Origin of the sequence: Rhizobium sp. R635 (assembly GCF_002211285.1) — a bacterium.
Lineage (GTDB): Bacteria > Pseudomonadota > Alphaproteobacteria > Rhizobiales > Rhizobiaceae > Rhizobium.
This window is the reverse complement of the sequence record NZ_LOKX01000037.1, coordinates 171,323-217,291: the sequence shown is the minus strand read 5'-3', so window position 1 is coordinate 217,291 and position 45,969 is coordinate 171,323. Positions and strand designations below refer to the sequence as shown.

Here is a 45,969-nt window from a genome sequence, read left to right as displayed (position 1 = left end):
TGACACCGGCCTGGGCATAATCGAGCACGGTATAGCCCAGCATCTGCGAGGCCGTCGGATAGGTCCCCGCCGCCACCATCGCCTTCAGCGCCGTCATCGCCGCATCACCGCCGCCGCCGGCAACCGGCACGTCCTTCCAGGCAAAGCCTTCCTTCGAAAGATCCTCCTTCAGGACGTTCAAAGCAGCCGCCTCGCCGCCTGACGTCCACCAGTGAAGCATCTGAACTTCCTTTACGTCGGCAGCACGTGCGGACACGCCGGCGCCGGCTACAGCCAGTGCGATCACGGCAGTCGTTGTCAGAAACTTACGCATCAAAGAACCTCCCAGTTCAGTTTGGAAGATGCGGAACCATTCCCGCATCCGATCACCCGCCCTCCTCAGGCGTAGTTTCATTGCCGGCCAAGCCGGCCTTAAGTTCTCGGCATCCACCAGTTGGTGCGCTTGCCGATATGCATGTTCAGCGTCTTGGTCTCCGTGTAGTCCTCGACCGCATGGCGGCCGAGCTCGCGGCCGAGGCCGCTCTGCTTGTAGCCGCCGAAGGGCAGCTCCGAGGCGCCGTCCATGAAGGTGTTCATCCAGACTGTGCCCGCCCGCACCGACCGGCCGATGGTCAGGCAGGTATCGAAATCGCGGCTCCAGACACCGGCCGAAAGGCCGTAATCGATGGAATTCGCGATCCTGATGGCTTCGGCAGTCGTTTCGAATGTCAGGACAGACAGGACCGGGCCAAAGACTTCCTCGCGCGCCACCGCCATGTCAGGCGTGACCGCTTCGAGGATCGTCGGCGACATGAACTGCCCCATGCCGAGGTCGAGTCTCTCGCCGCCATGCGCGATCTTCGCACCGCTGCTTCTCGCGCCGGTGACATATCCCGATATCTTCTCCAGATGCTGCGGCGTGATGATTGCGCCGACCTGCGTCTGGGGATCGAGGGGGTCGCCGACCTTCACATTCTTCGACAGTTCGGCAATCCGTTTGACGACATCGGAAGCGATCGATTTGTGCAGGATCAGCCGCGAGCCGGCATTGCAACACTCGCCGGCGTTGAAATATGCGCCGAAGACGGCGGCATCGATGAAGGCGTCGAGATCGGCATCGGGGAATACGATCTGCGGGTTCTTGCCGCCCAGTTCCAGCGAGACCTTCTTCAGCGTCTGCGCGGCATTCGACATGGTCAACTTGCCGACGCCGGTCGAGCCGGTGAAGGACACCATATCGACGTCCGGATGGGACGTCATGACCGCACCGACCTCAGGTCCCGTACCGGTGACAATGTTGACCACGCCATCCGGAATGCCTGCTTCCTGCAGGATTTCCCCGAGCACGAGCGTCGATCCCGATGTCAGTTCCGAGGGCTTGACGACTGTCGTGCAGCCTGCGGCCAAGGCGAATGGCAGCTTCTGGCCGACGATCAGGAACGGGAAATTCCAGGGCGTGATAATCGATACTACGCCAATCGCTTCGCGCAGGACGACGCCGAGCGTGCCGTCGCCGAGCGTGTTGTAGCTTTCACCGTGGAGATCGCGGGCAAGGGCGGCCGCATAGCGCCATATGTCGACGGAGCCGGCAATTTCACCCCGCACCTGCGTGATCGGCTTTCCGGCCTCGATGGCATCGAGGAATGCGAGCTCTTCGGCGCGGGCCGCGATCAGATCGGCAGCCTTCAGAAGTATGGCGGAACGTTCGGAGGCGGTCATTCGGGGCCACGGCCCGAGATCGAAGGCCTTGCGCGCGGCGGCGATGGCACGCTCGGCATCCTTCTTGCTGCCGGTCGGGAAGCGGCTGACCACAACGCCATGGCTTGGCGCGATCCGCTCGATCGGATCGGCGGCGGCGGCCTCCCATTTGCCGTCGATGAGCATCTTGAAATCGCGCGCTTTATCATTGCTCAGCGCCGTCGGATTGACGAGGATCGTCATTACCATTCTCCCTTGAACTTTGCCGGGCGCTTCTCGCTGAACGACGCGACGCCCTCTTTCAGATCGCCGGTCTTGGCGGCGAGGATCGAGCCCAGGGCTTCGACCGCGGTTCCGTTGTCTTCGCCGTTTGCCGATGCGATCATCAGCTTGACGATCTCGATGGCGGCCGGACCTCTCGCGGCAATCCGCTCGGCATATTCCCTGGCGGCGGCAAGCGCATTTCCGGTTGGAACGACCGCATCGACGATACCGAGCAAACGCGCCTCTTCGGCAGTGAATATCTCGCCACCGAGCGCCATGCGCCGGACGACCTGCGCACCGAAGCGGCGTACGAGACGCTGGGTGCCGGACCAGCCAGGCACCATTCCGAGGCCGGTTTCCGGCAGGCCGATCTTGATCTGCTCTTCGGCAAGACGAATGTCGGCAACGCCCGCCAGCTCAAGCCCGCCTCCGAGGGCGTGGCCGTTCAAGGCCGCAATCAGCGGCACCCGGAGCGTCGCCAGTCTTTCGAAGATGCGATGGCCGTGCCGCACCCAGGCATGGCCGAACTCCTGCGGCAGCATTCCCCCCCAGGCCTTGATATCGCCTCCGGCGGAAAAGCCCTTCCCTTCGCCCGTGAGAATGGCAGCGCGAACATTCGGGTTCGCCTCCACGGCATCGGCCGCCTCCGCCAAGGCTTTCAACATATCGAGGTCGAGCGCGTTCAGCTTCTCCGGGCGAGAAATCGTCAGCGTCGCAACGTGGCCTTCGATATCGACCTTAACCGTTCCGCTAGCCATTGAAGATGCCCTCCAAGGTCCGCGCCCTCCTTGCAGGAAGCGACAGGCCAATCTTGGCCTCGTGGAAGAGTGCAGTGTCCATGACCTTCAGGTCAGGGGCGACGATCAGCGGGAACTCGGACTGATCGAGGATGTGGGTCTGAAGATCGACGCCGGGCACAATCTCGGTGAGGACGATGCCGTCGGGCGTCAGCCTCATCACGCACCGCTCGGTGACATAGGTGATGTCCTGCCGCTGCTCGATCGCGCGCCTGCCGCTGAAGGTGACCTGCTCGACCTCGTTCACCAGCTTTTTCAGCTTGCCTTCCTTCTCGATGAGGAGAGTTCCATCGGCGATCGAAAGCTTTGCGCCAGCGTTGAACATGCCGGAGAAGACGATCTTCTTGGCCCGCGCTGTGATGTCGACGAAGCCTCCGGCGCCGGCCGTCACATGCGGCCGGAAAGAGAGCTTGGAAACGTTGACGGAACCGTCCCTGCCGATCTCGAGGAAGGACAAGAGCGACGCATCGAAGCCCGCGCCCTGGAAATAGGTGAACTGATAGGGAGACGGCATATAGGCGTCGGCGTTGGAGGCGCAGCCGAAGGCGAAGTCGAGCAGCGGCACGCCGCCGACCGCCCCCTGCTCGATCACCCAGGTGACGGCGCCGTGAAGCCCTTCCTCCAGCAGAATGCGCGGCACGTTGGCCGAGATTCCAAAGCCCAGATTGACGCAGCTTCCGGCCTCGAGTTCCTGTGCGACGCGGCGCGCAATGACCTTCTGGACATTGAATTCCGGAACGCTGAAGCTGTCGAGCGGGCGGAATATCTCTCCTGAGATCGCGGGATCGTAGCTCGTCTGGGTCGTCTGCTTCTGATCCGGATCGACGATGACATAGTCGACCAGCATTCCCGGCACCCGGACGTCATGCGGCTTCAGCGAACCTTCCTTGGTGATCCGCTTGACCTGCGCGATGACGATGCCGCCATTGTTGCGGGCGGCGAGCGCCTGGTCGAGACCACCGAGATAGGCGCCTTCATGCTCATAGGTGAGATTGCCGCGCTCGTCGGCTGTCGTGGCGCGGATGATGGCGACCTGCGGGACGATCGAAGGGAAGAACAGCCAGTCGTCGCCCTCGAAGCTGACGCGCTTGACCACCGGATCCTCCGAAGCGAGAGCGTTCATCGCGCAGCCCTGCCGGCGGGGATCGACGAAGGTGTCGATGCCGACCTTGGTCAGCACGCCCGGCCGTTTGGCGGCGGCTTCGCGATGGATGTCGAACAGAATGCCGGAGGGAATGTTGTAGGCCGGAATCTCGTTGTTGGTGATCATCTGCCAGATCAGCGGCGGCTCGGAGGATGACGGACCCGAGGGATAGGAACCGCCGACGATACGCTTGAGCAGTCCCTTTTTGGCGATGTAGTCGACGCCCTTGATGCCGCTCATGTCGCCGGCCGCAATCGGATGAAGAGTGGTGATGCCTCGCGGATGACCGGTCGCATCGAACCGTTCGCCGATCGCCTTCAGCATGAGATCAGGGCAGCCGAGACCGCTCGAGGATGATACCGTTACGACAGCGCCATCCGGGATCAGTGCCGCCGCTTCGGCTGGCGTGAGATGCTTCTTCATGTGCGTCACTCAGAACCCTGTTTCAATTCACGCTCTGCCGGCCCTCGCCGGCGCGGCTTTGCCGGCTCCGCAACTCTCGCGGACCACCAGTCGAACGGCTGTCGTTACCGTCTCGGCTTCCGCCTTGCCGGCATTGATCTGCTTGAGGAGCATCTGTGCGCCACGGCGCCCAATGCCCTGCGGATCGACCGAGACCGTCGTCAGCGCGGGAACCGCCGCCTGAGCCTCGATGACGTCGTCGAAGCCGACGACGGCGAAGTCAGCGCCCGGCTCCAGACGGCGCGCACGCAACCCGTCGCAAACACCGAAGGCGACGGCATCGTTGAAGCAGACGGCCGCAGTGGGCCGACGCCCAAGAGCGATTGCTTTTCCGATCGCCTCCACCCCGCCGGCCCGCGAGGGGGCGGACGAGATGACGAGGTCCTCGTCATAGCCGAGCCCCGCCGCCTCGATTCCGTTGCGGTAACCGGCAAGGCGGTCGTCGAACACAGCCGTGTCGGGAAAGCCGCCGAGAAAAGCAATACGCTTGTGGCCGAGCCCTACAAGGTGCTCGACGGCGGCCATCATGCCGGCCCTATTGTCGGAGACGATGGACGAGACCTTGGCGCCGGGCAGGTTTCGCACGACCACCACGACAGGAATGCCTGCCGCCACCAGCGGCTTGAAATCCGCGGCGTCGGTGGCACGCGCCGGCGAGACGATCAGGCCGGAAATGCCATGCTCGCGCATCGATGCGACAACCTCGCGCTGCCTGTCGATGCTCTCACCGGTGTTCGACAGGAACTGCACGAAACCGGCCGACTGAACGACCATATCGACGCCCACTGCCAGCTCCGCAAAGAAGCTGTTCGTCAGGTCGTTGACGACGACGCCGATGATCCTCGACTTGGCGCCGGCCTGCCGGAGATTGGCTGCGCCGCGATTGTAGACATAGCCGAGTTCCCGCATGACGGCATTGACCTTGGAACGCGTTCCCTCGTTGACGAGGGACGAGCCCTGAAGCACCAGCGACACCGTCGATTTGGAAACGCCGGCGGCCTTCGCAATGTCGATTACGGTCACCCGCGCCTTTATCACTTTATCCTCCCGACTGCCGCCAACTTGCTCCTCATTTATTTGGAACGTTCCAATATTGTCAAGAAAAATTTGCAGATCCGGCTTACACAGCATGTTTCACGGTCAATTTTCAGAATTTCCGTCGCCGCGGCTATTGGAACGTTCTAAAAAAGATGCAGCTTTCCGGCTCGGATGAGTTGCGGCTAGAAGCATCCATCATCAATGAATCGCGATGCGCTCCGACACCAATCGTCAGAAAGTCGTCGCTGCCTTGAAAATCTCCGCCAGGCGCTCGATGCCCTCCTGATCATCCCTATCGAAACGGGATGGGACCGGACTGTCGAGATCGATGACGCCGATGATGTCGCTGCCGCTTCTGATCGGAACGACAAGCTCGGAGCGGGAGGCCGCGTCGCAGGCGATGTGGCCAGGGAAAGCGTGAACGTCCTCGACCAGGATCGACGCGCCTTGCGCGATCGCCGTCCCGCAAACCCCGCGGCCTACGGCAATACGCACGCAGGCGGGCTTGCCCTGGAAGGGGCCAAGCACGAGTTCGTCGCCTTTCAGGAAATAGAAGCCGGCCCAATTGATATCCGGCATCGTCTGGAACATCAGCGCCGAGGTGTTGGCGGCGTTCGCGATCATGTCGGGCTCGCCTGAAAGCAAGCCCTCCAAATGCTGGGCAAGCTGACGATAGAGTTCAGCCTTACTGCCAGCCTCGATCACCGCCGTCTGGAACATCACCTTGTTTCCGTGAAAAGCTGAACCGCTCTAGACGCCTGATATAGGCAGGCGCGCCGCCTTTGCCAATCAGCCTAAAACAATTGAACAACGACAACGAAAGACTGCGGTTGCGGATTAAATGCACCCTACTCCTTCGGCTTGTCCGCAAAGTGCCGGATCGCAAATTCGGCGATGTTCTGGTTCGCCCGATCGGCATCGTCGAGCAGCGAGGGAAACAGCTGCCACTGATGGGGCATGCCCGGCCAAACCTCGGTGGTGACATCCACGCCCGCCTGGCGCGCCTTGTCGGCAAGCCGCAGCGTGTCATCCAGCAGGACTTCGCCGGAACCGACCTGCAGCAACAGCGGCGGAAAACCTTTCATGTCGGCATAGAGCGGCGAGATCTGCGGATCCATCGGCGACCGGCTGCCGAGATAGGCTTTGCGCAAGCTCTCGAACCATGCCTTGTCGACCAGCGGATCGCTTTCCGCATTCGATACCGCCGATCCCCCTGTTGCGGCAAGATCGGTGATCGGGCTGAGCGCCACGACGGCCGCCGGCAGCGGCTTTGCCGCCTGCATCTGCCGCAGCACCGTCTCGATCGCGATATTGCCGCCGGCGCCGTCTCCTGCCACGATGACGTTTCCGCTGTCATAGCCGTTGTCGAGCAGCCAGCGATAGGCCGTCAGCGCGTCGTTGATCTGCGCGGGATAGGTATATTCCGGCATCAGCCGATAATCGATGAGAAGAACGTCGCTCGATGCGGCCTTGGCAAGCGAGCCGGCAAGCAGGCTGTGCGTGCGGATGGAGCCGCTGGAGAAGCCGCCGCCATGGATATAGAGAATGACCCTTTCGCCGATCGGGTGATGAAGACGGGCGGGCCACATCAGTTCGGCATCGACGCCGTCGGCATCGACCTGCCGAAGCTGGATTCGCGTCGGCCCCGGCGTCGTCTCCATCAGGGTCCTGAAGGCCGTCCGTCTCTCCTGCAGGCTGTCGGCGCCGGCAAAGCGATCCTTCCAGAGGCCCACGAGTTTTTCGACCTGCTCGCGCGAGGCCTGGCTTTGCGGTCCCATGTCCTGTGCGACCGCCGCCGATGCCAGCATCATCACCGCGGCGAGGGCCGGAAACAGACGTCCCCATCGCTGTGGGTTTTTTCGATCAGCAACTGGCAAAATCCGACCGTTCATCAACCTCTCCCGACGGTGCTGGCCATGGCGGCATCTTTGGCCGGTTCGTCGACCGGAGTCAAAAGGAAGACGGGCGCGAACCGCAAGCTTTTTCGTTCCGCACGCATCGCCGCGATGGCCGCCCGGAAATGCGGCTGCCTCAGGCGGCGCGTCAAAAAAAATGAACAATGCCTGCCGGCACGGCTTGCCATTTGCCGCGCTTCCGTCGGAAATGGTTTCCGTGCCCGGCCGCCCTCCCCGCCGGCGCGTCGTCTCGCCCGTGAGTGAAGGATACCGATGACCACCATCTATCTTGCCGGCCCGGAAGTCTTTCTTCCGGACGCCATGCCCATCATGGCCGAAAAACGCCGCCTGGCGCGCCAGTTCGGCTTCGAGCCGACCGGTCCCGGCAGCGACGAAAACCAGACGCCGGTGAAGCGGACGGCCGCGGAGATCTACGCGCGCAACGACGACGCCATGCGCCGCGCCGAAATCTGCCTTGCCAACATCACTCCCTTTCGAGGCGTCAGCGCCGATCCGGGTACGGTCTACGAGATCGGCTTCATGATAGCGCTGGGAAAAGCGGTTTTTGCCTATAGCAATCATCCCGACGACTATGGCCTGCGTGTCCGCTCGATCTGGTATGCGGGACGCGAGATCGATGAGACGAGCGGGCGGCCGCGCGGACCGGATGGCATCGCGATCGAAAATCACGGCATGGCGGACAATTTGATGATCGACGGAGGGATCGAGGCGACGGGAGGCAAGGTGTTTCGAGCGGCCACGCTCCCCACGGACCCTGCCCGCGACCTGACGGTTTATTTCAAGGCGCTTCAGACGATTGCCGAGATGTGTGCCGACGGCCGCCCGCCACCAGCTACTCCGCCCGTATAGCGTCGATGACCGCCCTGCCGACATGTGGCGGCGGCTTGGCAAGGCCGACGCCATCATGTGAGTGTCGAGAAGGAACTGGCCGTTTGGCGGGAGCTTGCCCTCTCAACGAATTTTGCAAGCGATGCAACGGCTGCAGGCTGAAGAGCGAGTGCCGCCGCCACATCCCTAGTTTCGCGGATATGGCGGCGGTGCGATCATGAGCGGCAAAAACTGGCGGTAGAAGTCCGGCCGCCCTGCCTATTTTCCGACCTGCTCGGCCCAGTTCGGCGCCTTGCCGCCGCCATCGAGGAAGGTCATCGCCATATTCGCCATGAGGGGCGAGGCGAAGGTCTCGTAATGGGTGAGATCGGGCAGGATCGCCAGGCGGTTCTTCGACATGTTTTCCCGCATCCAACCGGCATCGCGCAGACCGCCGCCGAGCTTGTGGTAGAAGTCGATCATATGCTCGGGCCGGATCATGTCGGCATCGCCGTACATCAGCATGACGGGCATGGTGAGCTTCGCGACGGCATCGCTGTAGTCGATGGGCTCGCGCATCAGCGCCCCCATGGCATCGAGCAGTTTCGGAAACTCGGACACATCAGGCGCCACCGCCTTGTAGGAGAGGAACATCGGCGTGTCCTTCATCATCTCGGCCATGCCGGCGCCGACCGCCGCCTGCTGCGGCAGCATCTCCGGGAAGAAGCCGTTCTGCGCATAGGGCGCCGAAAGTATCACCAGCCGGCGCACCTGGTCCGGCGCATTCGCAGCCATATGGAGGGCCACGCCGCCGCCGAAGGAATAGCCGAAGACATCCAGCTTCTCGTAGCCGAGCTGCTTCACAAGGACCGCCATATCGGCGCCGATCGCCGGAAGAGAGATCGGGCGATTGCCGAGAGGCGTGCGGCCATGGCCCTGCAGATCGACGGCGATTACCTGACGATGATCCGTGAAGACCGGCATGACGGGCGTAAACATCTCGATCTGCCCGAGGCCGCCATGAAGCAGCAGCAGCGGTTCGCCCTCGCCGCGGATCTCGTAATAATAATCGATACCGTTGACCGGCACTCTTCCCTTTCTGACGATCGGCGCGACGGTCTTGTCATCCTCGATAACAGGCGTAGCGCCGCCAGCGGCTGACATATCCGGTGCAGCCAGGAATGCGGCAGCCGTTGCGATCATCGAAATCAGTGTCATCTTCGACATGTCCTTGCTCCATGTTTGCATCGATACCGCAAGGACGGCGGCGATCATCCCTTTCCGACACCGCGCGCCGAAATTTCTGCCGCCCGCCTTTATGCCATTCCTATATTTTCGCCCCTCGCCCCGAATGGATTTCCTATCGCAGCCGGCAGTAGACTCTCGTCATAACTGCAAAGGTCAAACGCCATGCGAAATATCATGTCCTCCGCCTTCCAGCCTCTTCGCCCACACAGGATCACGCGCGGCAACAGGCAGATGCGCGAGAAGCTCACCGCCTGGGCACTAATCGCCTTCAGCGTCATGCTCGCCTGCGTCGAACTTTACATCGTTTACTCGGCGCTCTGAGCCCTCTATGCGCGATTCCCACACGGCGGGAGAAGGCAGGCATAGGCTGAAAAGCCTATTTCCAACTTTTCGTTAACCGGCATGCTGGTAAAATCTCGCCGTAAAGATTTCAGACGCCGCGAGACCGATGCCGAAACCGAATTTCCGCTTCACCCACTACGATCTCAAGGAACAGCGCGCCGGAACGATCGTCGAGGTGTCGTTGAATGCGGTAAACAATGTTCGTCTGATGACGGCGCCGAATTTCCAGCGCTTCACCGAGGTTCTCGACTTCAAATATATCGGCGGCGTGGCGCGGAAATCACCGGTCAAGCTTGCCATACCCGAAAGTGGCCACTGGCATATCGTCGTCGACATGGAAGGCCATCACGGACTTGCGGAATCCGCCGTCAAGGTGATCGCCGCGCCGGTCAATCAGAAGACGCCGCGCCCCTCCTGAGCTTTGCAGCACCGCGCATCTTTTCAACGCGCGAGGGCGAGTGCAGAACGCACTCGGAAAAACCGTGTCACAAGGCACCCAATCGTGCTGATCTTGATCACGATCAATGAATCGGGCCGAGACCTCGGTCACAATTCTCCGATCGCGAGGCTTGCCCCGTGCCGTCAGCTGCCCATACATGCTCTGATGGCGGAGCAAGGAGCAGCAGACGATAATCTCCATTACCTGGGGCGGTCCATGGCTTCGAACCCGATCGATCGTGTCACCGATATCATCGATCCCGGCGATGCACTCGGCGAAGTTCTTTTCGGATTGATCATGGCGCTGACTTTGACCGTGGGTTCGAGGCTTGTTCTCGAAGAAGAAGGGTTGGATGCCCACGAATTGATCGTCGCAACAATCGGATGCAACGTCGCCTGGGGGATCATTGACGCCGTATTATTCGTTCTGGGGACGACGTTTTACAAAAGCAGGCGGCTGCGCCTTTTTCGGCAAATCAAAGCCGCCGGAAGCGAGACTGCGGCGCTCAAGATGCTCGCGAAAGAATTCCCGATCGACGAGGCACCGTTTTCTGCAAAGGCTGCCGATGCAGACGCGCTCTATCGATCACTGCTGACGCTCGCACGCAGGGCCGATCCTGTGAAGGCGTCCCTCTCGAAAGCTGATCTCTTTGCCGCAATCGCGGTCTTCTTTCTCGTCTCGGTTACGTCCATTCCGGCCGTGACCCCTTTCCTTCTCATCGACAGCGCGCACATAGCTCTGAGGGTCAGCAACCTGGTTCTCATCATGCTGCTGTTCGTGTCGGGTTATGCGTGGGCGAAATTTTCGGGAGGCAGGCCTTTTTATGCAGGGATGACGATGACCTGTCTCGGATTGCTTCTGGTCGCCATAGCGGTCGCTCTCGGCGGTTGAGCCCCGCCCACGCGTCAGCGGGGATTTCGCTCTTTTCGTAGTTTTGCCCACCATTCCAGCCGCTTGCGGATATCCCGCTCGAAGCCGCGCTCCGGCGGATCGTAAAAGGTCTGTCGGCCCATCTTCTCCGGAAAATAATCCTGGCCTGAAAAAGCATCCGGCTCGTCGTGATCGTAGCGATAGCCCTCGCCGTAACCCTCGCCCTTCATCAATTTCGTCGGCGCATTGAGAATATGCTTCGGCGGCAGCAGCGAGCCGTTCTGCTTTGCGGCCTGGCTTGCAGCCTTGAAGGCCGTGTAGACGGCATTCGATTTCGGTGCGGTGGCGAGATAGACGCAGGCCTGGGCGAGCGCCAGTTCGCCTTCCGGCGAGCCGAGGTACTCGTAGGCATCCTTGGCGGCGTTGCAGATCACCAGCGCCTGCGGGTCGGCAAGGCCGATATCCTCCACCGCCATGCGCACCAGCCGCCGGCCGAGATAGAGCGGATCTTCGCCGGCATCGAACATGCGGGCGAGATAATAGAGAGCGGCATCCGGGTCCGAACCGCGGACGGATTTATGCAGCGCCGAAATCAGATTGTAGTGACCGTCCTGCGCCTTGTCATAGACCGGTGCGCGCCTCTGGACGATGCGTGTCAACCCTTCGGTGTCGAAGGTCTCGCCCTCGCGCGCCGCGCGCCAGACCTCTTCGGCGAGCGTCAGCACGGCGCGGCCGTCACCATCGGCCATGCGGATCAGGCTGGCGCGGGCCTCTTCCGTCAGCGGCAGCGGCTTCTGCTCGATCGCTTCGGCGCGCTTCAGCAGCTCCTTGAGGCTCTCCTCGTCATGCGACTTGAAGGTCAGCACCCGGGCGCGCGACAGCAGAGCGGCGTTGAGCTCGAAGGACGGATTTTCGGTGGTGGCGCCGACGAGGATGACGGTGCCATCCTCCATGACAGGCAGGAAACTGTCCTGCTGGGCGCGGTTGAAACGATGGATCTCGTCGACGAACAACAGCGTCTGACGGCCGTCCATGCGGCGCAGGCGGGCGGCCTCGAACACCTTCTTGAGGTCGGCAACACCGGAAAAGATCGCCGATATCTGCTCAAAGGACAGCCCAGCCTCGCCTGACAACAGCCGGGCCACCGTCGTCTTGCCGGTGCCGGGCGGCCCCCAAAAGATCATCGAGCCGAGCGAACCGCTTTCGATCATGCGCTTCAGCACGCCGTCCTCACCGGTCAGATGTTCCTGGCCGGTGACATCGGCGAGCGTCTTCGGCCGCAGCCTGTCGGCAAGCGGCCGCCTGGCGGCGACCTCCTCCGGAATACGCGGCGCGAAGAGATCATTGCTCATCGGAAGAACTGCCGGATCCGCTGGCCGTCGCGCTCGATCTCCACCCGCCAGAGGCCGGGGTCGCTATCGGCGATCTCGGACAGCTCGCTGGTCGATTTCACTTCCGTGCCGTTGATCGAGACGATGATATCCTTGGGCTCGAAGCCGAGACGGGCCGCCGGCGAATCCTCTTTGACATCAGAAACGACGACGCCGGCCGATTCCGACGGCATGCGCAACTCGTCGGCGACACGCGGCGACAGGTTCTCGACGACGGCGCCGGTAAACGGCGTGTGGCCGCCAATCGTGCGCTGGTCGCGCGGCGAGGTTTCCGGCGCACGGGCAAGCGCCAGCGACAGCTGCTGCTCGCGACCGTTCTCGATGACGGTAAGATTGACCGACTGGCCGAGGCCGGCCGTCGTCAGGCGATACAGCAATGCATCGGGATGTTCGACCGAGATGCCGTTGACGGCGGTGACGATTTCGCCCGCCTTGAGCCCGGCTTTCGCCGCCGGCCCGCCATCGGAGACCTTGATCACCAGCGCACCGCGGGCCTTGTTTAGCCCGAGAGCTTCAGCAACTTCCGACGTCACGGCATCGAAACTCGCGCCGACATAGGGCCGCTCGAAGGATTTGACGCCGGCATCGGCGGAAGCGAGAAACACTTTGACCAGATTGGCGGGGATGGCGAAGCCGATGCCGTTCGAGCCGCCGCCGCGCGAGAAGATCGCGGTGTTGATGCCGATCAGTTCGCCCTTCATGTTCATCAGCGCGCCGCCGGAATTGCCGGGATTGATCGACGCGTCGGTCTGGATGAAGAAGCCGAACTCGTTCTTGACCACCTGGTTACGGGCAAGCGCCGAAACGATACCACTCGTCACCGTCTGGCCGACACCGAAGGGATTGCCGATGGCCAGGACGAGATCGCCGACTTCGACGGTGTCGGAATTGGCGATCGGCAGTGTCGGAAAGCTCTCCTTGCTATCGATCTTCAGCACGGCGAGATCGACACGATCATCGCGCAACACCACCTTGCAGGGGAATTCGCGCCCATCCGACAGCGCCACCTTGATGTCGTCGGCGCCTTCTATGACGTGATTGTTGGTCACCACGGTGCCGTTCGCCTCGACGATCACGCCGGAACCGAGCGAAGACTGCTTCTCGGAGCGGTTCGGCATCTGCTGGCCGAAAAACTGCTCGAAGAAGGGATCGCCGGCAAAGGGCGACTGTCGTTGGACGATCTTTTCCGCATAGACATTGACGACGGCGCCCGACGTCTGTTTGACGAGCGGCGCGAAGGAGAGCTGCATCTGCATCTGGCTCTCCGGCACGGTCTTCGCCGTCTGCGCATGAACGGCAGCCGGCAGAACGAGCATGAGTGCGAACAGCGAGACGGAAGCGCGCTTGAACAGGCCTTGCATGGGTATCCCTTTTGAATCCTCTTGAGCAACGTTGTAGCGTCCGACGCTAGAAAGGAAAGAGGGCGGAAGCATGGAAGAATAAGGCAAGGGAATGTCTTGAAGCCATTGTGAATTCGATTCAGGAAAATCGGCCATGCAACTGATATCAAAAGCCAAAATCTGGACGAAGTCACTGAAGCGTGACATCGTTGCGCTGTGGCTTGCAGCCCGAGACCGCCGTGTGCCCTGGTATGCGAAAGCGGTGGCCGGCGCCGTTGCGGCCTATGCGCTATCACCCGTCGATCTGATCCCCGATTTCATTCCCGTGCTCGGCTATCTCGACGATCTCCTGATCGTTCCGCTCGGCATCCTGCTGGCGACACGCCTCGTTCCCGCCGACGTCATGCGCGAACTACGGGAGGAAGCCGCAAGACGCATCGAGCGCCCCTCCGGCCGAGCCGGACTGATCTTCATCCTTGCCGTCTGGCTCACCTGCATCATCTTCCTGGCTCTGGCACTGCGCAAGCTGGCCTGAACGACGGCAACAGGGACATATGAATGATGACGACAAGAGCGATGACGGCGGCCTTTGGTTTGGCAATCCTGATTTCTGCATCTGACATGGCCGCGGCGGCCAGCTTCGATTGCGATCAGAAGGAATTGAAGCCGGACGAAAAGGCAATCTGCGACAACCGCGCGCTCAATGATGCCGACGTCAGGATGGCAACCACCTTCGAGCTGCTCTCCGGCCTGCTGGCCATGGGCTCACGCGGAACATTGCAGGACGAGCAAACGGCTTGGCTAAAGAAGCGGCAGGAATGCGGAGCGGATGCCGCCTGCCTGAAGGCCACCTATGACGAGCGTATGAAACAGCTCGGCGAAACCTATAAAAACATCAACCGGCCGCTTTGAAAGCGACCGGTTGGCAAAGCAGCTGACTCTTAATCAGCGGGTCGTAGTTCGAGACTACTCAGCGGGCGTTCAGATCGCGCACGGCACCGCGGTCGGCGCTGGTTGCGAAGGCGGCATAGGCCTTCAGCGCGGTCGTGACATTGCGCTTGCGGACTTCCGTGGGCTGCCAGCCCTTGCCGTCCTGCTCGGCGCGGCGAGCAGCGAGTTCGGCTTCGTCGACTCGCAGGCTGATCGTGCGGTTCGGGATATCGATATCGATCATGTCGCCTTCGCGCACCAGGCCGATCGTGCCGCCGTTGGCCGCTTCCGGCGAGACGTGGCCGATCGAGAGGCCGGAGGTGCCGCCGGAGAAACGGCCATCGGTGATGAGAGCGCAAGCCTTGCCGAGGCCCTTCGACTTCAGATAGCTCGTCGGATACAGCATTTCCTGCATGCCCGGGCCGCCCTTCGGGCCTTCGTAGCGGATGACGACGACGTCGCCTGATTTGATCTCATTGGCGAGGATCGCCTTGACCGACGCGTCCTGGCTTTCGAAGACGCGGGCGGGGCCGGAGAATTTCAGGATCGATTCATCGACGCCGGCCGTCTTGACGATGCATCCGTCGATCGCAAGGTTGCCCTTGAGCACGGCAAGGCCGCCGTCCTTGGAGAAGGGATGCTCGACCGAACGGATGACGCCGTTCTGGCGATCCGTGTCGAGCTCATCCCAGCGGGCCTCCTGGCTGAAGGCGACCTGGGTTGGGATGCCACCGGGGGCGGCGCGATAAAAGTTGCGGACAGTGTCGCTGCTGGTGCGGGTGATGTCCCAGCGATCGATCGCATCGCCAAGCGTCTCGGCGTGGACGGTCGGGCAATCGCGGTTCAGCAGGCCGCCTTTGTCGAGTTCGCCCAGGATCGACATGATGCCGCCGGCGCGATGGACGTCTTCCATATGCACATCGCTCTTGGCGGGCGCGACCTTCGACAGGCATGGCACACGGCGCGACAGCGCGTCGATATCGGTCATGGTGAAATCGACCTCGCCTTCATGGGCGGCGGCAAGGATGTGCAGGACGGTATTGGTGGAACCGCCCATGGCGATATCGAGCGCCATGGCATTCTCGAAGGCCTGCTTTGAGGCGATGGTGCGCGGCAGCGCCTTGACGTCGTCCTGCTCGTAATAACGGCGGGCGAGATCGACGATCAGGTGGCCCGCCTCGACGAACAGGCGCTTGCGGTCCGCATGGGTGGCGAGCGTCGAGCCGTTGCCGGGCAGCGACAGGCCGAGCGCTTCGGTCAGGCAGTTCATGGAGTTCGCGGTAAACATGCCGGAGCACGAACCGCAGGTCGGACAGGCCGAGCGCTCGATGACCTTGACGTCTTCATCGGAGATCTTGTCGTCGGCTGCGGCGACCATGGCGTCGACGAGATCGAGGGCATGTGTCTTGCCGTGCAGCACGACCTTGCCGGCCTCCATCGGGCCGCCCGAGACGAAAACCGTGGGGATGTTGAGACGCAGCGACGCCATCAGCATGCCGGGGGTGATCTTGTCGCAGTTGGAGATGCAGACCATGGCATCGGCGCAATGGGCATTGACCATGTATTCGACGCTGTCGGCGATGAGCTCGCGCGAGGGCAGCGAATAGAGCATGCCGTCATGGCCCATGGCGATGCCGTCGTCGACGGCTATCGTGTTAAATTCCTTGGCGACGCCGCCGGCAGCCTCGATTTCGCGGGCGACGAGCTGGCCGAGATCCTTCAGGTGCACGTGGCCGGGCACGAACTGGGTGAAGGAATTCACCACGGCGATGATCGGCTTGCCGAAATCCGAATCCTTCATGCCCGTGGCGCGCCAAAGGCCGCGCGCGCCCGCCATGTTGCGGCCGTGGGTCGTGGTTCTGGAACGGTAAGCTGGCATCGGTATCGTCCTCGACGTGTCGGAAATATCAGGCGAAGCGGGCAGCTTTGGAGCTTGCGGCCAGGCGATCGCTGCTGTTTGGAATTGTCCTAATCCAATCGACGGGGGCTGTCACTACCGGGAAGGCCAAATCCGGTACGCCACCGGAGGAAGAGATACGACGCGCATCGATCATATACGGTTCGACGAGACGTTTTGTTACAGCCTATTCCATCACAGGCGTACACAAAAAATTGGCTTCCCGTCGATGGTATTCAAGGCATAGAGATTGATCCGAACATGCGGGCGCTTCGTTTAAGGACTATAGTCGGAAAGCCGCCCAGGAGGTTTTGACATGCCGACTTATCGCCCACCGAAGATCGCTTCATCGGAAATCACGCCGCGCCAGGTCTATATGCGCCGCCGCGAATTCCTGGGTGCTGCAACGCTTGGCGCCATGGCGCTCTACGGCGCAGGCAAGGCGAGCGCGGCAGCACTTTCCGCCGTCGAGAGCAAGTACAAGGTCGATGAGAAAGCGACGCCGCTCAAGGACGTGACGACCTACAACAATTTCTATGAATTCGGCCTCGACAAGGGCGATCCCGCCGCTCTTTCCGGCGATTTCAAACCGTTGCCCTGGACGGTCAAGATCGACGGCATGGTCAACAAGCCTGGCACCTTCGACGTCGAGGCGCTGATGAAGGAATTCCCGATCGAGGAACGCACCTATCGGATGCGCTGCGTCGAGGCCTGGTCGATGGTCATTCCGTGGGACGGCTTTCCGCTGGCATCGCTGCTCGACAAGGTGGAGCCGCTCGGCAGCGCCAAATATGTCGCCTTCGAAACCGTCGTGCGGCCGGAGGAAATGCCAGGGCAGAAGGGTTTCTTCCAGTCGCTCGACTGGCCCTATGTCGAGGGCCTTCGCCTGGACGAGGCGCGCCATCCGCTGACGCTGCTTGCCGTCGGGCTCTATGGCGAAACCCTGCCGAACCAGAACGGCGCGCCGATCCGCCTCGTCGTGCCATGGAAGTACGGCTTCAAGGGCATCAAATCGATCGTCAGGATCACGCTCACCGACCAGCAGCCGAAGAACACCTGGCAGGTGACCAACCCGCAGGAATACGGCTTTTACGCCAACGTCAACCCGGCCGTCGACCATCCGCGCTGGAGCCAGGCCACCGAACGGCGCATCGGCGAAAGCGGCTTCTTCGGCGCCAGCCGCCACCCCACCCTGCCCTTCAACGGCTATGCCGATGAGGTGGCGAGCCTCTATGCCGGCATGGATCTGAAGGCGAATTTCTGATGGCGGAACTCTCGCTCGCCATCCCCAAGCGCTGGCAGCCCGCCTCCGTCTGGCTGCTGTATGTCGTGGGGCTCGTGCCGGCTGCCTGGACCTTTTACCTCGGCGCGACCGATCAGCTCGGCGCCGATCCGGTCAAGACCTTCGAGCTATTCCTCGGCATCTGGACGATCCGTTTCCTGATACTGACGCTGGCCGTCTCCCCTGCCCGCGAGCTTTTCGGCTGGAACTATCTGCGCTATCGCCGCGCGCTCGGCCTGTTGACCTTCTACTACGCGCTGATGCATTTCACCGTCTACATGGTGCTCGACCAGGCAATGGATATCCAGGCCGTCATCAACGACGTGCTGAAGCGCCCCTTCATCATGTTCGGCATGGCGGGGCTCGCAATGCTCGCGCCGCTGGCTGCGACATCCAACAATTTCTCCATCCGCCGCCTCGGCAAGAACTGGACCTGGCTGCATCGCCTGGTCTACATCATCGCCGCCTGCGGGGCGCTGCACTTCGCGCTGTCGACCAAGATCCTCGATCTCGAACAATATATCTATGTCGGACTGATCGTTGCGCTCATCCTCTACCGTTCCTACCGGCCGATTGCCCGCAGCCGGAAGAAGAGCCAGGGGCGGCTACGTGGCCGCGCCGTGGAATCATCAGCTTCGTGATGATCCACGCCGCGAAGGCGATGATTGGCGATGCGCAGGGTCAAAGGCAAAGGCCACCGCTATGCCGATGGCGTATGCCAAGATATTCCAGAGCGAGAATACTCGCCCAAGCAGCAAGGCTCCGGCAGTCGTTAATCGAAATGCATCGAGCCAGGGTGTGTGGTAGAGCCGGAAAAATTCAACGCAGATGGCGACAGCCAGCGCCAGGGCAGCGATTCCTGCGGACGGCATTCTTGCTGTGCGAGATGTAACGGCAAGTGCCAGCAGGAAATAGACCATGGCTCCCCAAAGCAGCGACCCGCCATATTTAACGACGAGGGAGGGCAGATCGGCTGCATAGCCGAAGCGTCTGAGCGTCAAACCGGAAACGATAATGAGCAGCAGGACTGCGAAACGCCGGACTTGCGTGCACCCGGGCAGATTTACAAAGGCGCCTCTCACGTTCCGACTGCCTGGTCGTTGATCGTTGCCTCGATATTGTAGCCATCGGGATCAAGCACGAAGCAGGCGTAATAATCGGGAGCATATTCCGGGCGTGGGCCGGGGCCACCGTTATCCCTGGCGCCGGCATCGAGTGCGGCGTGATGAAAGGCATCGACCTCCGCCTTGCTGCGCGCCCTAAAGGCGACGTGAATGCGGGTCAAAGGCGGCGGACTTTCCGCCTGCTGGATCTCGAACAGGCAGCCATTGCCGATATCGAAGGCCCAGAAGACATTCTCCTTACCGAAAGCAAGCCTGTAACCCAATGGTAGAAACGCTTTTTCGTAGAAGAGCTTGCTCTTCGACAAATCACTTACCGCGACGGTCATGTGGTCGATCATGGGGCTGCTCACTCTTCAAAAGGCGGGCATAAATAAAAAGCCGGGCGCAAGGCCCGGCTTTCTTGTTTTCCGAAACCGGAAAATCTTAGGCAGCGACGGCCTGCTCTTCGGCAGCCACGCGGGCCTTGTCGGCTGCGCCCTTGGCGTAGGTGTCGCGATCAACGAATTCGATCACGGCCAAAGCGGCATTGTCGCCCTGGCGGAAGCCGGCCTTCATGATGCGCAGGTAGCCGCCGTTGCGGGTGGCGTAGCGCGTTGCGATCGTGTCGAACAGCTTCGAAACGACAGCGGCATCACGGATCTGCGAGATCGCCTGACGGCGAGCGTGCAGGTCGCCGCGCTTGCCGAGCGTGACGAGCTTCTCGACGATCGGGCGGATTTCCTTGGCCTTCGGCAGGGTCGTGACGATCTGCTCGTGGGTGATGAGCGAAGCCGCCATGTTGGCGAACATCGCCTTGCGGTGGCTTGCAGTTCTATTCAGCTTGCGGCCGGCTTTACCATGGCGCATTGCTATTCTCCTTTAATGCAGGTGCCCTTACGCTAAGTGGGCCTGCCGTTTCCTGGCACATGCAGGCGATCGGCCTGCTGTTTGACGGGGAAAGGCAGCCGAAAGAGCCTGCCTTTTGTTATGTTCTTGCGATCGGCGTGCGGGCGGAAAACCGCTTTACACTTTTCCTCACGCCGCTCAGTACTGGTCTTCGTAACGCTTGGCGAGATCTTCGATGTTCTCGGGCGGCCATGCCGGCACTTCCATGCCGAGGTGCAGGCCCATGGAAGCGAGAACTTCCTTGATTTCGTTCAGCGACTTGCGACCAAAATTCGGTGTGCGGAGCATTTCTGCTTCGGTCTTCTGAATGAGGTCGCCGATGTAGACGATGTTGTCGTTCTTCAGGCAGTTTGCCGAACGGACCGACAGTTCGAGTTCGTCCACCTTCTTGAGGAGAGCCGGGTTGAAAGCGAGTTCGGTGACTGCTTCCTCTTCGGTTTCCTTCTGCGGCTCGTCGAAGTTGACGAAGACGCCAAGCTGATCCTGGAGGATGCGCGCCGCGAAAGCGACGGCGTCTTCGCCGGTGATCGAGCCATCGGTTTCGATGGTCATGTTCAGCTTGTCGTAGTCGAGAACCTGTCCTTCGCGGGTGTTTTCAACCTTGTAGGACACCTTCTTGACCGGCGAATAGAGGCTGTCGACCGGGATGAGACCGATCGGAGCATCTTCCGCACGATTGCGCTCGGCCGGAACGTAGCCCTTGCCGTTGTTGACGGTGAACTCCATGCGGATTTCGGCGCCCTCGTCGAGCGTGCAGATGACATGCTCGGGGTTGAGGATTTCGATATCGCCGACCGTCTGGATGTCGCCAGCCGTGACAACGCCCGGGCCCTGCTTGCGCACGACCATGCGTTTTGCGTCGTCGCCATCCATCTTGATGGCGATTTCCTTGATGTTGAGCACGATGTCCGTCACGTCCTCGCGAACGCCCGGAATCGAGGAGAATTCATGCAGCACGCCGTCGATCTGCACCGCCGTGACGGCAGCGCCGCGCAGCGAGGAGAGCAGAACGCGACGCAACGCGTTGCCGAGGGTGAGGCCGAAGCCGCGCTCCAGCGGTTCGGCAACGAGCGTCGCCCTGGTGCGCGAGCTCGAGGAGAACTCCACCTTGTTCGGCTTGATCAGTTCCTGCCAGTTCTTCTGAATCATGAGTTTGCCTTCCGTTCGTTGCCACCATCCAATCGTGGCAACCGAGCTTGAAAACCACCGGGAGCGCGAAGGCGCTCACCGGTGACGAGAGCGATGATCAGACGCGGCGCTTCTTGCGCGGACGGCAGCCATTGTGCGGGATCGGGGTCACGTCGCGGATGGACGTGATCATGAAACCGGCAGCCTGGAGCGCGCGCAGAGCCGATTCACGGCCCGAACCCGGACCGCAGACTTCGACTTCCAGCGACTTCATGCCGTGTTCCTGGGCCTTCTTGGCGCAGTCTTCGGCAGCGATCTGGGCAGCGAAAGGGGTCGACTTGCGCGAGCCCTTGAAGCCCTTGGCGCCAGCCGACGACCAGGCAATCGCATTGCCCTGCGCATCAGTGATGGTGATCATCGTGTTGTTGAAGGTCGAGTTGACGTGAGCGACACCCGACGAGATATTCTTGCGCTCGCGACGGCGAACGCGGACGGCTTCCTTAGCCATGGTATTCCTTTCGTTGATCTCTTCACCGCCGTAATGCCAGCGGCTACACCGGAACGGCGCCTATACGGCCCCGCTCCAAACTCAAAAGAGGCCGGCGCGGACCGCCAGCCTCCCCACTCCGGTTTCCCGGAAATTACTTCTTCTTGCCAGCGATTGCCTTTGCCGGACCTTTGCGGGTGCGGGCATTGGTGTGCGTGCGCTGACCGCGGACCGGAAGGCCGCGGCGATGACGCAGGCCGCGGTAGCAGCCGAGGTCCATCAGGCGCTTGATGTTCATCGCGGTTTCGCGACGAAGATCACCCTCGACCTGATAGTCGCGGTCGATGGCTTCGCGGATCTGAAGGACTTCAGCGTCCGTCAGCTGATGCACACGACGTTCAGCCGGAATACCGACCTTCTCGACGATTTCCTGTGCGAATTTCGGACCGATCCCGTGAATGTAGGTCAGCGCGATGACAACGCGCTTTGCAGTCGGGATGTTGACGCCAGCGATACGTGCCACGCCTGTTCTCCTTGCATTCCAGTTGCCATCCGGCAAGTGGGCTTCGTTATGCGGTCCTTGAGAACCGCCCGTTCAAATTTAGGTCCGCAACATGTCAACACGACCGAACCCGGACTTCCCTGGGAAATCCGCGCCGATCGCATGGAATGTCGCGAGTTGGCGCGGTGTTTAGCGGAATCACTGCTGAAAAGCAACCGTTCCGCCAAGTTTTATTTTCAAAGCCTTAAAGCTTGGAAAGAATGCCTTCGACCTCGGCGGTCACCTGATCGATCTCCGCCATGCCGTCGACGGACTTGAGCTTGCCCTTGGCATGGTAGTAGCCGATCAGCGGTGAGGTCTCCTTGTAATAGACCTGCAGCCGGGCCGTCATGGTCTCCGGAGTGTCGTCCGGGCGGCGCTTGAAGTGGGTGGAACCGCACTTGTCGCACACACCTTCATTGGCCGGAACCTTGTCGGTGTCATGATAGACGCTGCCGCACTGTGCGCAGGAATAGCGGCCGGCAACACGACGGACCAGTTCGGCATCATCGACACGGAATTCGATGACGACGGAGAGACCGAGACCCTTCGCCCTCAGCATCGCCTCGGTGGCGTCCGCCTGGACGAGCGTCCTGGGGAAGCCGTCGAGAATGAAACCGTTGGCGCAATCGGGCTGATCGATTCGCTCGGAGACGATGGCGATGACGATCTCGTCCGAGACCAGCTTGCCGGCGTCCATCACCGCTTTGGCGCGCTTGCCGACTTCGGTACCGGCGTTCACCGCCGCACGCAGCATATCACCCGTGGAAAGCTGCGGAATGCCGTGCTTTTCCACGATCCGCTGGGCCTGGGTTCCCTTACCCGCGCCCGGCGGCCCCAAAAGGATAAGTCTCATCGCCCCCTCTTTCCTCCACGCAACTTCGATTTCTTGATCAGGCCTTCGTATTGCTGCGCGATCAGGTGACCCTGGATCTGTGCAACCGTATCAAGAGTTACGCTAACCACGATCAAAAGCGAAGTCCCACCAAGGGATAATGGAATGCCGGTTTGCGACACCAGAATCTCCGGAAGGATGCAGACGAAGACCAGATAGATCGCGCCGATGACCGTGATGCGGGTCAGCACGTAGTCGATATATTCGGCGGTGCGTTCACCCGGACGGATACCGGGGATAAAGCCGCCATGCTTCTTCAGATTGTCGGCCGTGTCCTTCGGATTGAAGACGATGGCCGTATAGAAGAAGGCGAAGAAGGCGATCAGCGCCGCATACAGCACCATGTAGAGCGGCTGGCCATGGCCGAGGGCGGCAACGATCGACGTCGCCCAGGCGGGCATAGCCGTGGTGTTGGCAAAGCCTGCGACCGTCGCCGGCAGAAGCAGCAGCGAGGAGGCAAAGATCGCCGGAATCACGCCAGAGGTGTTCAGCTTCAGCGGCAGGTGCGAGGTATCGCCCTGGAACATGCGGTTGCCGACCTGACGCTTCGGATACTGGATCAGCAACCGGCGCTGGGCTCGCTCCACGAAGACGATGACACCGATGACGCCGATCGCGACGATGATGACGAGCAGGATGAGAGTGGTCGACAGCGCGCCGGTGCGGCCGAGTTCGAGAGTACCGGCAAGAGCGCTCGGAAGACCGGCTGCGATACCGGCGAAGATGATCAGCGAAATACCGTTGCCGATGCCGCGCGAGGTGATCTGCTCGCCGAGCCACATCAGGAACATCGTGCCGCCGAGCAGCGTCAGAACGGTGGAAACACGGAAGAACCAGCCCGGATCGACGACGAGGCCCTGGCCGCTCTCGAGACCGGCGGCGATGCCGTAGGCCTGAAGCGCGCCGAGAATGACGGTGCCGTAGCGGGTGTACTGGTTGATGATCTTGCGGCCCTGCTCGCCTTCCTTCTTCAGGTTTTCGAGCGCCGGCACGACCGAGGTCATGAGCTGCACGATGATCGAAGCGGAGATGTAGGGCATGATGCCGAGCGCGAAAATCGCCATGCGCTGAACGGCGCCGCCCGAGAACATGTTGAAAAGGCCGAGAATGCCGCCTGCCTGGCCGCGGAAAGCCTGGGCATAGGCTTCGGGATTGAGACCCGGAAGCGGAATATGGGTGCCGAGCCTATAGACGAGGAGAGCTGCCAGTGTGAACCACAGGCGCTTCTTCAGATCCTCGGCTTTGGCAAAGGTCGAAAAATTGAGGTTGGATGCCAATTGTTCCGCTGCAGAAGCCATGCGTTTCTCCGCGCTACCAATTCCGGCGTCTCTGGGGGATAGCCGGCCCCGGAATCAGTATGAAATTATTCAAAACCGGGCTTGGAACGGATTGCAGCGCAACCCCATGCCTCACCCTTGTTTCCAGTCTTACCGGCATGACGCGGGCGCGCCAGCCAAGTTTTTGTGAGGCCCACATATGGGAGCAAAATCGCCCGGTGTGAAGCACCCCGGGCGACATATCATCAGATTATTATTATTCGGCTGCTGCAGGAGCCGAAAGCAGCGTTATCTTGCCGCCGGCCTTTTCGATCTTCTCGACGGCCGACTTGGAAGCGCCTGCAACTTCGAGCGTGATCTTGGCCTTGAGCTCGCCGTCGGCGAGAACGCGAACGCCGTCCTTGGCGCGACGGATGACGCCGGCGGCCTTGAGGGCAGCTGCGTCAACGGTCGCCTTCACGTCCAGCTTGCCGGCATCGACGGCAGCCTGGATACGGGCCAGCGATACGACGACGTAGTCGGCTGCGAAGATGTTGTTGAAGCCGCGCTTCGGCAGACGACGATAGATCGGCATCTGGCCGCCTTCGAAGCCGTTGATGGCGACGCCGGAACGGGACTTCTGACCCTTGACACCGCGACCACCGGTCTTGCCCGAGCCCGAACCGATACCGCGGCCGAGGCGCTTGCGGCTGTGGGTCGAACCTTCGTTGTCCTTGATTTCATTGAGTTTCATGAGCGTTTCCTCCGTCTCACTTCTCGTCGACGATGCGAACGAGATGCTGGACAGCACGGATCATGCCACGAACCGAAGGAGTGTCCTCCAGCGTGCGGCGACGGTGCATCTTGTTCAATCCGAGACCGATCAGCGTGCGCTGCTGGACGTCCGGACGGCGAATCGGGCTGCCGACCTGTTCGATCGTAACAGTCTTCGCTTCAGCCTTCTTGGTAGCCTTGGCCATTGGTCAGCTCCTCTTATTCTTCAGAGGCGTTGCCGGAGGCGCTACGACGAGCCTGCAGCGTTGCATACTTGATGCCGCGCTGAGCTGCGATGTCCTTCGGGTGAACCTGGTGCTTCAGAGCGTCGAAGGTGGCGCGAACCATGTTGTAAGGGTTCGACGAACCGGTCGACTTGGCGACGACGTCGTGCATGCCGAGCGTTTCGAAAACGGCGCGCATCGGACCGCCGGCGATGATGCCGGTACCGACCTTGGCCGAGCGCAGCAGAACCTTGCCGGCGCCATGGCGGCCATGGACGTCGTGGTGCAGCGTACGGCCGTCACGCAGCGGTACGAAGATCAGCTCGCGCTTTGCGGCTTCGGTAGCCTTGCGGATGGCCTCCGGCACTTCACGCGCCTTGCCATGGCCGAAGCCGACGCGGCCCTTCTGGTCGCCGACGACGACGAGTGCTGCGAAACCAAAACGACGGCCGCCCTTGACGACCTTGGCGACGCGGTTGATCGCGACAAGCTTGTCGACGAATTCGCTATCGCGCTCTTCACGGCTCTGGCGGTCTTCCCGCTGCGGCCTTCTTTCCTGTGCCATTGTCCTCTTCCTTTTTCTTTTCCGGGTGCAATCGGCAAACGAATGTGGACCGCATGAGCCTCCCCTTCTTTAGAGAAGTACCCGCGGTCCGGCGAAAATCCGGCCGGCGCAAGAGCGTCCGGCCGGAAACTGATCAGAAGGTGAGACCGCCTTCGCGGGCCGCTTCGGCGAGAGCCTTGATGCGGCCGTGATAAATGAAGGCGCCACGGTCGAACACGACTTCGGTAACACCGGCCTTGGAGGCGCGCTCGGCGACGAGCTTACCTACGACGGCGGCGGCGGCGGTATCGGCACCGGTCTTCAGAGAACCGCGCAGATCCTTCTCAAGGGTGGAGGCAGACGCAAGCGTCTTGCCGGCCACATCATCGATGATCTGAGCGTAGATGTTCTTCGAGGAGCGATGAACCGACAGGCGCGGACGGCCATTGGCCACCGACTTGAGATGACGGCGCACGCGGTTGGCACGACGTGCAAGTGCTTCTTTCCTGCTAGCCATTTCGCGTGATCCTTACTTCTTCTTGCCTTCTTTGCGGACGATGCGCTCGTCAGCATACTTGACGCCCTTGCCCTTATAGGGCTCAGGACCGCGATATTCGCGGATTTCGGCGGCGACCTGACCGACCTGCTGCTTGTTGATGCCGCTGACGATGATTTCAGTCGGCTTCGGAACAGCAATCGAGATGCCGACAGGCGGCTCATAGACCACGTCATGGCTGAAACCGAGAGCCAGCTGCAGGTTCTTGCCCTGCATGGCGGCGCGATAACCGACGCCGTTGATTTCGAGCTTGCGCTCGTAACCGTCCTTGACGCCCTTGAAGATGCCTTCGATCATCGTGCGGGACATGCCCCACTTCGAACGCGCATCCTTGGACTGGTTCAGCGGCGTCACGACGACCGCGTTATTTTCGAGCTTGAGGCTGATTTCGTCGTTGGCGACGAAAAACAGCTCGCCCTTCGGGCCCTTTGCGGTAACCTTCTGGCCATCGACCGTAGCCGTGATCCCAGCAGGCACCTGAACGGGCTTCTTACCGATACGAGACATGTTTCAATCCTGTCTGTTCGCTATGGAGATCCCTGCCCGATCTTAGAAGACCGAGCAAAGAACCTCGCCACCAACGTTCTGTTCACGAGCCTGGTGATCGGCCATCACACCCTTCGGAGTCGAAAGGATGGTGATGCCGAGACCGTTCGCGACCTGCGGAATGGACTTGACCGAGACATAAACCCGGCGGCCCGGCTTGGACACGCGGCCGATCTCACGGATCACCGACGCGCCTTCATAATATTTCAGCTCGATGTTGAGCTCCGACTTGCCATTGCCGAAATCGACAACGGAATAGCCACGGATGTAGCCTTCGGACTGCAGAACATCGAGAACACGCGCACGGAGCTTGGACGCAGGCGTCGAGACCGACGACTTGCGGCGGGAAGCGCCGTTACGGATGCGAGTGAGCATATCGCCCAACGGATCAGTCATTGTCATCTAACCTGCTCCTTACCAGCTCGACTTGACGATGCCCGGCACCTTGCCGAGATTGCCCAGTTCACGCAGCGCAATACGCGACATGCGCAGTTTGCGGTAATATGCGCGCGGACGGCCCGATACTTCGCAACGGTTGCGAATGCGGGTCTTCGATCCATCGCGCGGCAGGGATGCCAGCTTGATCGAGGCCTTGAACCGCTCTTCGATCGGAAGAGCCTGGTTCATGATGATCGCCTTCAACGCAGCCCGCTTAGCGGCCTGGTTGGCGACCGTAGTACGGCGGCGCTTGTTCTTTTCAACTGCGCTTGTCTTCGCCATGTCAGGTTCCTTTTCTACGCTCGTCGTTACGGTTATTGACGGAACGGGAAGCTGAACTCTTTCAGGAGAGCCCGTGCTTCGTCGTCGGTCGTCGCCGTCGTGCAAACGATGATGTCCATGCCCCACATCTGATCAACCTTGTCGTAGTTGATTTCAGGGAACACAATGTGCTCCTTGATGCCCATGGCGAAGTTGCCACGGCCGTCAAAGCTCTTCGGGTTCAGGCCGCGGAAGTCGCGAACGCGCGGGAGCGCGATGTTGACCAGGCGATCCAGGAACTCGTACATGCGGGCGCCGCGCAGGGTGACCTTCGCGCCGATCGGCATGTTTTCGCGGACCTTGAAGCCAGCGATAGAGTTGCGTGCGCGGGTGATGACCGGCTTCTGACCGGCGATCGCTGCGAGGTCGGCGGCAGCAACCGTCGGCTTCTTCGAGTCAGCGGTCGCTTCACCGACGCCCATGTTGATCACGATCTTGTCGAGCTTCGGGATCATCATCTCGTTGGCGTAGGAGAACTTCTCCTGCATCGCCTTGCGGATGCGCTCGACATATTCCTTCTTGAGCCGCGGCTCGTATTTTGCCTCAGCCATCGATCACTTCTCCAGAACGCTTGGCCACACGGACCTTCTTGCCGTCAACGACCTTGAAACCGACGCGAGTCGGCTTGCCGTCCTTGTCGACGATTGCGATGTTCGACAGGTGAACCGGGGCTTCCTTGTTGATGATGCCGGCTTCCTGGGTCTGCGTCTGGCGCTGATGGCGCTTCACGACGTTGACGCCGCGAACGACGGCACGATCTTCCTTCGGCATGACCTGAACAACTTCGCCGGTACGGCCCTTGTCCTTGCCAGCGAGCATGACGACCTTGTCGCCTTTACGAATCTTCTGCATCGCTTCGCTCCTTACAGTACTTCGGGAGCCAGCGAGATGATCTTCATGTGGTTCTTGGCGCGAAGTTCGCGCGGAACCGGTCCGAAGATACGGGTGCCGATCGGCTCTTTCTTGTTGTCGATGAGGACTGCTGCGTTGGTGTCGAAGCGGATGACGGAGCCATCCGGACGACGGATATCCTTGGCGGTGCGAACGACAACCGCCTTCATCACGTCACCCTTCTTCACGCGGCCGCGCGGGATCGCTTCCTTGATCGAAACGACGATGACGTCGCCGATCGAGGCATACTTGCGCTTCGAGCCGCCCAGCACCTTGATGCACATGACACGACGTGCGCCGGAATTATCCGCGACGTCGAGGTTTGTTTGCATCTGAATCATATCAGGTCGCCTTCTTGGTTTACCGGAATGGTTGGGCCTAAGCCCCCTACCCCGGCTTATGAAAATGTTCGCCGGCCCGCCTGCCGTAACGGCAGGTAAAACACGGCAATAGCTGAATAGCGCGGGGTCGATCGTGCCAGGGTGGTTTCCCGAACGGGACCTTCCGTGCGCTCAAAGCAAAAGAACGCCCGGCATTCGAGCGTTCTGACGCTGCTTCATACAGATATTTCGGCGAGACGCAAGGCCTCGCACAAAATTCTGTTTACTTGCCCTGGGCGGCGATGACCGTCCAGCGCTTGTCCTTGGAGATCGGCGCGCATTCCTCGATGGAAACGGTATCGCCGATCTTGTACTGGTTGTTTTCGTCGTGGGCCTTGTACTTCTTGGAACGACGAACGGTCTTCTGGAGCAGCGGGTGAGCGAAACGACGCTCGACGCGAACCACTACCGTCTTCTCGTTCTTGTCGCCAACGACGACGCCCTGCAGGATGCGCTTCGGCATGTTTTTCTTCCTTTAGGCCTTAACTTCTGCCGCCTTCTGGCGGGCAATGGTTTTCACGCGGGCGATGTCCTTGCGGACTTCGTTGATGCGCGAGGACTTTTCGAGCTGGCCGGTCGCCTTCTGGAAGCGCAGGTTGAACTGCTCCTTCTTCAGCTTGGCAAGCTCGTCCTTGAGTTGGTCGGCGCTGAGCGCGCGAACGTCTGAGGCTTTCATGAGCTCAATCCTTACTCTGCAATGCGCTGAACGAAGCGCGTCTTGACCGAGAGCTTGGCAGAGCCGAGGCGAAGCGCCTCGCGGGCGATCTCTTCGCTGACGCCGTCGATCTCGAACATCATACGACCGGGCTTGACCTTGCATGCCCAGTACTCAACGGAGCCCTTACCTTTACCCATGCGGACTTCGGTCGGCTTTGCGGTTACCGGAACGTCCGGGAACACGCGGATCCATACACGGCCGGCGCGCTTCATGTAACGCGTGATCGCGCGGCGGGCCGCTTCGATCTCGCGTGCATTGACGCGGTTGGGCTCCTGAGCCTTCAGGCCGAATTCGCCGAATGCCAGGTCAGAACCGCCCTTGGCGACGCCCTTGATGCGGCCCTTGAACTGCTTGCGGTACTTAGTACGCTTTGGCTGCAACATTTTCTTACTTCTCCGAGCTTATCTTTCGCCAGCGCTAATTACGCGTTGTCGCGTTCGCGGCGACGATCGCCACGGTCGCGTTCGCGGCTTGCCGGACCCTGTGCGTCGCCTTCCAGCGCGCGACGTTCGGAAGCCATCGGATCGTGCTCAAGGATTTCGCCCTTGAAGATCCAGACCTTGATGCCGCAGATACCGAATGCGGTTTCTGCTTCGGCCGTGCCGTAGTCGATGTCGGCGCGCAGGGTGTGCAGCGGCACACGGCCTTCGCGGTACCATTCCGTACGGGCGATTTCAGCACCGCCGAGACGGCCGGCGCAGGTGATCTTGATGCCTTCGGCGCCAAGACGCATCGCGGACTGAACGGCGCGCTTCATGGCGCGGCGGAAAGCCACACGGCGCTCAAGCTGCTGGGCGATCGACTGAGCGACCAGCGTTGCGTCGACTTCGGGCTTGCGCACTTCAACGATGTTGAGATGCGTTTCCGAATTCGTCATGTCCGACAGCTTCTTGCGGAGCTTGTCGATGTCTGCGCCCTTGCGGCCGATGATCAGGCCCGGACGTGCCGAGTGGATCGTGACGCGGCACTTCTTATGCGGACGCTCGATAACCACCTTGGAAATACCGGCCTGCTTCAGTTCGCTCATGACGAACTTGCGCATCTTCAGGTCTTCGTGCAGCAGCTGGCCATACTCGGCATTGTCCGCAAACCAGCGGCTATCCCAGGTACGGTTGATGCCGAGACGGAAACCGATCGGATTGATTTTCTGACCCATTATGCGGCCTCCTCTGCTGCCTGCACTTCACGAACGACGATCGTCAGGTGCGCGAAGGGCTTTTCGATGCGCGACGCACGACCGCGGCCACGAGCGTGGAAACGCTTCATGACGATCGACTTGCCGACATAGGCCTCGGCGACGACGAGTGCGTCGACGTCGAGATCGTGGTTGTTCTCGGCGTTGGCGATCGCAGATTCGAGCGTCTTCTTGACGGCGCCTGCGATGCGCTTGCGGGAGAACTCCAGCTCAGCGAGTGCACGCTCGACCTTCTTGCCGCGGATGGCCGCAGCAACCAGGTTGAGCTTCTGGGGGCTGACGCGGAGCGTGCGGGCGACTGCTTGCGCCTCGTTGTCCTTCAGCCGGCGTTCGGCTTTTGCCTTGCCCATTGTTACTTCCTCTTCGCCTTCTTGTCCGCGCCGTGACCGTAGTAGGTGCGGGTCGGAGAGAATTCACCGAATTTGTGGCCGACCATGTCTTCATTGACGCTGACCGGAACATGTTTGCTGCCGTTGTAGACGCCGAAGGTAAGACCGACGAACTGCGGCAGGATCGTGGAGCGACGGCTCCAGATCTTGATCACTTCTGCACGTCCGCCTTCACGAACCTTCTCAGCCTTCTTGAGAAGATAGCCGTCAACGAACGGACCTTTCCATACTGAACGAGCCATTGGAGACTTCCTCTCTTACTTCTTACGCTGATGACGCGAGCGCATGATCATCTTGTCGGTCGACTTGTTCGACCGGGTACGCTTGCCCTTGGTCGGCTTACCCCAAGGCGTCACCGGATGGCGACCACCGGAGGTACGGCCTTCACCACCGCCGTGCGGATGGTCGACCGGGTTCATGACGACACCGCGGTTATGCGGACGCTTGCCGCGCCAAACGGTACGACCGGCCTTGCCGTCGTTGATGTTGGCGTGGTCCGGGTTGGAGACGGCGCCGATCGAAGCAAGGCAGACGCCGCTTACGAGACGCTGTTCACCGGAGTTCAGGCGAAGGATCGCCATGCCCTGGTCACGGCCCACGAGCTGCGCATAGGAACCGGCGGAGCGAGCGATCTGACCGCCCTTGCCCGGCTTCATTTCCACGTTATGGATGATGGAGCCGACCGGGATGTACTGCAGCGGCATGGTGTTGCCGGGCTTGACGTCGACAGCCTTTTCCGAAGCGATGACCTTGTCGCCGGCAGCGAGACGCTGCGGAGCGATGATGTAGGCCTGCTCGCCGTCGGCATAGCTCACGAGAGCGATGAAAGCCGTGCGGTTCGGATCGTATTCGATACGTTCGACGGTGCCTTCGACGTCAAACTTACGACGCTTGAAGTCGACCAGACGGTAGCTGCGCTTGTGACCGCCGCCGATGAAGCGGGCGGTGATGCGGCCGAGGTTGTTACGACCGCCGCTCTTGGTCAGGCCTTCCGTCAGCGCCTTCACCGGCTTGCCCTTGTAGAGGGCGGAACGGTCGACGATGACCAGCTGGCGCTGGCTCGGGGTGATCGGATTGAATGTTTTCAATGCCATTTTCTTATACCTCAGAGACCGGTGGAGACGTCGATCGTCTGGCCTTCAGCCAGCGTCACGACAGCCTTCTTCACGTCCTTCTGCTTGCCGACGAAACCGCGGAACCGCTTGGTCTTGCCCTTGCGCAGCAGAGTGTTGACGGCCGTAACCTTGACGCCGAACAGCGCCTCGACAGCAGCCTTGATTTCCGGCTTCGTCGCCTGCTTGGCGACATTGAAAACAACCTGGTTGTTTTCGGATACCAGCGTGGACTTTTCGGTGATCGCCGGAGAGACGATCACATCGTAGTGGCGAAGATCGGTCACTTGAATCGCTCCTCTAGCGCTTCAACCGCAGCCTTGGAAAGCACGAGCTTGCCGCGGCGCACGATGTCGTAAACGTTGATGCCCTGGATCGGCAGAACATCGATATTCGGGATGTTCTGAGCTGCGAGCTTGAAGTTGCCGTCGAGCTCTGCGCCGCCGATGAAGAGGGCGTTGGTCAGGCCGAGCGTCTCGAATGCGGACGCGAGAGCCTTGGTCTTGGCTTCAGCGGCAACCAGGTTGTCGATGACGATGACGTCATCAGCCTTGATCTTGGCCGAAAGGGCGTGGCGAAGGCCGAGTGCGCGAACCTTCTTGGGAAGGTCGTGCTCATGGCTGCGGACGACTGGGCCGTGAGCCTTGCCGCCGCCGCGGAACTGCGGAGCGCGAGCCGAATGGTGGCGGGCGCGGCCCGTACCCTTCTGCTTGTACATCTTGGCGCCGGTGCGCGAAACTTCAGCGCGGCCCTTTGCCTTGTGCGTGCCCTGCTGCTTCTTGGCAAGCTGCCAGCGGATGACGCGGGCAAGAATGTCTTCGCGGGGCTCGAGGCCGAAAATCTCGTCCGAAAGGGAAACCTTCCCGGCGTCTTTTCCCTCGAGGGTCTTGACGTTCAATTCCATTGATCTGGCTCCCTTACTTCGCGGCCGACTTGACGGCGTCGCGCACGATGATCCAGGCACCCTTGGAACCGGGAACAGCACCCTTGATCAGGATCAGACCACGATCTTCGTCGGTCGAAACCACTTCCAGGTTCTGCGTCGTGACGCGCGTCTGGCCCATGTGACCAGCCATCTTCTTGTTCTTGAAAACCTTGCCCGGATCCTGGCGCGAGCCGGTCGAACCGTGCGAACGGTGCGAAACCGAAACACCGTGCGTTGCGCGCAAACCGCCGAAACCATGGCGCTTCATGGCGCCGGCAAAACCCTTACCGATCGTCGTGCCCGTCACGTCGACGAGCTGACCGGCTGCAAAGTGACCCGCCTTGAGCTCCGTGCCGATCTCGAGCAGGTTGTCTTCCGAAACACGGAATTCCTGCAGCTTGGCCTTCGGCTCGACGTTGGCGACAGCAAAGTTGCCGCGCATCGCCTTGGACGTGTTCTTTACCTTCGCCTGGCCGGCACCGAGCTGAACTGCGGTATAGCCATTCTTTTCGACAGTGCGCGTGGCAACGACCTGGCAGCCGTCCATACGCAGTACCGTTACCGGGACATGCTCGCCGGCGTCGTTGTAGACGCGGGTCATTCCCACCTTCTGTGCAATCACACCTGAACGCATCGGTTCAATCCTTCCAACTCAGCTCGAGCAAGCTCAGAGCTTGATCTCAACATCGACACCGGCGGCGAGATCGAGCTTCATCAGCGCGTCTACCGTCTGCGGGGTCGGGTCTACGATGTCGAGCAGGCGCTTATGCGTGCGCATCTCGAACTGTTCGCGGCTCTTCTTGTCGATGTGCGGGGACCGGTTGACCGTAAACTTCTCGATGCGGGTCGGAAGCGGAACGGGGCCCCGGACGCTAGCACCGGTGCGCTTCGCCGTCGACACGATCTCGCGCGTAGAAGCATCGAGAATCCGGTGATCGAACGCCTTCAGGCGAATGCGGATATTTTGGCCGTTCATTCGACGTTATCCTTGTGTTTGTTTCCCACATGTCTCTGGACAAGACACGGGTTGTTCTTTCTTCCTAAGGCGGACCACCGGTTTCAAAGATCGAGAGGGCGCCGAGAGGCTTCCCTATCCAGTCTTCAGGGCCTTCAAGCCCACCTTATTGTTTATTTAGTCGCTGCTTCGTCATCCAAAGCAGTACGCAAATCGCGCTCGCGCGCCATTTGCTACATTTCTGTGTAATAAGCAAGCGGCTTACGCCGCCTGCATCATAATAATGTCATCGAATCGGCCGCCCCACCGGAGCGGCCGAACGAATTACTCGACGATCGAAGCGACGATACCCGCGCCGACGGTGCGGCCGCCTTCGCGGATGGCGAAGCGCAGCTTTTCTTCCATCGCGATCGGAACGATCAGCTCGACGGCAACCGTGACGTTGTCGCCCGGCATAACCATTTCCGTGCCTTCCGGCAGCGTTACGATGCCGGTAACGTCCGTCGTGCGGAAGTAGAACTGCGGACGGTAGTTGGTGAAGAACGGCGTATGACGGCCGCCTTCTTCCTTCGTCAGGATGTAGGCTTCGGCCATGAACTTCTTGTGCGGCTTGACAGAGCCCGGCTTGCACAGGATCTGGCCACGCTCGACGCCGTCACGGTTCACACCGCGAACCAGCGCGCCGATGTTGTCGCCGGCCTGGCCCTGGTCGAGCAGCTTGCGGAACATTTCAACGCCGGTCACGGTCGTCTTCGACGTCGGGCGGATGCCGACGATCTCGACTTCTTCACCAACCTTGACAATGCCACGCTCGACGCGGCCGGTCACGACAGTGCCGCGGCCAGAGATCGAGAACACGTCTTCGATCGGCATCAGGAACGGCTGGTCAACCGGACGCTCAGGCGTCGGGATGTAGGCGTCGACCGCTGCCATCAGCTCGCGGATCGCGTCTTCGCCGATCTTCTTGTCCGAATCTTCGAGAGCGGCAAGAGCCGAACCCTTGACGACCGGAATGTCGTCGCCCGGGAAGTCGTAGGACGACAGAAGTTCGCGAACTTCAAGCTCGACGAGTTCGAGAAGCTCGGCGTCGTCAACCTGGTCGACCTTGTTCAGGAACACGACGATCGCCGGAACGCCGACCTGGCGGGCGAGCAGGATGTGTTCGCGCGTCTGCGGCATCGGGCCGTCAGCGGCCGAGCAAACCAGGATCGCGCCGTCCATCTGAGCTGCGCCGGTGATCATGTTCTTGACATAGTCGGCGTGGCCGGGGCAGTCGACGTGCGCGTAGTGGCGGTTCGGCGTCTCATACTCGACGTGCGCCGTCGAGATCGTGATGCCGCGCGCCTTCTCTTCCGGAGCCGCGTCGATCTGGTCGTACGCCTTGAACTCACCGAAGTACTTCGTGATCGCTGCCGTCAGAGACGTCTTGCCGTGGTCAACGTGGCCGATCGTGCCAATGTTGACGTGCGGCTTGTTGCGCTCAAACTTACTCTTTGCCATTTTCGGCTCTCCGTTTTGCTAGTCCCCGAGGGGAGCTAATTCTTGTTATCGGTCAATAGGTATTCCGGTCACTTCTGACCGGAATACTTTGCCTGGATTTCGGTTGCGACGTTCGACGGGACCGGCGCGTAGTGATCGAAGGTCATCGTGTACTGAGCGCGGCCCTGCGACATGGAGCGCAGGTTGTCGACGTACTTGAACATGTTCGCCAGCGGAACGTTGGCGCTGATGACAACCGCGATACCACGGCTTTCCTGACCCTGGATCTGGCCACGGCGGGAGTTGAGGTCGCCGATAACGTCACCGACGTAATCTTCCGGGGTGACGACTTCGACCTTCATCATCGGCTCGAGGAGCTGAGCGCCGGCCTTCTTCGCTGCTTCACGGAAGCAAGCACGGGAAGCGATTTCGAACGCCAGAACCGACGAGTCGACGTCGTGGAAGGCACCGTCGATGAGCGTCGCCTTGACGCCGAGCATCGGGAAGCCAGCCAGCGGGCCGGAAGACAGAACGCTTTCGATGCCCTTCTGAACGCCCGGGATGTATTCCTTCGGAACAGAGCCACCGACGATCTTGGATTCGAACTTGAACTCTTCGCCTTCCGGGTTCGGTTCGAAGATGATCTTGACGCGTGCGAACTGGCCGGTACCACCGGTCTGCTTCTTGTGCGTGTAGTCTTCTTCGGTCTGGCGCGTGATCGTTTCGCGATAAGCAACCTGCGGCGCGCCGACGTTTGCTTCGACCTTGAACTCGCGGCGCATGCGGTCGACGATGATGTCGAGATGCAGTTCGCCCATGCCGGCGATGATCGTCTGGCCGGATTCCTGGTCCGTCTTCACGCGGAAGGACGGGTCTTCGGCTGCCAGGCGGTTGAGCGCGAGGCCCATCTTTTCCTGGTCGCCCTTGGACTTCGGCTCGATGGCGATCTGGATGACCGGCTCGGGGAATTCCATGCGCTCGAGGATAACCGGCTTCAGCGGATCGCAGAGCGTATCGCCAGTGGTGGTTTCCTTGAGGCCGGCGAGAGCAACGATGTCGCCTGCGAAGGCTTCTTCGATGTCTTCACGCGAGTTGGAGTGCATCTGCAGCATGCGGCCGACGCGCTCGCGCTTGTCCTTGACCGTGTTCAGAACCGAAGAGCCCTTTTCGAGCTTGCCGGAATAGATGCGGGCGAAGGTCAGCGAACCGACGAAGGGGTCGTTCATGATCTTGAACGCGAGCATCGACAACGGCTCGGCGTCGTCTGCATGACGCTCGATGTCGGCTTCGGTCTTGAAGTCGATGCCCTTGATCGCCGGAATGTCGAGCGGCGACGGCAGGTAGTCGACGACGGCGTCGAGCAGCGGCTGAACGCCCTTGTTCTTGAAGGCGGTGCCGCAGAACATCGGATGGAACTTGACGTCGATGGTGCCGCGACGAACGAGTTCGCGGATCTTATCGTTGTCGGGCATGTTGCCTTCGAGGTAGGCTTCCATCGCAGCTTCGTCGATCTCGACAACCGTCTCGATCAGCTTTTCGCGATATTCTTCAGCCTTTGCCTTCAGATCTTCCGGGATCTCGACGACGTCCCACTGGGCGCCGAGCGATTCGTCGCGCCAGATCAGAGCGTTCATCTCAACGAGGTCGATAACGCCCTTGAAGTCGCTTTCAGCGCCGATCGGCAGCTGCATGACGACGGCGGTCGCACCGAGACGGGTCTTGATCATCTCGACCGAGCGGTAGAAGTCCGCGCCGGTCTTGTCCATCTTGTTGCAGAAGATCATCCGCGGAACGTTGTACTTCTCAGCCTGACGCCAGACGGTTTCCGTCTGCGGCTCAACGCCGGCGTTGGCGTCGAGCAGCGCGATGGCGCCGTCGAGAACGCGCAGCGAACGCTCGACTTCGATGGTGAAGTCGACGTGGCCGGGAGTGTCGATGATGTTGAAGCGGCGCATCTTGCCGTCACGGCCCTTCCAGAAGGTCGTGGTGGCAGCAGAGGTGATCGTGATGCCACGCTCCTGCTCCTGCTCCATCCAGTCCATGGTGGCTGCGCCGTCGTGGACTTCGCCGATCTTGTGCGACTTGCCGGTGTAGTAAAGGATACGCTCGGTGGTCGTGGTCTTGCCGGCGTCGATATGCGCCATGATACCGAAATTGCGGTAGTCTTCGATCTTATATTCGCGAGCCATTGTGGACTGCCTTTCGATACCGTTCGGAATTACCAGCGATAGTGCGAGAACGCGCGGTTGGCGTCAGCCATCTTGTGCGTGTCTTCGCGCTTCTTGACGGCGGAGCCGCGGTTGTTGGACGCATCGAGCAGTTCGCCGGACAGACGGTCGATCATGGTGGTTTCGTTGCGCTTGCGGGCGGCGGCAATCAGCCAGCGAATGGCGAGAGCCTGGCGGCGCTCCGGACGGACGTCGACCGGAACCTGGTAGGTCGCACCACCGACGCGGCGCGAGCGGACTTCAACGTGCGGGGCAATGTTGTCGAGCGCAGAATGGAAAACCGCGAGCGGCTCCTGCTTGGACTTGCCCTGGACGGCGTCGAACGCACCGTAGACGATGTTTTCAGCAACGGACTTCTTACCATCAAGCATGATGGCGTTCATGAACTTGGTCACGACGAGGTCACCGAACTTCGGATCCGGATTGATCTCGCGCTTTTCTGCTTTATGACGTCTGGACATACTTTTTCGTCTCTTCAACCGTTAAGGCGCTTCATCACGCGGAGGACCTCGCGCAGCGCCGGATTATTCAAAACCCGAATTACTTCGGACGCTTCGCACCATACTTGGAGCGACGCTGCTTGCGGTTCTTGACACCCTGGGTATCGAGAACGCCGCGGATGATGTGGTAACGGACACCCGGAAGGTCCTTGACGCGGCCGCCGCGGATCATGACGACGGAGTGTTCCTGAAGGTTGTGACCTTCGCCGGGGATGTAACCAATGACTTCGAAGCCGTTGGTCAGGCGGATCTTTGCGACCTTACGCAGAGCCGAGTTCGGCTTCTTCGGCGTCGTGGTGTAGACGCGCGTGCAAACGCCGCGCTTCTGGGGGTTCTCCTGGAGAGCGGGAACCTTATTACGCTTTACGTTCGCCTGGCGAGGCTTGCGGATCAGCTGGTTTACGGTAGGCATTCAACCATCCCTTACGTTTATCTCAGTACCCTTGCGGGCTTGAACTCGCGCCGTCTCCGGCAATGACGCATGCTTTCCGTCAATGCGCAAAATATGGCCCGATCCGCTTCCGCAGATGGACCACAAGGAGCAGAGGACGCATGAAACTATGCGTCATGCGTGCAGCATCATGACTTCAACGTGCGTTTAGAACCTTGTTTGAGGTGAACTTCAGGGCGCGTCGCCCCGAACAGCCAAGCCTCACATGGGATCTGATGGCCGGGGTACTACTGGTTTCAACCCGTCCCGTCAAGGCCGGTTAAGAAATAAACTTGGCCGCATCACCTTGATATGCGGGCCGAACGCCCTGTTTTCACCCTTCTAGACGCATTCACGGGCCTGCGCCAAGATAAAAACTTGGGCCTTGCAGCAAAAGCGGTTAAGGAATCAGCAATTGCGGCGTTAGGTCCTCTCAGCGGATTCGACAAAGCGAATCTCCAGGAACCGAGGACAGGCGATGATCACGACACCTGATAACGACAACAATTTCGACGGACCGATGATCTTCATCATCATTGGCAAAGGCTATGAGTCCGACGCCAGCGAAGGCATCGACCTGCACATCCTGCTGAAAGCGCCCGATGACGACACTGCCGTGCGCGAAGCCTTGAACGCCCTTGCCGAGGAGGGCTTCATCGAAGCGGATCTCGACCAGATCGGCATGCTGACCGAAATCCCGGCGGAAGAGCCGCACGCCTCGGCCTACCAGGGCGCGGTCGATGGCGAGGTCGCGATCATCCGCTTCAACTGACGGGAACCGCTGGTCGCGGGCGGCGCAGCGAAACAGGCGGCGCCTACCCTCCCCTCGGACCAATCAGAGTATAACAAAAATGAAAACCGCCCGGATCGCTCCGGGCGGTTTTTCAATTTGTGGACGTCAGCTGCGGATTATTCCGCAGCCGGAGCGTTTTCAGCCATGTCCTGCAGCATCGGGGTGGCAACGGCTGCGCCGGTGCCCTTGCGACGCTCTTCGAGGATCAGCTCGTCGCGCGAGGTGGCGATGCGGCGGATCTGGGTCATGGTGCCGCCGGTGCCGGCCGGGATGAGGCGGCCGACGATGACGTTTTCCTTCAGACCCTGCAGACCGTCGGTCTTGCCGGCGATTGCAGCTTCCGTCAGCACCTTGGTCGTTTCCTGGAAGGACGCGGCCGAGATGAAGGACGGGGTCTGCAGCGACGCCTTAGTGATGCCGAGCAGAACCGGATCGCCATGGGCAGGCTTCTTGCCCTGTTCGATCAGGTGGTCGTTGACGTCTTCGAGCTCGATCCGGTCGACATTGTCGCCGACGATATAGGTCGAGTCGCCGGCATCGGTGATCTCAACCTTCTGCAGCATCTGACGGACGATCACTTCGATGTGCTTGTCGTTGATGACAACGCCCTGCAGACGATAGACTTCCTGGATTTCGTTGACGAGGTAGGAAGCCAGAGCCTCCACGCCCTTGATCGCCAGGATGTCGTGCGGAGCCGGGTTACCGTCGAGGATGTAGTCACCCTTTTCGATATAGTCGCCATCCTGAAGATGGAAGGGCTTGCCCTTCGGGATCAGGTATTCGACAGGCTCGACACCGTCTTCCGCCGGCTCGATGATGACGCGACGCTTGTTCTTGTAGTCGCGGCCGAGGCGGATCGTACCATCGATCTCTGCGATGATGGCGTGATCCTTCGGACGGCGAGCTTCGAACAGCTCGGCAACACGCGGCAGACCACCGGTGATGTCCTTGGTCTTGGCGCTTTCGAGCGGCGAACGGGCGAGAACGTCACCCTGGGAGACCTTCGTGCCCGGCTCGACCGACAGAATGGCGTCGACCGAGAGCAGGAAGCGGGCGTCACCACCGCGGGACAGCTTTGCGACATTGCCGCTGGCGTCCTTGATGACGATCGCCGGCTTGAGGTCCGAACCGCGCGGGGTCGAACGCCAGTCGATGACCTGACGCTTGGTGATGCCGGTGGATTCGTCGGTCGCTTCCAGAACCGAGAGACCGTCGACGAGGTCTTCGAACTGAACCGTACCGGCGACTTCCGTCATCATCGGGCGGGTATAGGGATCCCACTCCGCCAGACGCTGGCCGCGCTTGACCTTGTCGCCTTCGTCGACGTGAAGCTTCGAACCGTAGGCGACGCGCTGCGAGGAGCGCTCCACGCCACGCTCGTCCAGGATCTGGACGGTCATGTTGCGGCCCATGGCAACGAGGCTGCCTTCCGAGTTACGCAGCACGTTGCGGTTCTTGATCTGCACCGTACCTTCGTACGAGGCTTCCAGGAACGACTGGTCGACCACGGTTGCCGTACCGCCAAGGTGGAAGGTACGCATGGTGAGCTGGGTTCCCGGCTCGCCGATCGACTGAGCGGCGATGACGCCGACGGCTTCGCCCATATTGACAGGCGTACCGCGTGCGAGGTCGCGGCCGTAGCAGACCGAGCAGACACCCGTCTGGATTTCGCAGGTCAGCGCCGAGCGGATGCGGATCGACTGGATACCGGCCTTCTCGATTTCGATGACATCGGGCTCGAGGATCATCTTGCCGGCATCGACGATGCGCTCACCCGTCACCGGATGATCGATATCGTCGAGCGCGGTACGGCCGAGGATACGGGCGCCGAGCGAGGCGACGACCTGGCCGGCATCGACGATGGCGGTCATGGTCAGGCCGGTCTCGGTGCCGCAATCGACGTGCGTGACGATGCAATCCTGCGCGACGTCGACGAGACGACGGGTCAGGTAGCCGGAGTTTGCGGTCTTCAAGGCGGTGTCTGCCAGACCCTTACGGGCGCCGTGCGTCGAGTTGAAGTACTCGTTGACGGTCAGGCCTTCCTTGAAGTTCGAGATGATCGGCGTCTCGATGATTTCGCCCGACGGCTTGGCCATCAGGCCGCGCATGCCGCCCAGCTGACGCATCTGGTTCGGAGAACCGCGGGCGCCGGAGTGGCTCATCATGTAGATCGAGTTCATCGGCTTCTGACGGCCGGTGTTCTCATCGAATTCGACAGCCTTAATGCGGGCCATCATTTCTTCGGCGACCTTTTCGGTCGCCTTGCCCCAGGCGTCGACAACCTTGTTGTACTTTTCGCCCTGGGTGATGAGGCCGTCATTGTACTGCTGCTCGTATTCCTTCACCAGATTTTCGGTGTCGGCAACGATCTTCGCCTTTGTGGCCGGGATGACCATGTCGTCCTTGCCGAACGAAATGCCGGCGCGGCAGGCATGGGCGAAGCCGAGCTGCATGATGCGGTCGCAGAAGATGACCGTGTCCTTCTGGCCGCAATGACGGTAGACCGTGTCGATCATCTTGGAGATGTTCTTCTTGGTCATTTCCTGGTTGCAGATGTCGAAGGGCACCTTGCCGTTCTTCGGCAGCAATTCGCCGATGAGCAGACGGCCAGGCGTCGTCTCATAGATCTTCGAGTAAGGCTTGCCATCCTCGCCGATCGACTTGAAGCGGCCGCGGATCTTGGTGTGCAGCGTGACGACCTTGTTTTCCAGCGCGTGATGCAGCTCGCCGAGATCGGAGAAGGCCATGCCTTCGCCCGGCTCGTTCTGGTTCAGGATCGACAGGTAGTACAGGCCGAGAACCATGTCCTGCGAGGGAACGATGATCGGCGCGCCGTTTGCCGGGTGCAGGATGTTGTTGGTCGACATCATCAGCACGCGGGCTTCGAGCTGAGCTTCGAGCGACAGCGGCACGTGAACGGCCATCTGGTCACCGTCGAAGTCGGCGTTGAAGGCCGTGCAGACGAGCGGGTGCAGCTGGATCGCCTTGCCTTCGACCAGGGTGGGTTCGAAGGCCTGGATGCCCAGGCGGTGCAGCGTCGGTGCGCGGTTCAGGAGAACCGGATGCTCGCGGATGACCTCGTCGAGGATATCCCAAACTTCCGGCTTTTCCTTCTCGACCAGCTTCTTGGCCTGCTTGACGGTCGAGGAGTAACCCTTGGCGTCGAGGCGGGCGTAGATGAACGGCTTGAACAGCTCGAGCGCCATCTTCTTCGGAAGGCCGCACTGGTGCAGCTTCAGTTCCGGACCGGTGACGATGACCGAACGGCCGGAATAGTCGACGCGCTTGCCGAGCAGGTTCTGGCGGAAGCGGCCCTGCTTGCCCTTGAGCATGTCGGACAGCGACTTCAGCGGACGCTTGTTGGCGCCGGTGATGACGCGGCCGCGGCGGCCGTTATCGAAGAGCGCATCGACAGATTCCTGCAGCATGCGCTTTTCGTTGCGGATGATGATCCCAGGCGCGCGCAGTTCGATGAGGCGCTTCAGACGGTTGTTACGGTTGATGACGCGGCGATAGAGATCGTTCAGATCCGACGTCGCGAAACGGCCGCCGTCGAGCGGAACCAGCGGGCGCAGATCCGGCGGGATGACCGGGACGACCTTCATGATCATCCATTCCGGACGGTTGCCGGACTCCATAAAGTTCTCGACGATCTTCAGGCGCTTCATCAGCTTCTTCTGCTTGAGGTCCGACGTGGTGTCGGCAAGCTCGGAACGCAGGTCGCCAGCGATCTTTTCGAGGTTCATCGATGCCAGCATCTCGTAGATCGCCTCAGCGCCGATCATCGCGGTGAACTGGTCTTCGCCGTATTCGTCAACGGCGAGCATGTATTCTTCTTCCGAGAGGAGCTGGTGCTCCTTGAGGGCGGTCAGGCCCGGCTCGGTGACGATGTAGTTTTCGAAGTAGAGAACGCGCTCGACATCCTTCAGCGTCATGTCGAGCAGCGTCGAAATACGGCTCGGCAGCGACTTCAGGAACCAGATGTGGGCAACGGGAGCGGCGAGCTCGATATGGCCCATGCGCTCACGGCGAACGCGCGACAGCGTGACTTCGACGCCGCACTTTTCGCAGATGATGCCCTTGTACTTCATGCGCTTGTACTTGCCGCACAGGCATTCGTAGTCCTTGATTGGGCCAAAGATGCGCGCGCAGAACAGACCGTCACGTTCCGGCTTGAACGTACGGTAGTTGATGGTTTCCGGCTTCTTGATCTCACCGTAGGACCAGGAGAGGATCTTCTCCGGAGACGCGATCGAAATCCGAATGGAATCGAAATTCTGTGCAGGCACCTGCGGATTGAAAAGATTCATGACCTCTTGGTTCATGCCTGTCTCCTTCATGGGCTAAAGCGCCCTCAAAATGCGATGGCCGGCGGCAAATTCCCGGGAGCCGCCTCCCTCGCTTAAACGAGAATAACCGCAAGATGCGGCGAAACTTCCCTTCCGGGCCGACACGGATACGGCGCCCGGCGGGACCGGCGTGCGCCGCATTGGCAGCGCACGCCCTATTGATGCTTACTCGGCCGCGTCGGGCAGCTGGGTCGCCTGCGCTTCGTCAACCTTGGTGTTCTCAAGCTCGACGCTGAGGCCCAGCGAGCGCATTTCCTTGACGAGAACGTTGAAGCTTTCCGGAATACCGGCTTCGAACGTGTCGTCTCCGCGAACGATGGCTTCGTAGACTTTGGTGCGGCCGGCGACGTCGTCCGACTTCACCGTCAGCATTTCCTGCAGCGTATAGGCGGCGCCATAGGCTTCCAGCGCCCAGACTTCCATTTCGCCGAAGCGCTGACCGCCGAACTGCGCCTTGCCGCCCAGCGGCTGCTGGGTCACGAGCGAGTAAGGACCGATCGAACGGGCGTGGATCTTGTCGTCGACCAGGTGGTTGAGCTTCAGCATGTAGATGTAGCCCACGGTCACCTGGCGGTCGAACTGCTCGCCGGTACGGCCGTCATACAGCGTCGACTGGCCGGTGTCCTTGAGACCCGCCAGACGCAGCATGTCGTTGACGTCGCCTTCGTTCGCGCCGTCGAAGACGGGCGTCGCAATCGAAACGCCGCGCTTCCACTGGTCTGCGAGACGCAGAACCGAGTCATCGTCGAAGTCCTGGACCTGTTCGGCCTTGGGACCGTCCCCGACGACATCGCCGATGGTCTTGCGCAGCGGCTCGATGTTGCCATTCGCCTTGTATGCTTCGATCAACTCGCCGATCTGGCGACCCATGCCGGCGCAAGCCCAGCCCAGGTGCGTTTCCAGGATCTGGCCGACGTTCATGCGCGAAGGCACGCCGAGCGGGTTCAGAACGACGTCAACATGCGTGCCGTCTTCAAGGAACGGCATGTCCTCGACAGGCACAATGCGCGAGACCACGCCCTTGTTCCCGTGACGGCCAGCCATCTTGTCGCCCGGCTGGATCTTACGCTTCACGGCGACGAAGACCTTGACCATCTTCATGACGCCCGGAGGCATTTCATCGCCGCGCTGGACCTTTTCGACCTTGTCCATGAAGCGCTGTTCAAGGCGCGACTTGGATTCGTCGTACTGGCCGCGGAGCGCTTCGAGTTCGCTCTGGACCTTCTCGTCCTCGACGGCGAACATCCACCACTGCGAGCGGGGATATTCGGAGACGACGGCGTTCGACAGCTCGGTGCCCTTCTTGAAGCCCTTCGGGCCGGCGATGGAGACCTGGCCGCGCAGCATGTCGATCAGACGGCCGTAGACGTTACGGTCGAGGATCGCCTGCTCGTCGTCGCGGTCCTTGGCGAGGCGCTCGATCTCTTCGCGCTCGATCGCCATCGCGCGCTCGTCCTTTTCAACGCCGTGGCGGTTGAAGACGCGCACTTCGACGATCGTGCCGTAGGTGCCGGGCGGCATGCGCATGGAGGTATCGCGCACGTCGGAGGCCTTTTCGCCGAAGATGGCGCGCAGAAGCTTTTCTTCCGGCGTCATCGGGCTTTCGCCCTTCGGCGTGATCTTGCCGACGAGGATATCACCCGGCTGAACTTCGGCGCCGATGTAGACGATGCCGGCTTCGTCGAGGTTCTTCAGCGCTTCTTCCGAAACGTTCGGAATATCGCGGGTGATTTCCTCGGGACCAAGCTTGGTGTCACGGGCCATCACTTCGAATTCTTCGATGTGGATGGAGGTGAACACGTCGTCAGCAACGATACGCTCGGAGAGCAGGATCGAGTCTTCGTAGTTGTAGCCGTTCCAGGGCATGAACGCGACGAGCGCGTTGCGGCCGAGCGCCAGGTCGCCGAGATCGGTCGACGGACCGTCGGCGAGAATGTCGCCGCGGTTGACGACGTCACCGACGGTAACCAGCGGACGCTGGTTGACGCAGGTGTTCTGGTTCGAACGCTGGAACTTCTGCAGGCGGTAGATATCGACGCCGGATTTGCCGGCTTCGAGGTCT

The 45,969-nt window shown here is 60.9% G+C and carries 55 protein-coding genes, 1 tRNA gene and 2 pseudogenes (1 of these 58 running past the window's edge); 12 read left to right on the top strand and 46 right to left on the bottom strand.

The genetic code is table 11. The features are described from left to right. The 7 genes and pseudogenes from ATY78_RS28045 to ATY78_RS28015 form a co-directional block, all read right to left on the bottom strand. Positions 1 to 313, bottom strand: a pseudogene (locus ATY78_RS28045) (sugar ABC transporter substrate-binding protein); the annotation flags it as partial. 98 nt (positions 314 to 411) lie between these two features. Further along, positions 412 to 1,920, bottom strand: a complete 1,509-nt coding sequence (locus ATY78_RS28040) for an aldehyde dehydrogenase family protein (RefSeq protein WP_088685515.1) — start codon at positions 1,918 to 1,920, stop codon at positions 412 to 414. Then, entirely contained in the window at positions 1,920 to 2,699 is a 780-nt protein-coding gene (locus tag ATY78_RS28035) for an enoyl-CoA hydratase/isomerase family protein (RefSeq protein WP_088685514.1), read from the bottom strand. Before ATY78_RS28035 ends, ATY78_RS28040 begins: the two co-directional genes overlap by 1 nt. Then, positions 2,692 to 4,305: an acyl CoA:acetate/3-ketoacid CoA transferase gene (locus ATY78_RS28030; protein WP_088685513.1), complete on the bottom strand. Its 1,614-nt coding sequence runs from the start codon at positions 4,303 to 4,305 to the stop codon at positions 2,692 to 2,694. Before ATY78_RS28030 ends, ATY78_RS28035 begins: the two co-directional genes overlap by 8 nt. A gap of 27 nt (positions 4,306 to 4,332) precedes the next feature. Beyond that, on the bottom strand, positions 4,333 to 5,382 hold the full coding sequence (locus ATY78_RS28025; protein ID WP_088685512.1) for a LacI family DNA-binding transcriptional regulator: 1,050 nt from the start codon (positions 5,380 to 5,382) through the stop codon (positions 4,333 to 4,335). A 231-nt stretch (positions 5,383 to 5,613) separates the two neighbouring features. Continuing rightward, entirely contained in the window at positions 5,614 to 6,102 is a 489-nt protein-coding gene (locus tag ATY78_RS28020; RefSeq protein WP_088685511.1) for a GAF domain-containing protein, read from the bottom strand. A gap of 128 nt (positions 6,103 to 6,230) precedes the next feature. Then, positions 6,231 to 7,274, bottom strand: coding sequence for an alpha/beta hydrolase (locus ATY78_RS28015; protein ID WP_088685510.1), 1,044 nt, complete (start codon positions 7,272 to 7,274; stop codon positions 6,231 to 6,233). Between ATY78_RS28015 and ATY78_RS28700 the strand changes: the two genes are divergently transcribed. From ATY78_RS28700 to ATY78_RS29065, 3 genes and pseudogenes are all read left to right on the top strand, one after another. Next, entirely contained in the window at positions 7,232 to 7,438 is a 207-nt protein-coding gene (locus ATY78_RS28700; RefSeq protein ID WP_190237546.1) for a hypothetical protein, read from the top strand. The two genes, ATY78_RS28015 and ATY78_RS28700, sit on opposite strands and share 43 nt — an antisense overlap. Before the next feature lie 112 nt (positions 7,439 to 7,550). Beyond that, on the top strand, positions 7,551 to 8,147 hold the full coding sequence (locus tag ATY78_RS28005) for a nucleoside 2-deoxyribosyltransferase (protein WP_088685508.1): 597 nt from the start codon (positions 7,551 to 7,553) through the stop codon (positions 8,145 to 8,147). 54 nt (positions 8,148 to 8,201) lie between these two features. Further along, positions 8,202 to 8,288: pseudogene (locus tag ATY78_RS29065) on the top strand (dehydrogenase); the annotation flags it as partial. A gap of 96 nt (positions 8,289 to 8,384) precedes the next feature. Here the strand turns inward: ATY78_RS29065 and ATY78_RS28000 are convergent. Beyond that, complete coding sequence (locus ATY78_RS28000) at positions 8,385 to 9,380, bottom strand: alpha/beta fold hydrolase (protein WP_190237544.1); 996 nt, start codon at positions 9,378 to 9,380, stop codon at positions 8,385 to 8,387. A 135-nt stretch (positions 9,381 to 9,515) separates the two neighbouring features. Here ATY78_RS28000 and ATY78_RS28695 point away from each other — a divergent pair, with 135 nt between their 5' ends. The 3 genes from ATY78_RS28695 to ATY78_RS27990 all read left to right on the top strand — a co-directional run bounded on the left by ATY78_RS28695 (position 9,516) and on the right by ATY78_RS27990 (position 11,025). Further along, positions 9,516 to 9,674: a hypothetical protein gene (locus ATY78_RS28695; RefSeq protein ID WP_190237543.1), complete on the top strand. Its 159-nt coding sequence runs from the start codon at positions 9,516 to 9,518 to the stop codon at positions 9,672 to 9,674. 127 nt (positions 9,675 to 9,801) lie between these two features. Next, positions 9,802 to 10,113, top strand: a complete 312-nt coding sequence (locus ATY78_RS27995; protein WP_088685507.1) for a DUF1883 domain-containing protein — start codon at positions 9,802 to 9,804, stop codon at positions 10,111 to 10,113. 237 nt (positions 10,114 to 10,350) lie between these two features. Then, a complete protein-coding gene (locus ATY78_RS27990; protein ID WP_088685531.1) occupies positions 10,351 to 11,025 on the top strand; it encodes a VIT1/CCC1 transporter family protein in 675 nt (224 codons plus the stop codon). A gap of 14 nt (positions 11,026 to 11,039) precedes the next feature. Here the strand turns inward: ATY78_RS27990 and ATY78_RS27985 are convergent, their stop codons facing one another. Beyond that, the gene (locus tag ATY78_RS27985; protein ID WP_088685506.1) at positions 11,040 to 12,356 is read right to left on the bottom strand and encodes a replication-associated recombination protein A; all 1,317 of its coding nucleotides are present in this window, start codon (positions 12,354 to 12,356) and stop codon (positions 11,040 to 11,042) included. Next, a complete protein-coding gene (locus ATY78_RS27980) occupies positions 12,353 to 13,756 on the bottom strand; it encodes a DegQ family serine endoprotease (protein WP_088685505.1) in 1,404 nt (467 codons plus the stop codon). Before ATY78_RS27980 ends, ATY78_RS27985 begins: the two co-directional genes overlap by 4 nt. A gap of 133 nt (positions 13,757 to 13,889) precedes the next feature. Here ATY78_RS27980 and ATY78_RS27975 point away from each other — a divergent pair, with 133 nt between their 5' ends. From ATY78_RS27975 to ATY78_RS28385, 3 genes are all read left to right on the top strand, one after another. Beyond that, the gene (locus ATY78_RS27975; protein ID WP_088685504.1) at positions 13,890 to 14,270 is read left to right on the top strand and encodes a DUF1232 domain-containing protein; all 381 of its coding nucleotides are present in this window, start codon (positions 13,890 to 13,892) and stop codon (positions 14,268 to 14,270) included. 23 nt (positions 14,271 to 14,293) lie between these two features. Further along, complete coding sequence (locus ATY78_RS27970) at positions 14,294 to 14,647, top strand: lysozyme inhibitor LprI family protein (RefSeq protein ID WP_088685503.1); 354 nt, start codon at positions 14,294 to 14,296, stop codon at positions 14,645 to 14,647. Beyond that, a tRNA-Lys gene (locus ATY78_RS28385) sits at positions 14,637 to 14,715 on the top strand. Before ATY78_RS27970 ends, ATY78_RS28385 begins: the two co-directional genes overlap by 11 nt. Here ATY78_RS28385 and ilvD read toward each other — a convergent pair. Next, positions 14,706 to 16,544 carry a dihydroxy-acid dehydratase gene (ilvD, locus tag ATY78_RS27965; protein WP_088685502.1) on the bottom strand — a complete coding sequence of 613 codons (1,839 nt, stop codon included), beginning with the start codon at positions 16,542 to 16,544 and terminating at the stop codon, positions 14,706 to 14,708. The two genes, ATY78_RS28385 and ilvD, sit on opposite strands and share 10 nt — an antisense overlap. A gap of 334 nt (positions 16,545 to 16,878) precedes the next feature. Here ilvD and msrP point away from each other — a divergent pair, with 334 nt between their 5' ends. Both msrP and msrQ read left to right on the top strand, forming a co-directional pair. Next, the gene (gene msrP / locus ATY78_RS27960; protein ID WP_088685501.1) at positions 16,879 to 17,826 is read left to right on the top strand and encodes a protein-methionine-sulfoxide reductase catalytic subunit MsrP; all 948 of its coding nucleotides are present in this window, start codon (positions 16,879 to 16,881) and stop codon (positions 17,824 to 17,826) included. Next, on the top strand, positions 17,826 to 18,485 hold the full coding sequence (gene msrQ / locus ATY78_RS27955) for a protein-methionine-sulfoxide reductase heme-binding subunit MsrQ (protein WP_088685500.1): 660 nt from the start codon (positions 17,826 to 17,828) through the stop codon (positions 18,483 to 18,485). The genes msrP and msrQ overlap by 1 nt, the downstream gene beginning before the upstream one ends. On the opposite strand, the gene ATY78_RS27950 is transcribed toward msrQ, so the two are convergent. From ATY78_RS27950 to rpsL, 33 genes are all read right to left on the bottom strand, one after another. Then, positions 18,474 to 18,926 (bottom strand): DUF2809 domain-containing protein, encoded by a 453-nt coding sequence (locus ATY78_RS27950; protein ID WP_088685499.1) that lies wholly within the window; start codon positions 18,924 to 18,926, stop codon positions 18,474 to 18,476. The genes msrQ and ATY78_RS27950 overlap by 12 nt on opposite strands. Beyond that, positions 18,923 to 19,306, bottom strand: coding sequence for a VOC family protein (locus ATY78_RS27945; RefSeq protein WP_088685498.1), 384 nt, complete (start codon positions 19,304 to 19,306; stop codon positions 18,923 to 18,925). Before ATY78_RS27945 ends, ATY78_RS27950 begins: the two co-directional genes overlap by 4 nt. Positions 19,307 to 19,391: 85 nt before the next feature. After that, a complete protein-coding gene (gene rplQ / locus ATY78_RS27940) occupies positions 19,392 to 19,814 on the bottom strand; it encodes a 50S ribosomal protein L17 (RefSeq protein ID WP_088685497.1) in 423 nt (140 codons plus the stop codon). 177 nt (positions 19,815 to 19,991) lie between these two features. Continuing rightward, the gene (locus tag ATY78_RS27935) at positions 19,992 to 21,002 is read right to left on the bottom strand and encodes a DNA-directed RNA polymerase subunit alpha (RefSeq protein WP_003547579.1); all 1,011 of its coding nucleotides are present in this window, start codon (positions 21,000 to 21,002) and stop codon (positions 19,992 to 19,994) included. 97 nt (positions 21,003 to 21,099) lie between these two features. Continuing rightward, entirely contained in the window at positions 21,100 to 21,489 is a 390-nt protein-coding gene (rpsK, locus tag ATY78_RS27930; protein ID WP_003547577.1) for a 30S ribosomal protein S11, read from the bottom strand. 133 nt (positions 21,490 to 21,622) lie between these two features. Beyond that, complete coding sequence (gene rpsM / locus ATY78_RS27925; RefSeq protein WP_008521297.1) at positions 21,623 to 21,991, bottom strand: 30S ribosomal protein S13; 369 nt, start codon at positions 21,989 to 21,991, stop codon at positions 21,623 to 21,625. A gap of 223 nt (positions 21,992 to 22,214) precedes the next feature. Beyond that, on the bottom strand, positions 22,215 to 22,865 hold the full coding sequence (locus tag ATY78_RS27920; RefSeq protein WP_088685496.1) for an adenylate kinase: 651 nt from the start codon (positions 22,863 to 22,865) through the stop codon (positions 22,215 to 22,217). Beyond that, a complete protein-coding gene (gene secY, locus ATY78_RS27915) occupies positions 22,862 to 24,202 on the bottom strand; it encodes a preprotein translocase subunit SecY (protein WP_088685495.1) in 1,341 nt (446 codons plus the stop codon). The genes ATY78_RS27920 and secY overlap by 4 nt, the downstream gene beginning before the upstream one ends. 235 nt (positions 24,203 to 24,437) lie before the next feature. Then, a complete protein-coding gene (gene rplO / locus ATY78_RS27910; protein ID WP_088685494.1) occupies positions 24,438 to 24,914 on the bottom strand; it encodes a 50S ribosomal protein L15 in 477 nt (158 codons plus the stop codon). 16 nt (positions 24,915 to 24,930) lie between these two features. Further along, complete coding sequence (rpmD, locus tag ATY78_RS27905; RefSeq protein ID WP_088685493.1) at positions 24,931 to 25,140, bottom strand: 50S ribosomal protein L30; 210 nt, start codon at positions 25,138 to 25,140, stop codon at positions 24,931 to 24,933. A gap of 13 nt (positions 25,141 to 25,153) precedes the next feature. Next, positions 25,154 to 25,723, bottom strand: a complete 570-nt coding sequence (gene rpsE, locus ATY78_RS27900; RefSeq protein WP_003573784.1) for a 30S ribosomal protein S5 — start codon at positions 25,721 to 25,723, stop codon at positions 25,154 to 25,156. Positions 25,724 to 25,856: 133 nt separating this feature from the next. Then, positions 25,857 to 26,219, bottom strand: a complete 363-nt coding sequence (rplR, locus tag ATY78_RS27895; RefSeq protein ID WP_088685492.1) for a 50S ribosomal protein L18 — start codon at positions 26,217 to 26,219, stop codon at positions 25,857 to 25,859. 12 nt (positions 26,220 to 26,231) lie between these two features. Next, positions 26,232 to 26,765, bottom strand: coding sequence for a 50S ribosomal protein L6 (rplF, locus tag ATY78_RS27890; protein WP_088397046.1), 534 nt, complete (start codon positions 26,763 to 26,765; stop codon positions 26,232 to 26,234). A gap of 42 nt (positions 26,766 to 26,807) precedes the next feature. Further along, positions 26,808 to 27,206 carry a 30S ribosomal protein S8 gene (gene rpsH, locus ATY78_RS27885; protein WP_004674934.1) on the bottom strand — a complete coding sequence of 133 codons (399 nt, stop codon included), beginning with the start codon at positions 27,204 to 27,206 and terminating at the stop codon, positions 26,808 to 26,810. A gap of 12 nt (positions 27,207 to 27,218) precedes the next feature. Next, positions 27,219 to 27,524, bottom strand: a complete 306-nt coding sequence (rpsN, locus tag ATY78_RS27880) for a 30S ribosomal protein S14 (RefSeq protein ID WP_003573787.1) — start codon at positions 27,522 to 27,524, stop codon at positions 27,219 to 27,221. Between the two features lie 32 nt (positions 27,525 to 27,556). Beyond that, positions 27,557 to 28,114: a 50S ribosomal protein L5 gene (gene rplE, locus ATY78_RS27875; RefSeq protein ID WP_004674930.1), complete on the bottom strand. Its 558-nt coding sequence runs from the start codon at positions 28,112 to 28,114 to the stop codon at positions 27,557 to 27,559. Then, positions 28,107 to 28,415, bottom strand: a complete 309-nt coding sequence (gene rplX, locus ATY78_RS27870) for a 50S ribosomal protein L24 (protein WP_004674929.1) — start codon at positions 28,413 to 28,415, stop codon at positions 28,107 to 28,109. The genes rplE and rplX overlap by 8 nt, the downstream gene beginning before the upstream one ends. Before the next feature lie 11 nt (positions 28,416 to 28,426). Beyond that, positions 28,427 to 28,795: a 50S ribosomal protein L14 gene (gene rplN, locus ATY78_RS27865; protein WP_003573790.1), complete on the bottom strand. Its 369-nt coding sequence runs from the start codon at positions 28,793 to 28,795 to the stop codon at positions 28,427 to 28,429. A gap of 262 nt (positions 28,796 to 29,057) precedes the next feature. Continuing rightward, positions 29,058 to 29,297 (bottom strand): 30S ribosomal protein S17, encoded by a 240-nt coding sequence (gene rpsQ / locus ATY78_RS27860; RefSeq protein ID WP_004674926.1) that lies wholly within the window; start codon positions 29,295 to 29,297, stop codon positions 29,058 to 29,060. Between the two features lie 12 nt (positions 29,298 to 29,309). Then, positions 29,310 to 29,510 (bottom strand): 50S ribosomal protein L29, encoded by a 201-nt coding sequence (gene rpmC / locus ATY78_RS27855; RefSeq protein WP_008521335.1) that lies wholly within the window; start codon positions 29,508 to 29,510, stop codon positions 29,310 to 29,312. Positions 29,511 to 29,521: 11 nt separating this feature from the next. Beyond that, positions 29,522 to 29,935 (bottom strand): 50S ribosomal protein L16, encoded by a 414-nt coding sequence (rplP, locus tag ATY78_RS27850; RefSeq protein WP_003573792.1) that lies wholly within the window; start codon positions 29,933 to 29,935, stop codon positions 29,522 to 29,524. 38 nt (positions 29,936 to 29,973) lie between these two features. Continuing rightward, positions 29,974 to 30,708 carry a 30S ribosomal protein S3 gene (gene rpsC, locus ATY78_RS27845; protein WP_003573793.1) on the bottom strand — a complete coding sequence of 245 codons (735 nt, stop codon included), beginning with the start codon at positions 30,706 to 30,708 and terminating at the stop codon, positions 29,974 to 29,976. Next, a complete protein-coding gene (rplV, locus tag ATY78_RS27840; protein ID WP_004674922.1) occupies positions 30,708 to 31,097 on the bottom strand; it encodes a 50S ribosomal protein L22 in 390 nt (129 codons plus the stop codon). Before rplV ends, rpsC begins: the two co-directional genes overlap by 1 nt. A gap of 2 nt (positions 31,098 to 31,099) precedes the next feature. Beyond that, entirely contained in the window at positions 31,100 to 31,378 is a 279-nt protein-coding gene (rpsS, locus tag ATY78_RS27835; protein ID WP_007531666.1) for a 30S ribosomal protein S19, read from the bottom strand. 15 nt (positions 31,379 to 31,393) lie between these two features. Beyond that, positions 31,394 to 32,230, bottom strand: coding sequence for a 50S ribosomal protein L2 (rplB, locus tag ATY78_RS27830; protein ID WP_088685491.1), 837 nt, complete (start codon positions 32,228 to 32,230; stop codon positions 31,394 to 31,396). 11 nt (positions 32,231 to 32,241) lie between these two features. Next, positions 32,242 to 32,535: a 50S ribosomal protein L23 gene (locus ATY78_RS27825; RefSeq protein WP_003547550.1), complete on the bottom strand. Its 294-nt coding sequence runs from the start codon at positions 32,533 to 32,535 to the stop codon at positions 32,242 to 32,244. Then, complete coding sequence (gene rplD, locus ATY78_RS27820) at positions 32,532 to 33,152, bottom strand: 50S ribosomal protein L4 (protein ID WP_004674918.1); 621 nt, start codon at positions 33,150 to 33,152, stop codon at positions 32,532 to 32,534. Before rplD ends, ATY78_RS27825 begins: the two co-directional genes overlap by 4 nt. A 13-nt stretch (positions 33,153 to 33,165) precedes the next feature. Continuing rightward, positions 33,166 to 33,807, bottom strand: coding sequence for a 50S ribosomal protein L3 (rplC, locus tag ATY78_RS27815; RefSeq protein ID WP_008521348.1), 642 nt, complete (start codon positions 33,805 to 33,807; stop codon positions 33,166 to 33,168). 33 nt (positions 33,808 to 33,840) lie between these two features. Continuing rightward, entirely contained in the window at positions 33,841 to 34,149 is a 309-nt protein-coding gene (gene rpsJ / locus ATY78_RS27810; protein WP_003547547.1) for a 30S ribosomal protein S10, read from the bottom strand. Between the two features lie 303 nt (positions 34,150 to 34,452). Beyond that, complete coding sequence (gene tuf, locus ATY78_RS27805) at positions 34,453 to 35,628, bottom strand: elongation factor Tu (RefSeq protein WP_088685483.1); 1,176 nt, start codon at positions 35,626 to 35,628, stop codon at positions 34,453 to 34,455. A 68-nt stretch (positions 35,629 to 35,696) separates the two neighbouring features. Continuing rightward, positions 35,697 to 37,796, bottom strand: coding sequence for an elongation factor G (gene fusA, locus ATY78_RS27800; RefSeq protein ID WP_088685490.1), 2,100 nt, complete (start codon positions 37,794 to 37,796; stop codon positions 35,697 to 35,699). Between the two features lie 29 nt (positions 37,797 to 37,825). Beyond that, the gene (gene rpsG / locus ATY78_RS27795; RefSeq protein WP_088685489.1) at positions 37,826 to 38,296 is read right to left on the bottom strand and encodes a 30S ribosomal protein S7; all 471 of its coding nucleotides are present in this window, start codon (positions 38,294 to 38,296) and stop codon (positions 37,826 to 37,828) included. Between the two features lie 79 nt (positions 38,297 to 38,375). Beyond that, on the bottom strand, positions 38,376 to 38,747 hold the full coding sequence (gene rpsL, locus ATY78_RS27790) for a 30S ribosomal protein S12 (RefSeq protein ID WP_003547537.1): 372 nt from the start codon (positions 38,745 to 38,747) through the stop codon (positions 38,376 to 38,378). A 496-nt stretch (positions 38,748 to 39,243) separates the two neighbouring features. Here rpsL and ATY78_RS27785 point away from each other — a divergent pair, with 496 nt between their 5' ends. Continuing rightward, positions 39,244 to 39,537 carry a hypothetical protein gene (locus tag ATY78_RS27785; protein WP_008521380.1) on the top strand — a complete coding sequence of 98 codons (294 nt, stop codon included), beginning with the start codon at positions 39,244 to 39,246 and terminating at the stop codon, positions 39,535 to 39,537. A gap of 137 nt (positions 39,538 to 39,674) precedes the next feature. On the opposite strand, the gene rpoC is transcribed toward ATY78_RS27785, so the two are convergent. Both rpoC and rpoB read right to left on the bottom strand, forming a co-directional pair. Then, positions 39,675 to 43,883 (bottom strand): DNA-directed RNA polymerase subunit beta', encoded by a 4,209-nt coding sequence (gene rpoC / locus ATY78_RS27780; RefSeq protein ID WP_088685488.1) that lies wholly within the window; start codon positions 43,881 to 43,883, stop codon positions 39,675 to 39,677. A 189-nt stretch (positions 43,884 to 44,072) separates the two neighbouring features. Next, a protein-coding gene (rpoB, locus tag ATY78_RS27775) for a DNA-directed RNA polymerase subunit beta (RefSeq protein ID WP_088685487.1) crosses the window boundary here: on the bottom strand, positions 44,073 to 45,969 show its 3' portion. Its footprint extends 2,243 nt past the window's final position; only the last 1,897 of its 4,140 coding nucleotides appear in the window; its start codon lies beyond the right edge, outside the window; the stop codon is at positions 44,073 to 44,075.

What these genes read in the sequence shown, in the direction of transcription:
- ATY78_RS28020 (WP_088685511.1), bottom strand. Translation starts at nt 6,102, where the DNA reads ATGTTCCAGACGGCGGTGATCGAGGCTGGCAGTAAGGCTGAACTCTAT.
- rpoC (WP_088685488.1), bottom strand. Translation starts at nt 43,883, where the DNA reads ATGAACCAAGAGGTCATGAATCTTTTCAATCCGCAGGTGCCTGCACAG.
- ilvD (WP_088685502.1), bottom strand. Translation starts at nt 16,544, where the DNA reads ATGCCAGCTTACCGTTCCAGAACCACGACCCACGGCCGCAACATGGCG.
- msrQ (WP_088685500.1), top strand. Translation starts at nt 17,826, where the DNA reads ATGGCGGAACTCTCGCTCGCCATCCCCAAGCGCTGGCAGCCCGCCTCC.
- ATY78_RS27980 (WP_088685505.1), bottom strand. Translation starts at nt 13,756, where the DNA reads ATGCAAGGCCTGTTCAAGCGCGCTTCCGTCTCGCTGTTCGCACTCATG.
- rplE (WP_004674930.1), bottom strand. Translation starts at nt 28,114, where the DNA reads ATGGCTGAGGCAAAATACGAGCCGCGGCTCAAGAAGGAATATGTCGAG.
- ATY78_RS28030 (WP_088685513.1), bottom strand. Translation starts at nt 4,305, where the DNA reads ATGAAGAAGCATCTCACGCCAGCCGAAGCGGCGGCACTGATCCCGGAT.
- rpsE (WP_003573784.1), bottom strand. Translation starts at nt 25,723, where the DNA reads ATGGCACAGGAAAGAAGGCCGCAGCGGGAAGACCGCCAGAGCCGTGAA.
- ATY78_RS28015 (WP_088685510.1), bottom strand. Translation starts at nt 7,274, where the DNA reads ATGAACGGTCGGATTTTGCCAGTTGCTGATCGAAAAAACCCACAGCGA.
- rplF (WP_088397046.1), bottom strand. Translation starts at nt 26,765, where the DNA reads ATGTCTCGTATCGGTAAGAAGCCCGTTCAGGTGCCTGCTGGGATCACG.
- ATY78_RS27995 (WP_088685507.1), top strand. Translation starts at nt 9,802, where the DNA reads ATGCCGAAACCGAATTTCCGCTTCACCCACTACGATCTCAAGGAACAG.
- ATY78_RS27975 (WP_088685504.1), top strand. Translation starts at nt 13,890, where the DNA reads ATGCAACTGATATCAAAAGCCAAAATCTGGACGAAGTCACTGAAGCGT.
- rplQ (WP_088685497.1), bottom strand. Translation starts at nt 19,814, where the DNA reads ATGCGCCATGGTAAAGCCGGCCGCAAGCTGAATAGAACTGCAAGCCAC.
- rpsK (WP_003547577.1), bottom strand. Translation starts at nt 21,489, where the DNA reads ATGGCTAAGGAAGCCGTCCGCGTTCGCCGTCGCGAGCGCAAGAATATC.
- rpmD (WP_088685493.1), bottom strand. Translation starts at nt 25,140, where the DNA reads ATGGCCAAGGCTACCAAGAAGGCTGAAGCGAAGACTGTTACGATCGAA.
- ATY78_RS27985 (WP_088685506.1), bottom strand. Translation starts at nt 12,356, where the DNA reads ATGAGCAATGATCTCTTCGCGCCGCGTATTCCGGAGGAGGTCGCCGCC.
- rpmC (WP_008521335.1), bottom strand. Translation starts at nt 29,510, where the DNA reads ATGAAAGCCTCAGACGTTCGCGCGCTCAGCGCCGACCAACTCAAGGAC.
- ATY78_RS27785 (WP_008521380.1), top strand. Translation starts at nt 39,244, where the DNA reads ATGATCACGACACCTGATAACGACAACAATTTCGACGGACCGATGATC.
- rpsG (WP_088685489.1), bottom strand. Translation starts at nt 38,296, where the DNA reads ATGTCCAGACGTCATAAAGCAGAAAAGCGCGAGATCAATCCGGATCCG.
- ATY78_RS28005 (WP_088685508.1), top strand. Translation starts at nt 7,551, where the DNA reads ATGACCACCATCTATCTTGCCGGCCCGGAAGTCTTTCTTCCGGACGCC.
- ATY78_RS28040 (WP_088685515.1), bottom strand. Translation starts at nt 1,920, where the DNA reads ATGACGATCCTCGTCAATCCGACGGCGCTGAGCAATGATAAAGCGCGC.
- ATY78_RS27935 (WP_003547579.1), bottom strand. Translation starts at nt 21,002, where the DNA reads ATGATTCAGAAGAACTGGCAGGAACTGATCAAGCCGAACAAGGTGGAG.
- rplV (WP_004674922.1), bottom strand. Translation starts at nt 31,097, where the DNA reads ATGGGCAAGGCAAAAGCCGAACGCCGGCTGAAGGACAACGAGGCGCAA.
- rpsC (WP_003573793.1), bottom strand. Translation starts at nt 30,708, where the DNA reads ATGGGTCAGAAAATCAATCCGATCGGTTTCCGTCTCGGCATCAACCGT.
- ATY78_RS28035 (WP_088685514.1), bottom strand. Translation starts at nt 2,699, where the DNA reads ATGGCTAGCGGAACGGTTAAGGTCGATATCGAAGGCCACGTTGCGACG.
- rpsQ (WP_004674926.1), bottom strand. Translation starts at nt 29,297, where the DNA reads ATGCCGAAGCGCATCCTGCAGGGCGTCGTCGTTGGCGACAAGAACGAG.
- ATY78_RS27945 (WP_088685498.1), bottom strand. Translation starts at nt 19,306, where the DNA reads ATGATCGACCACATGACCGTCGCGGTAAGTGATTTGTCGAAGAGCAAG.
- secY (WP_088685495.1), bottom strand. Translation starts at nt 24,202, where the DNA reads ATGGCTTCTGCAGCGGAACAATTGGCATCCAACCTCAATTTTTCGACC.
- ATY78_RS27920 (WP_088685496.1), bottom strand. Translation starts at nt 22,865, where the DNA reads ATGAGACTTATCCTTTTGGGGCCGCCGGGCGCGGGTAAGGGAACCCAG.
- tuf (WP_088685483.1), bottom strand. Translation starts at nt 35,628, where the DNA reads ATGGCAAAGAGTAAGTTTGAGCGCAACAAGCCGCACGTCAACATTGGC.
- rpsJ (WP_003547547.1), bottom strand. Translation starts at nt 34,149, where the DNA reads ATGAACGGCCAAAATATCCGCATTCGCCTGAAGGCGTTCGATCACCGG.
- rpsS (WP_007531666.1), bottom strand. Translation starts at nt 31,378, where the DNA reads ATGGCTCGTTCAGTATGGAAAGGTCCGTTCGTTGACGGCTATCTTCTC.
- ATY78_RS28000 (WP_190237544.1), bottom strand. Translation starts at nt 9,380, where the DNA reads ATGATCGCCGCCGTCCTTGCGGTATCGATGCAAACATGGAGCAAGGAC.
- rplN (WP_003573790.1), bottom strand. Translation starts at nt 28,795, where the DNA reads ATGATTCAGATGCAAACAAACCTCGACGTCGCGGATAATTCCGGCGCA.
- rplX (WP_004674929.1), bottom strand. Translation starts at nt 28,415, where the DNA reads ATGCAGAAGATTCGTAAAGGCGACAAGGTCGTCATGCTCGCTGGCAAG.
- rplP (WP_003573792.1), bottom strand. Translation starts at nt 29,935, where the DNA reads ATGTTGCAGCCAAAGCGTACTAAGTACCGCAAGCAGTTCAAGGGCCGC.
- rpsH (WP_004674934.1), bottom strand. Translation starts at nt 27,206, where the DNA reads ATGACAATGACTGATCCGTTGGGCGATATGCTCACTCGCATCCGTAAC.
- ATY78_RS27990 (WP_088685531.1), top strand. Translation starts at nt 10,351, where the DNA reads ATGGCTTCGAACCCGATCGATCGTGTCACCGATATCATCGATCCCGGC.
- ATY78_RS28695 (WP_190237543.1), top strand. Translation starts at nt 9,516, where the DNA reads ATGCGAAATATCATGTCCTCCGCCTTCCAGCCTCTTCGCCCACACAGG.
- fusA (WP_088685490.1), bottom strand. Translation starts at nt 37,796, where the DNA reads ATGGCTCGCGAATATAAGATCGAAGACTACCGCAATTTCGGTATCATG.
- rpsN (WP_003573787.1), bottom strand. Translation starts at nt 27,524, where the DNA reads ATGGCGAAGACAAGCGCAGTTGAAAAGAACAAGCGCCGCCGTACTACG.
- ATY78_RS27970 (WP_088685503.1), top strand. Translation starts at nt 14,294, where the DNA reads ATGATGACGACAAGAGCGATGACGGCGGCCTTTGGTTTGGCAATCCTG.
- rpsL (WP_003547537.1), bottom strand. Translation starts at nt 38,747, where the DNA reads ATGCCTACCGTAAACCAGCTGATCCGCAAGCCTCGCCAGGCGAACGTA.
- rplO (WP_088685494.1), bottom strand. Translation starts at nt 24,914, where the DNA reads ATGAAACTCAATGAAATCAAGGACAACGAAGGTTCGACCCACAGCCGC.
- rplC (WP_008521348.1), bottom strand. Translation starts at nt 33,807, where the DNA reads ATGCGTTCAGGTGTGATTGCACAGAAGGTGGGAATGACCCGCGTCTAC.
- rplB (WP_088685491.1), bottom strand. Translation starts at nt 32,230, where the DNA reads ATGGCATTGAAAACATTCAATCCGATCACCCCGAGCCAGCGCCAGCTG.
- rplD (WP_004674918.1), bottom strand. Translation starts at nt 33,152, where the DNA reads ATGGAATTGAACGTCAAGACCCTCGAGGGAAAAGACGCCGGGAAGGTT.
- rplR (WP_088685492.1), bottom strand. Translation starts at nt 26,219, where the DNA reads ATGGCTAGCAGGAAAGAAGCACTTGCACGTCGTGCCAACCGCGTGCGC.
- msrP (WP_088685501.1), top strand. Translation starts at nt 16,879, where the DNA reads ATGCCGACTTATCGCCCACCGAAGATCGCTTCATCGGAAATCACGCCG.